Annotated in this window: 60 protein-coding genes and 1 pseudogene (2 of these 61 cut by a window edge); 29 read left to right on the top strand and 32 right to left on the bottom strand. The window is 63.6% G+C overall.

The features are described from left to right. A protein-coding gene (locus ACNOHI_RS14950; protein ID WP_420475476.1) for a penicillin-binding protein 1A crosses the window boundary here: on the bottom strand, positions 1-602 show its beginning. 1,840 nt of this gene lie to the left of the window's left edge; the window shows 602 of its 2,442 coding nt (coding positions 1-602); the start codon lies at positions 600-602; its stop codon lies beyond the left edge, outside the window. 260 nt (positions 603-862) lie between these two features. Here ACNOHI_RS14950 and ACNOHI_RS14945 point away from each other — a divergent pair, with 260 nt between their 5' ends. The 5 genes from ACNOHI_RS14945 to ACNOHI_RS14925 all read left to right on the top strand — a co-directional run bounded on the left by ACNOHI_RS14945 (position 863) and on the right by ACNOHI_RS14925 (position 2,803). Further along, positions 863-1,255: a hypothetical protein gene (locus ACNOHI_RS14945; protein ID WP_420475475.1), complete on the top strand. Its 393-nt coding sequence runs from the start codon at positions 863-865 to the stop codon at positions 1,253-1,255. After that, positions 1,256-1,516, top strand: a complete 261-nt coding sequence (locus tag ACNOHI_RS14940; protein ID WP_420475474.1) for a DUF5985 family protein — start codon at positions 1,256-1,258, stop codon at positions 1,514-1,516. It begins immediately after the preceding gene. 4 nt (positions 1,517-1,520) lie between these two features. Continuing rightward, positions 1,521-1,787, top strand: coding sequence for a DUF5985 family protein (locus tag ACNOHI_RS14935; protein ID WP_420475473.1), 267 nt, complete (start codon positions 1,521-1,523; stop codon positions 1,785-1,787). A 96-nt stretch (positions 1,788-1,883) separates the two neighbouring features. Further along, a complete protein-coding gene (locus ACNOHI_RS14930) occupies positions 1,884-2,312 on the top strand; it encodes a hypothetical protein (RefSeq protein WP_420475472.1) in 429 nt (142 codons plus the stop codon). Positions 2,313-2,326: 14 nt separating this feature from the next. Beyond that, complete coding sequence (locus ACNOHI_RS14925) at positions 2,327-2,803, top strand: VOC family protein (RefSeq protein ID WP_420475471.1); 477 nt, start codon at positions 2,327-2,329, stop codon at positions 2,801-2,803. Here the strand turns inward: ACNOHI_RS14925 and ACNOHI_RS14920 are convergent. The 4 genes from ACNOHI_RS14920 to ACNOHI_RS14905 form a co-directional block, all read right to left on the bottom strand. After that, a complete protein-coding gene (locus ACNOHI_RS14920; protein WP_420475470.1) occupies positions 2,796-3,494 on the bottom strand; it encodes a hypothetical protein in 699 nt (232 codons plus the stop codon). The two genes, ACNOHI_RS14925 and ACNOHI_RS14920, sit on opposite strands and share 8 nt — an antisense overlap. A gap of 8 nt (positions 3,495-3,502) precedes the next feature. Further along, the gene (locus ACNOHI_RS14915; RefSeq protein WP_420475469.1) at positions 3,503-4,366 is read right to left on the bottom strand and encodes a MipA/OmpV family protein; all 864 of its coding nucleotides are present in this window, start codon (positions 4,364-4,366) and stop codon (positions 3,503-3,505) included. A gap of 85 nt (positions 4,367-4,451) precedes the next feature. After that, the gene (locus ACNOHI_RS14910) at positions 4,452-4,610 is read right to left on the bottom strand and encodes a hypothetical protein (RefSeq protein ID WP_420475468.1); all 159 of its coding nucleotides are present in this window, start codon (positions 4,608-4,610) and stop codon (positions 4,452-4,454) included. A gap of 44 nt (positions 4,611-4,654) precedes the next feature. Further along, positions 4,655-5,962 (bottom strand): hypothetical protein, encoded by a 1,308-nt coding sequence (locus tag ACNOHI_RS14905; RefSeq protein WP_420475467.1) that lies wholly within the window; start codon positions 5,960-5,962, stop codon positions 4,655-4,657. 176 nt (positions 5,963-6,138) lie between these two features. Between ACNOHI_RS14905 and ACNOHI_RS14900 the strand changes: the two genes are divergently transcribed. The 5 genes from ACNOHI_RS14900 to ACNOHI_RS14880 all read left to right on the top strand — a co-directional run bounded on the left by ACNOHI_RS14900 (position 6,139) and on the right by ACNOHI_RS14880 (position 11,693). Beyond that, entirely contained in the window at positions 6,139-6,822 is a 684-nt protein-coding gene (locus ACNOHI_RS14900) for a response regulator (protein WP_420475466.1), read from the top strand. Further along, entirely contained in the window at positions 6,819-8,129 is a 1,311-nt protein-coding gene (locus ACNOHI_RS14895) for an ATP-binding protein (protein WP_420475465.1), read from the top strand. The genes ACNOHI_RS14900 and ACNOHI_RS14895 overlap by 4 nt, the downstream gene beginning before the upstream one ends. Positions 8,130-8,193: 64 nt before the next feature. Further along, positions 8,194-8,604, top strand: a complete 411-nt coding sequence (locus ACNOHI_RS14890; protein WP_420475464.1) for an STAS domain-containing protein — start codon at positions 8,194-8,196, stop codon at positions 8,602-8,604. Next, positions 8,601-9,569 (top strand): MBL fold metallo-hydrolase, encoded by a 969-nt coding sequence (locus tag ACNOHI_RS14885; protein ID WP_420475463.1) that lies wholly within the window; start codon positions 8,601-8,603, stop codon positions 9,567-9,569. Before ACNOHI_RS14890 ends, ACNOHI_RS14885 begins: the two co-directional genes overlap by 4 nt. A gap of 12 nt (positions 9,570-9,581) precedes the next feature. Beyond that, entirely contained in the window at positions 9,582-11,693 is a 2,112-nt protein-coding gene (locus tag ACNOHI_RS14880; RefSeq protein WP_420475462.1) for a CHASE2 domain-containing protein, read from the top strand. On the opposite strand, the gene ACNOHI_RS14875 is transcribed toward ACNOHI_RS14880, so the two are convergent. Further along, the gene (locus tag ACNOHI_RS14875; protein ID WP_420475461.1) at positions 11,690-12,280 is read right to left on the bottom strand and encodes an OmpA family protein; all 591 of its coding nucleotides are present in this window, start codon (positions 12,278-12,280) and stop codon (positions 11,690-11,692) included. The two genes, ACNOHI_RS14880 and ACNOHI_RS14875, sit on opposite strands and share 4 nt — an antisense overlap. 1 nt (position 12,281) lies before the next feature. After that, complete coding sequence (locus tag ACNOHI_RS14870; protein ID WP_420475460.1) at positions 12,282-12,746, bottom strand: FecR family protein; 465 nt, start codon at positions 12,744-12,746, stop codon at positions 12,282-12,284. 40 nt (positions 12,747-12,786) lie between these two features. On the opposite strand from ACNOHI_RS14870, the gene ACNOHI_RS14865 reads away from it, so the two are divergent. Continuing rightward, positions 12,787-13,218, top strand: a complete 432-nt coding sequence (locus tag ACNOHI_RS14865) for an ATP-binding protein (protein WP_420475459.1) — start codon at positions 12,787-12,789, stop codon at positions 13,216-13,218. On the opposite strand, the gene ACNOHI_RS14860 is transcribed toward ACNOHI_RS14865, so the two are convergent. Beyond that, complete coding sequence (locus ACNOHI_RS14860) at positions 13,205-14,911, bottom strand: potassium channel family protein (protein ID WP_420475458.1); 1,707 nt, start codon at positions 14,909-14,911, stop codon at positions 13,205-13,207. The genes ACNOHI_RS14865 and ACNOHI_RS14860 overlap by 14 nt on opposite strands. Further along, positions 14,908-15,291, bottom strand: a complete 384-nt coding sequence (locus tag ACNOHI_RS14855) for a DUF6394 family protein (protein ID WP_420475457.1) — start codon at positions 15,289-15,291, stop codon at positions 14,908-14,910. The genes ACNOHI_RS14860 and ACNOHI_RS14855 overlap by 4 nt, the downstream gene beginning before the upstream one ends. Positions 15,292-15,477: 186 nt before the next feature. Between ACNOHI_RS14855 and ACNOHI_RS14850 the strand changes: the two genes are divergently transcribed. The 5 genes from ACNOHI_RS14850 to ACNOHI_RS14830 all read left to right on the top strand — a co-directional run bounded on the left by ACNOHI_RS14850 (position 15,478) and on the right by ACNOHI_RS14830 (position 26,499). After that, a complete protein-coding gene (locus tag ACNOHI_RS14850) occupies positions 15,478-16,416 on the top strand; it encodes a hypothetical protein (protein WP_420475456.1) in 939 nt (312 codons plus the stop codon). A 138-nt stretch (positions 16,417-16,554) separates the two neighbouring features. Further along, positions 16,555-17,598 (top strand): acyltransferase family protein, encoded by a 1,044-nt coding sequence (locus ACNOHI_RS14845; protein WP_420475455.1) that lies wholly within the window; start codon positions 16,555-16,557, stop codon positions 17,596-17,598. Positions 17,599-17,607: 9 nt separating this feature from the next. Further along, on the top strand, positions 17,608-18,360 hold the full coding sequence (locus ACNOHI_RS14840) for a 2-keto-4-pentenoate hydratase (protein ID WP_420475454.1): 753 nt from the start codon (positions 17,608-17,610) through the stop codon (positions 18,358-18,360). Further along, positions 18,357-20,828, top strand: a complete 2,472-nt coding sequence (locus ACNOHI_RS14835) for a DEAD/DEAH box helicase (protein WP_420475453.1) — start codon at positions 18,357-18,359, stop codon at positions 20,826-20,828. The genes ACNOHI_RS14840 and ACNOHI_RS14835 overlap by 4 nt, the downstream gene beginning before the upstream one ends. 418 nt (positions 20,829-21,246) lie before the next feature. Next, entirely contained in the window at positions 21,247-26,499 is a 5,253-nt protein-coding gene (locus ACNOHI_RS14830) for a calcium-binding protein (protein ID WP_420475452.1), read from the top strand. Positions 26,500-26,573: 74 nt separating this feature from the next. Here ACNOHI_RS14830 and ACNOHI_RS14825 read toward each other — a convergent pair whose 3' ends face one another. Genes ACNOHI_RS14825 through ACNOHI_RS14815 form a run of 3 tightly spaced genes read right to left on the bottom strand, consistent with a single transcriptional unit; the run spans position 26,574 to position 28,683 of the window. After that, positions 26,574-27,530 (bottom strand): DUF3618 domain-containing protein, encoded by a 957-nt coding sequence (locus tag ACNOHI_RS14825; protein ID WP_420475451.1) that lies wholly within the window; start codon positions 27,528-27,530, stop codon positions 26,574-26,576. Then, entirely contained in the window at positions 27,530-27,931 is a 402-nt protein-coding gene (locus ACNOHI_RS14820) for a phage holin family protein (RefSeq protein ID WP_420475450.1), read from the bottom strand. The genes ACNOHI_RS14825 and ACNOHI_RS14820 overlap by 1 nt, the downstream gene beginning before the upstream one ends. Beyond that, positions 27,928-28,683 (bottom strand): hypothetical protein, encoded by a 756-nt coding sequence (locus ACNOHI_RS14815; protein ID WP_420475449.1) that lies wholly within the window; start codon positions 28,681-28,683, stop codon positions 27,928-27,930. The genes ACNOHI_RS14820 and ACNOHI_RS14815 overlap by 4 nt, the downstream gene beginning before the upstream one ends. 232 nt (positions 28,684-28,915) lie before the next feature. On the opposite strand from ACNOHI_RS14815, the gene ACNOHI_RS14810 reads away from it, so the two are divergent. The 4 genes from ACNOHI_RS14810 (at position 28,916) to ACNOHI_RS14795 (ending at position 31,885) form a co-directional block, all read left to right on the top strand. Further along, positions 28,916-29,164 carry a hypothetical protein gene (locus ACNOHI_RS14810; protein ID WP_420475448.1) on the top strand — a complete coding sequence of 83 codons (249 nt, stop codon included), beginning with the start codon at positions 28,916-28,918 and terminating at the stop codon, positions 29,162-29,164. A gap of 127 nt (positions 29,165-29,291) precedes the next feature. Further along, on the top strand, positions 29,292-29,972 hold the full coding sequence (locus ACNOHI_RS14805; RefSeq protein WP_420475447.1) for a hypothetical protein: 681 nt from the start codon (positions 29,292-29,294) through the stop codon (positions 29,970-29,972). 121 nt (positions 29,973-30,093) lie between these two features. Next, complete coding sequence (locus ACNOHI_RS14800) at positions 30,094-30,864, top strand: ParA family protein (RefSeq protein ID WP_420475446.1); 771 nt, start codon at positions 30,094-30,096, stop codon at positions 30,862-30,864. A gap of 214 nt (positions 30,865-31,078) precedes the next feature. Then, positions 31,079-31,885, top strand: coding sequence for a class I SAM-dependent methyltransferase (locus tag ACNOHI_RS14795; protein WP_420475445.1), 807 nt, complete (start codon positions 31,079-31,081; stop codon positions 31,883-31,885). Here the strand turns inward: ACNOHI_RS14795 and ACNOHI_RS14790 are convergent. Both ACNOHI_RS14790 and ACNOHI_RS14785 read right to left on the bottom strand, forming a co-directional pair. Then, entirely contained in the window at positions 31,867-32,772 is a 906-nt protein-coding gene (locus ACNOHI_RS14790) for a diguanylate cyclase (protein WP_420475444.1), read from the bottom strand. The genes ACNOHI_RS14795 and ACNOHI_RS14790 overlap by 19 nt on opposite strands. Before the next feature lie 112 nt (positions 32,773-32,884). Continuing rightward, entirely contained in the window at positions 32,885-33,529 is a 645-nt protein-coding gene (locus ACNOHI_RS14785) for a lytic transglycosylase domain-containing protein (protein ID WP_420475443.1), read from the bottom strand. Between the two features lie 103 nt (positions 33,530-33,632). On the opposite strand from ACNOHI_RS14785, the gene ACNOHI_RS14780 reads away from it, so the two are divergent. Together ACNOHI_RS14780 and ACNOHI_RS14775 are read left to right on the top strand one after the other, a co-directional pair. Then, complete coding sequence (locus ACNOHI_RS14780; RefSeq protein WP_420475442.1) at positions 33,633-34,310, top strand: SOS response-associated peptidase; 678 nt, start codon at positions 33,633-33,635, stop codon at positions 34,308-34,310. A 69-nt stretch (positions 34,311-34,379) separates the two neighbouring features. Continuing rightward, positions 34,380-34,772 (top strand): hypothetical protein, encoded by a 393-nt coding sequence (locus ACNOHI_RS14775; protein WP_420475441.1) that lies wholly within the window; start codon positions 34,380-34,382, stop codon positions 34,770-34,772. Between the two features lie 14 nt (positions 34,773-34,786). Here the strand turns inward: ACNOHI_RS14775 and ACNOHI_RS14770 are convergent, their stop codons facing one another. The 6 genes from ACNOHI_RS14770 to ACNOHI_RS14745 all read right to left on the bottom strand — a co-directional run bounded on the left by ACNOHI_RS14770 (position 34,787) and on the right by ACNOHI_RS14745 (position 38,537). Further along, on the bottom strand, positions 34,787-35,212 hold the full coding sequence (locus tag ACNOHI_RS14770) for a YciI family protein (protein ID WP_420475440.1): 426 nt from the start codon (positions 35,210-35,212) through the stop codon (positions 34,787-34,789). Positions 35,213-35,347: 135 nt separating this feature from the next. Next, positions 35,348-35,563, bottom strand: coding sequence for a hypothetical protein (locus ACNOHI_RS14765; RefSeq protein WP_420475439.1), 216 nt, complete (start codon positions 35,561-35,563; stop codon positions 35,348-35,350). Positions 35,564-35,679: 116 nt separating this feature from the next. Further along, positions 35,680-35,937: a heavy-metal-associated domain-containing protein gene (locus ACNOHI_RS14760; protein ID WP_420475438.1), complete on the bottom strand. Its 258-nt coding sequence runs from the start codon at positions 35,935-35,937 to the stop codon at positions 35,680-35,682. A 94-nt stretch (positions 35,938-36,031) separates the two neighbouring features. Continuing rightward, positions 36,032-37,516 (bottom strand): glycine betaine ABC transporter substrate-binding protein, encoded by a 1,485-nt coding sequence (locus ACNOHI_RS14755; protein ID WP_420475437.1) that lies wholly within the window; start codon positions 37,514-37,516, stop codon positions 36,032-36,034. A gap of 7 nt (positions 37,517-37,523) precedes the next feature. Next, entirely contained in the window at positions 37,524-38,258 is a 735-nt protein-coding gene (locus tag ACNOHI_RS14750; RefSeq protein WP_420475436.1) for an SDR family oxidoreductase, read from the bottom strand. A 108-nt stretch (positions 38,259-38,366) separates the two neighbouring features. Next, entirely contained in the window at positions 38,367-38,537 is a 171-nt protein-coding gene (locus ACNOHI_RS14745; protein ID WP_420475435.1) for a hypothetical protein, read from the bottom strand. A gap of 136 nt (positions 38,538-38,673) precedes the next feature. Between ACNOHI_RS14745 and ACNOHI_RS14740 the strand changes: the two genes are divergently transcribed. Then, complete coding sequence (locus ACNOHI_RS14740; RefSeq protein WP_420475434.1) at positions 38,674-39,984, top strand: HD-GYP domain-containing protein; 1,311 nt, start codon at positions 38,674-38,676, stop codon at positions 39,982-39,984. A 33-nt stretch (positions 39,985-40,017) separates the two neighbouring features. Here the strand turns inward: ACNOHI_RS14740 and ACNOHI_RS14735 are convergent, their stop codons facing one another. The 3 genes from ACNOHI_RS14735 to ACNOHI_RS14725 all read right to left on the bottom strand — a co-directional run bounded on the left by ACNOHI_RS14735 (position 40,018) and on the right by ACNOHI_RS14725 (position 40,926). Then, a complete protein-coding gene (locus tag ACNOHI_RS14735; protein ID WP_420475433.1) occupies positions 40,018-40,230 on the bottom strand; it encodes a hypothetical protein in 213 nt (70 codons plus the stop codon). 10 nt (positions 40,231-40,240) lie between these two features. After that, positions 40,241-40,648 carry a four-helix bundle copper-binding protein gene (locus tag ACNOHI_RS14730; RefSeq protein ID WP_420475432.1) on the bottom strand — a complete coding sequence of 136 codons (408 nt, stop codon included), beginning with the start codon at positions 40,646-40,648 and terminating at the stop codon, positions 40,241-40,243. Positions 40,649-40,725: 77 nt separating this feature from the next. Beyond that, complete coding sequence (locus ACNOHI_RS14725; RefSeq protein ID WP_420475431.1) at positions 40,726-40,926, bottom strand: hypothetical protein; 201 nt, start codon at positions 40,924-40,926, stop codon at positions 40,726-40,728. Positions 40,927-41,282: 356 nt separating this feature from the next. Here ACNOHI_RS14725 and ACNOHI_RS14720 point away from each other — a divergent pair, with 356 nt between their 5' ends. Beyond that, positions 41,283-42,080, top strand: coding sequence for an SRPBCC family protein (locus ACNOHI_RS14720; protein WP_420475430.1), 798 nt, complete (start codon positions 41,283-41,285; stop codon positions 42,078-42,080). A 63-nt stretch (positions 42,081-42,143) separates the two neighbouring features. Next, positions 42,144-43,088: an MYG1 family protein gene (locus ACNOHI_RS14715; protein ID WP_420475429.1), complete on the top strand. Its 945-nt coding sequence runs from the start codon at positions 42,144-42,146 to the stop codon at positions 43,086-43,088. Here the strand turns inward: ACNOHI_RS14715 and ACNOHI_RS14710 are convergent. Together ACNOHI_RS14710 and ACNOHI_RS14705 are read right to left on the bottom strand one after the other, a co-directional pair. Beyond that, complete coding sequence (locus tag ACNOHI_RS14710; RefSeq protein WP_420475784.1) at positions 43,079-43,306, bottom strand: DUF3820 family protein; 228 nt, start codon at positions 43,304-43,306, stop codon at positions 43,079-43,081. The two genes, ACNOHI_RS14715 and ACNOHI_RS14710, sit on opposite strands and share 10 nt — an antisense overlap. Positions 43,307-43,311: 5 nt before the next feature. Then, a complete protein-coding gene (locus ACNOHI_RS14705) occupies positions 43,312-43,893 on the bottom strand; it encodes a DUF2242 domain-containing protein (protein ID WP_420475428.1) in 582 nt (193 codons plus the stop codon). A 112-nt stretch (positions 43,894-44,005) separates the two neighbouring features. Here ACNOHI_RS14705 and ACNOHI_RS14700 point away from each other — a divergent pair, with 112 nt between their 5' ends. Further along, positions 44,006-44,194, top strand: a complete 189-nt coding sequence (locus ACNOHI_RS14700) for a hypothetical protein (protein WP_420475427.1) — start codon at positions 44,006-44,008, stop codon at positions 44,192-44,194. Between the two features lie 69 nt (positions 44,195-44,263). On the opposite strand, the gene ACNOHI_RS14695 is transcribed toward ACNOHI_RS14700, so the two are convergent. Together ACNOHI_RS14695 and ACNOHI_RS14690 are read right to left on the bottom strand one after the other, a co-directional pair. Further along, on the bottom strand, positions 44,264-44,710 hold the full coding sequence (locus tag ACNOHI_RS14695) for a DUF2798 domain-containing protein (RefSeq protein ID WP_420475426.1): 447 nt from the start codon (positions 44,708-44,710) through the stop codon (positions 44,264-44,266). Positions 44,711-44,742: 32 nt separating this feature from the next. Beyond that, entirely contained in the window at positions 44,743-45,039 is a 297-nt protein-coding gene (locus tag ACNOHI_RS14690; RefSeq protein ID WP_420475425.1) for a hypothetical protein, read from the bottom strand. A gap of 169 nt (positions 45,040-45,208) precedes the next feature. On the opposite strand from ACNOHI_RS14690, the gene ACNOHI_RS14685 reads away from it, so the two are divergent. Further along, a complete protein-coding gene (locus ACNOHI_RS14685) occupies positions 45,209-46,171 on the top strand; it encodes a LysR family transcriptional regulator (protein WP_420475424.1) in 963 nt (320 codons plus the stop codon). A gap of 5 nt (positions 46,172-46,176) precedes the next feature. Here ACNOHI_RS14685 and ACNOHI_RS14680 read toward each other — a convergent pair. The 3 genes and pseudogenes from ACNOHI_RS14680 to ACNOHI_RS14670 form a co-directional block, all read right to left on the bottom strand. Continuing rightward, positions 46,177-46,749 (bottom strand): annotated as a pseudogene (locus tag ACNOHI_RS14680) (alkaline phosphatase PhoX); the annotation flags it as partial. A gap of 261 nt (positions 46,750-47,010) precedes the next feature. After that, positions 47,011-49,212: an ATP-binding protein gene (locus ACNOHI_RS14675; RefSeq protein WP_420475423.1), complete on the bottom strand. Its 2,202-nt coding sequence runs from the start codon at positions 49,210-49,212 to the stop codon at positions 47,011-47,013. Positions 49,213-49,336: 124 nt separating this feature from the next. Then, on the bottom strand, positions 49,337-51,805 hold the full coding sequence (locus tag ACNOHI_RS14670; RefSeq protein ID WP_420475422.1) for an EAL and GGDEF domain-containing protein: 2,469 nt from the start codon (positions 51,803-51,805) through the stop codon (positions 49,337-49,339). A gap of 217 nt (positions 51,806-52,022) precedes the next feature. On the opposite strand from ACNOHI_RS14670, the gene ACNOHI_RS14665 reads away from it, so the two are divergent. Together ACNOHI_RS14665 and ACNOHI_RS14660 are read left to right on the top strand one after the other, a co-directional pair. Continuing rightward, positions 52,023-52,484 (top strand): universal stress protein, encoded by a 462-nt coding sequence (locus ACNOHI_RS14665; RefSeq protein ID WP_420475421.1) that lies wholly within the window; start codon positions 52,023-52,025, stop codon positions 52,482-52,484. A 27-nt stretch (positions 52,485-52,511) separates the two neighbouring features. Continuing rightward, positions 52,512-53,363 carry a universal stress protein gene (locus ACNOHI_RS14660; protein WP_420475420.1) on the top strand — a complete coding sequence of 284 codons (852 nt, stop codon included), beginning with the start codon at positions 52,512-52,514 and terminating at the stop codon, positions 53,361-53,363. Here ACNOHI_RS14660 and ACNOHI_RS14655 read toward each other — a convergent pair whose 3' ends face one another. Both ACNOHI_RS14655 and ACNOHI_RS14650 read right to left on the bottom strand, forming a co-directional pair. Further along, the gene (locus ACNOHI_RS14655; protein WP_420475419.1) at positions 53,364-53,654 is read right to left on the bottom strand and encodes a DUF1272 domain-containing protein; all 291 of its coding nucleotides are present in this window, start codon (positions 53,652-53,654) and stop codon (positions 53,364-53,366) included. Positions 53,655-53,666: 12 nt separating this feature from the next. Then, positions 53,667-53,789: the 3' portion of a DJ-1/PfpI family protein gene (locus ACNOHI_RS14650; protein WP_420475418.1), read on the bottom strand. 555 nt of this gene lie beyond the right edge of the window; 123 of the gene's 678 nt are visible here — the last part of the coding sequence; its start codon lies off the right edge, out of view; its stop codon occupies positions 53,667-53,669.

Here is a 53,789-nt window from a genome sequence, read left to right as displayed (position 1 = left end):
TCGAGGTCGGCGGCGGACTTGTCGTAGTAGGTGCGCGCGGCCATTTCGATGCCGACCACGTTGTACAGGAAGGGGACCGAGTTGAGATAGGTCTCGATGATCTGGTCCTTGGTGTAGGCCTTCTCGATCTTGATGGCGGTGACGATCTCGCGGATCTTGCGGTCGATGGTGCGGGCGCGCCCGATCTCTTCGGGAAACATGTTGCGCACGAGCTGCTGCGTGATGGTCGATCCGCCTTGTGCATCACCTTGCAGGGTGCGCCATACCGCCGACGCCGTCCGGGTCAGGTCGACGCCGCGGTGTTCGTAGAAACGATGGTCCTCGGTGGCAATGAGGGCGCGGATCACGTACGGCGAGATCGCGTCCAGCGACACCTGCTCCTGCTGCCCGCGACTGAATGTCGCCAGGTACGTGCCGTCGGCCGAGAGCAGGACGCTGGGTTGCGCGCCGCGTGCCTGCAGCAGGGCCTCCACGCTGGGTGTCAGCGGCACAATCTTCGCCAGGTAGGAAGTGGCGTAGTAGAGTCCGGCGGCGAGTGCGACGGTTGCCAGGACGAAGGTGTACAGGAAGAGGCGCAACAAGAGTCGGGATACGGTGCGCATTCCGGAATGCGCTTTCACTTGCCGCGGGTGTCGGTCTTGCGGATTCTTGTTGTCCACTCTCAAACCCTTTGCTGTTAAGTCACGGTTGGACAAGGTGGCAACAGGTTGGTTTTGACCGGCGTGTAAAGATCAATCGCTGCGGTGCAGCAGCGACCGAATTGAGAAATATCAAAGACAGGGATTGCCCGCCGACACTGCGGGAAGAGGCGTGCGTATCATGCGCTTTCCATCAAGCATCAACGGCAAGACTATCGACGATCATGGCAGGCGGCTCACCCATTGCCGACGACATCAAACGCTTCATCCTGACCAGCATTCCGTCGGTTCCCTACCTCGAAGCGATCCTGCTGCTCCGAAACAACACGGAGCAGGCGTGGGACAGCGCGCGCCTTGCGCAACGGCTGTACCTGTCCGAGAAGGCCGCTGCCGCCCTGCTCGCGGAACTGCAGGAGGCCGGTGCCATCGCCGCGGATCCGCAGAGGCCGGAGTGCTACCGCTTCTCTCCGGCTTCCGATTCCCTCGCCGAGATGATCGGCAAGGTTGCCGCGGCCTATGCATCGCACCTGGTCGACGTCACCCACCTGATTCATTCCAAGACCGGCAAGAAGGCACAGCAGTTCGCCGATGCCTTCATATGGCGAAAGGATTCCTGAATGGCTCCATTCATCTATGCGCTTTGCGCGCTGACGTCGATGCTGTGCAGCGTGCTGCTGCTGCGCGGATACAGGCGCAACGGCTATCGTCTTCTCTTATGGAGCGGCCTGTGCTTCGCCGGCATGACGATCAACAATCTGCTGCTGATCCTCGACCGTGTGGTGTTTCCCACGGAAGTCGACCTGATTCCGTTGCGCCTGTGGACGGCGCTGATTGCACTGCTGCCGCTGCTCTACGGCCTGGTGTGGGAAGAGGAGTAGCCCGATGAACGACATGCTGATCGGCGCGATCGCCATGGCAAGCATGGTGGCCGGCCTGTTCTTCCTCCGCTTCTGGCGCAGCACCGGCGACCGGTTTTTCCTGTTCTTCGCGCTGTCTTTCTTCATCGAGGGCGTGAACCGCCTCGTCCTGGCGCCAACTGCCCAGGACAATGATGGCACGCCGGCGTATTACCTGATCCGCCTGCTGGCGTATGGACTGATCCTGTTCGCCATCCTCGACAAGAACCGGCCGGGCAAGGGCGGCTCGTGAGTCAAAGTTTGGCACCGATCATTACGCACAGGCGCAACAGTGTTTAAATCGGCGGAGAAGGTTTATCCTGCGGTATCGCTCCTTCGGTTTCCGCACATGGCCTTCATCCTGTCCTGCTATTACCTCGACGAACCGCTTGACGACGACGAGTTGCAATTCGTGTGCAGCTCGCTGATCGGCCCCTGGGCCAAGTTCCGTACGTCGGCATCGACGCTGGAACAGAAGCGGGTGCCGGCGGTGCTGCCGCTGCCGGACGAGCACGGTGTCTATGCCGAGAGCAGGGAGGCGCGCGCCGAGCGCGTACGTTCCAATCTCCGGCATGCGGGCATTCGTTCCGACGCGGGCCGGCAGGTGGTGTGGGTGATGCCGCGGGATGCGGACTGGGATGCGATTTTCCAGTTTGCGATCCGCGAGGAAACCGGCTTCGCGCCCTATGTCGCGCAACGCTGGTTTCCGGAAGGAGGAGAACTGGTGCGCGGCCGCGTGCGTGTGATCGATACGGACATGATGCTGCGTGGACTGTAACGTTGGAGGGTGTGATGACAAACAAGGTGAATCCGATCCCCGAGGGCTACCACACGTTGACGCCCTACCTGACGATCAGGAATGCCGCGGCGGCGCTGGATTTTTACAAGCGCGCGTTCGGCGCAGACGAAACCTTCCGGATCGCGAGCCCGGACGGCAAGGTCGGGCATGCGGAAATCCGCATCGGCAATTCGGCCATCATGCTGAGTGACGAGTTCCCCGAAATGGGTGCGAAGAGCCCCGAGTCGTTTGGTGGTTCGCCTGTCATGCTGCACCTGTACGTGGAAGACGTCGACGCGCTGGTCGACCGCGCGGTGAAGGCGGGCGGCAAGCTCGAACGGCCGGTCGCCGACCAGTTCTACGGGGATCGCGGCGGCATGATCACGGATCCCTTCGGCCATAAGTGGTGGATCGCCACACATGTGGAGGATGTGCCGCCGGACGAGCTCGAGCGGCGTTCGAAAGCGGCGTTCGGCGGTTCGCCTACCTGAACTCCGGCGCAATCGCGGCCGGGATGCCCTGTGTGAGCAGCGTGCCCTTGTCGGTACCCTCCGCGAAGCGGTAGGTGACGATCCGGAACGCGCCCGCCGCTGCGTCGGGGAACGCGCTGCCATCCTCTACCGGCAGCGCCGCGCTTGCGCCGCGCAATTTCACGACAGGCTCGACTCCGGTCCGTGCAAACGCAAAACGGACGCCCGCGCATTTCCTGTCCTGCACCGGCTTGCCGGCGTAGCGCAGGTAATCGAGCGCCTGTTCGCACGCGGACCGCAGTTCGGCAATCTCGTAGGCGCCATCCGCGCGCGGCACGATGGAGACGCGCGGCTGCAGCACGAACTGCCCCGCCTTGCGATTCAGCACGAGGCGGGCGTTGTCGTCATAGGCGGATTTCAGGAACGGAAAGACCGCGCGCCCGGCAGCATCCAGCGGCAGATTCAGTTGCGTCGCCGGTCCCGACAAGGCCAGCCGCACGCCATCCAGGGCCCCCCCCTTGTCCTTCGGCGACACCTGCAGATGGTTCTGGATCAGGTGCTTCGGCTTGCCGAATTTTTCAAAGCGGATCATCTGCCGGTAGGCATCGCGATAACTGAGCCATTCCACGTCCTGCGCATCGTCGGCCGCGTGTGCGCCTGCCGCTCCGAGAAGGAGCAGGAAGGCAAGCAGGAACGGGCGCGTGTTGGTCATGGATGCAGTCAGAAACGGTAGGCCAGTCCGGTGCGCACACCCATGCCGTTGCGGCGCTCCACATACGGACTGTCCGCAGCAGACCCCATAAGACGCGTTGCGGAGACCTGCGAGGTCAGCAGCCAGAGGTTACTGAGTTCCCAGTTCCAGTTGAGCGTGAGCTGCACGTCACGCACGCCGGACGACGCTGAATAGCTCACGTTGCTGCCCGACGCGACGGGGTCGACGCCAAACCATTCCTGCGTATACCGGCGGTTGGCCCAGGTCATGTTGGCCGACAGCGACAGGCGATGGTGCGTGGCGGGCGCAAAGGACTTCTGCACGCCGAGATTGAGCAGCAGGCCCTTATGGCTTTCGCCAATGCCGTAGAGGAAGTTGCCCGTCAGTCGCAGGCTCTCGTCGAGGTAGTAGTGGTAGAACGCGCCAGCGCCAGGCGTCGACCGGATGTCGGTGAACCGCAGCACGCGCACGCTGGGCGGCGCGAGCGCAGTGGATGCGCCCGCCATGTCGATTCCGCCGATGCCGGACAGCTTCTGCCTGCCGTTCGCGCTGCGGCCGGGCTCGATCGCCAGCAGCGGTCCGAATTCCACGCCGGGCTCTTCGGTCAGGTGCATGCCCATGCTCAGGCCGGACACGAAGAACCCGTTGCTCCATTGGACTTGCAACAGCGCAGCGGGGCGCGTCTCGCGCTCGTCGGCGCCTTTGTAGCGGGGGGCGTTGGCGGCACCGAGGCCGATGTACATATCCTTGCTGCCGTCGGGCATCATGCGCGCGGCGGGGGTTTGGGCGAACGTGGCCAGCGGCACTGCGGCGGCGATCATGAACAGGGCGCGAGGCATCTTGAAGCGGCGGGTCAGGACGGTGTGCGGCACGTGTTGAAATCTCCGGCGGTAAGTACGGTCCGGGTATTGTAGGGGCATTTCCTTCGGGCACGCCCCGCACGCCGCACGATTCGCGTCATCCCCGGATCCCCAGCACGGGCACGACGGCGGCGGGCCTGAATTGCGCGCGTTTCGCGTGTGCGTCCCTGCGGCCATCCTCTCCTCCAGGAACGCTCCCGCAGAGCAGCAGTACGAGCAGCAGCAGGCGCGCCGGCAGATGGTGGCGGTGTTTCATGGACTTGCGCGGCCGGGATACCCCGGCCCATCCTGCATGCGCTGTCAGGGCACCCTGACGAATTCGACCGGCAGGTTCGACGCTGGCAGCGTGACCAGGTCGTACTGGTTCATGACGACGGCGATGCACATCACGTTCGGTCCCGGATCGAGGACGCGGTAGGCGACTTCAATGCGCGCCGGATTGCTGCGCTGGGTGACGCCGATGATGGACGTGCTGCCGCACATCACCGATTCGCGTCCCATGAACACGCCTGCGACCATGCGCGTGGAAAAGTCGATCGCCGGAAGGGCGGCACGTCCTCCGCTATGCTCGCTCCAGAGCGAGTTCCAGTTTGCCGCATCCCGTACCGCGACGAAGCGTTTGTCCGTAATGTCGGACGAGAAGACGGACGGCGTGACACGCTCGAATTCGACACGGCCGGGATCGCACACGGTGGTCAGCCCGAGCGCGAGCGCCAGCCTGCCGCGAATGGCGCGCACGCCTTGCTGGAATTCGCTGGCACCGGCGACCTCGGCGCCGCAGCTGGTAACGAGGCGCTTCTTGCTGCCCTTGTGCTCGACCTCGATCCATTCGCGCCCTTCGTCCGCGCAATCCGGGCAGCCGACGGTGACGTCGGGAAGGGTCTGGAACGAGGCAACGAGCGCCTCCCATTCCTTCGTCGTGACGGGCGTCCATGTGCCGGACTGCGGTTGCGCCACGTCCTTCCGGCTGCTGACGCGCAGGCTTGCGCCATCCTGGCGGATTTCCGCCGTGCCCTCGCAGTTGTCGAGACACATGCCGAACGACCAGCCGGTGCGGATCACCAGTTCATCGGCCGGCCGTGCCGCCGCCTGCACGAATTCGACCGGCAGCGTGGATTGCGGCAGGGTAATCAGCACCGCGTGGTTGACGACGGCCGCCACGCAGACCGTGTTGGGCGCCGGAGGCGTATGGCGCCAGGTGACCTCGATGCGCGCCGGGCCTTCCTTCTTCTTCACGGAATCGATCGACAACGTATCGCAGGCGCCTGCCATGCCGAGGTACACACCGGCGACCATGTTGCGCATGAAATCGACCGGCGGCACGGGCCTGCTGGCAAGGCCCGCGCCCGCGTGCTCGGCCCACAGGCTGCTCCAGGCGTCGGCATCGCGCGCGACCACGGTGCGCTTCTGATCGACGGCGGTCTGCGAAAGTGCGGACGAGAATACCTGGAACGGCACGCCCGTCGCGACTTGCGGCAGGATGCCGGTCATCGGCGCGGACGTTTCGGAAACGGTACTGCCCGCGCTGCCGGATCCGCCGCCACAGGCGGCCAGGAGCAGCGCAGCGGACGCCGACAGGGCGGCCAGGAAAAGACGCTTGCCTTTCATTGTTGTTTTTCCTTCAAAAATGGGATGGAGACGATCGCCATGTTTTGCATCCTAGTCTCTGTGCCGATCAGATTCCCCCTCCGCCTGTCGTGACTTTGTCATGAATTTGTACACCGCGATTCCCCATGCCGCAAGGAAGCGCGCGGTCTTATACAATTCCCGCAGGGAGAAATGCCATGTACCGATTAATGCTCGTCGAAGACGATGAAAAACTGTCCGCGCTGGTCGCGGAGTACCTCGCGGGCTACGAGTTTTCCGTCGATGTCGTCTCGCGCGGCGACGCGGCTTTGCCGCGCTTCCGCGAGCTGCGGCCGGACATCGTCGTGCTGGACCTGATGCTGCCCGGGCTGGACGGCATGCTGGTGTGCCGGCAATTGCGTGCAATCAGCAATGTGCCGATCCTGATCCTGACGGCGCGTGAAGACACCTTCGACGAAGTGTCCGGCCTGGAGCAGGGCGCGGACGATTACATCAACAAGCCGGTGCAGCCGCGCGTGCTGCTGGCCCGCCTGCGCGCGCTGCTGCGCCGGGGACAACCGGCAACGCGCAGCGACGACCTCGTCTTTGGCGCATTCCAGCTCTCGCGCGAGAATCGCACGGTGACCTGGCGCGGCCGGCCGGTGTCGCTCAACAGCACCGAATTCAAGCTGCTGCTGGTGCTGGCGGAATCGGCGGGACACGTCATGTCGCGCAACGACATCCTGCTGAAGATGCGCGGCATCGAATTCGACGGCCTCGACCGCAGCATCGACAACTGCGTATCGCGCCTGCGCCGCAAGCTCGACGATAACGATGGCGAGCGCATCAAGACCGTGTGGGGCGAAGGCTATCTGTTCAGCCCCTCCGCCTGGGACGCATGAACCGGATTTTCTTCCGGATTGTTCCACTGATCCTGTTCGCCATTGCGGTCGCGGCCTTCGCGATCTATTTTGCGATCCGTTATGCCTTCGGCGATCCGCTGGAAGACATTGCGCGCAAGCAGGCCTCCGGGCCGATCTTCCTCCTCGAGCAGTACATCGACCAGGCGCCGGCCGACGAATGGCTGGTGCGGCTGAACAAGGTGCGGGAAGTGTCGGGCCTGCGTCTTGAACTGATCTCCATCGATGCGGCGAAGTCAATGCTTTCCACGGAGACGCACGATGCGCTGTCGCGCGGAACGCTCGTGCTCGACATCGCCGGCAAGGCGTTTTACCGCCGTGTCGATCTTGCCGGCGAACGCTACGTCGGCAGCGACGAGGAAGTGCTGCAGGTGAGCGGCCTGCCGATCGACGTCGGCCTGGAACTGGAGATGGAATTGCTCCGCTATGCGATCGTCGCGCTATGCGTGCTGGTGCCGATCGGCATCTGGTCGCGACGGCACTGGCTGGAATTGCTCGCGCTGTCGAGGGTAGCTGACAGACTCGGCGCGGGAGAATTGACCACGCGCGCATCGACTCGTCCCTCGTCCGCACTGTTTCCGCTGGCGACCCGCATGAACGAGATGGCGGGACGAATCCAGGAACTGCTGGGCGCGCACAAGAACCTGCTGCATTCGGTATCGCACGAGTTGCGTACGCCGATCTCGCGTATCGGCTTCGGCCTGGAATTGCTGCGCGGTGTGAAGGACCGCGACGACCTGGAGACGCGTGTCGACGTGCTCGAAGAGGACGTGCAGGAGCTGGAGGCGCTGGTCAACGAGCTGCTGGACCTGGCAAGGCTGGACCAGGGGCTGGTGTTACGCGCCGCGCCGTTTTCCATCGATGACATGCTGCGCGACTGCGCGGGCAAGCTGGCGCACGCGCTGGCGGGCAAGGAGTTCACGCTGGCGATTCCGGACGCGCTCGGGGAACTGGCGGGCGATCGCAAGCTGGTTGCTCGGGCGGTGAGCAACGTCCTGTCCAACGCCGCCAAGTATGCAAACGGGCGGATCGTCCTGAGCGCGACGGAAGCAGACGGCATGATCGATATCGCGATTGACGACGACGGACCCGGCATTCCACTTCAGGAACGGGAACAGGTATTTGAGGCCTTCCATCGCCTCGACCGCAGCCGCGACCGCACCACCGGGGGCTTCGGACTCGGCCTGGCGATTGCGGCCAGGGCGATCCAGTTGCATCGCGGCCGCATCGCCGTCGACGACTCGCCGCTGGGCGGCGCGCGCTTCGTACTGCGCCTCCCAAAGCCTTGAAAATCGGAAATTATTATTCCGGCAATTTGCTACACTTATCCATGGAAACTGATCCAGGACAAGTTTGTCGCGATTTGTCCTGGCCGAGCGCATCATCAACGCAGGCCAGATTATGGAACTCCACACCCGCGAGGAAGGCAACGCCGTCATCCTCAGCCCAGAGGGGCGCATCGATCATACCCATGCCGAATCCTTCCAGCGTGGGCTTGAACCAAAAGTGAGTGCCTGCACTCGCGGCGGCAAGGCACTGATCCTCGATTTCTCCGGCGTCACCTTCATCAGCAGCATTGGCCTGCGCGCCCTCATGATCGCCGCCAAGCAGGTCAAGGCCCAGGGTGGGCGCATGATCCTGACCGAACTCACGCCGCTGGTGCGGGAAGTGTTCCAGATCAGCCGTTTCGACCTGCTGTTCGACATCCAACCCAGCCTCGATGCCGCACTGGCGGCGCTTTCCTCCGAGGGAGGCGCGTCATGAAAGTACGCATCTGGGGCGCGCGCGGCTCGCTGCCGGTGGCGCTCAACAGCCGACAGGTCCGCGCCAAGCTGGTCGCAGCGCTGGAAGGCGCGATCGGACGCAACCTCGACAACGCCGACAAGATCGCGCATTACGTCGACCATGAGCTCGGCTTCGATGTCCGCGGCACGTTCGGCGGCAATTCCAGTTGCGTGGAAGTGGAAGTCTGGGATCCAGCCGCCAGCAAGGAGCATGTGATCCTCGACCTGGGCAGCGGCGTGCGGCCCTTTGGCAACGCCATGATGGCACGCTACGGCGCAGGCGCACCGCAGACCTACCATGTGTTCATGTCCCACCTGCACTGGGACCACATCATGGGTTTTCCCTTCTTCACGCCGGCGTACATTCCCGGCAACCGCATCATCATTTACGGCTGCCACAAGGAGCTGGAAACAGCCTTCCGCCGCCAGCAGGAGCCGATCAGCTTTCCGGTGTCGTTTTCCCAGCTCGGCGCGACTATCGAATTCAGGATCATGGAGCCTGGTGAACCGATCACGATCAACGGCCTGCGCGTGACGGCCAAGCTGCAGCTGCACCATGGCGACTCCTACGGCTACCGGCTCGAGCACGAGGGGCGCTCGCTGATCTACAGCACCGATTCCGAACACAAGCTCGACCGGCCGGAAGAGCGCGAGAGTTTCGTCCGCTTCTTCCGCGATGCCGACCTGGTGATCTTCGATGCCATGTACTCGCTGGCCGATTCGATTTCGGTCAAGGCCGACTGGGGACATTCGAGCAACGTGGTCGGCGTCGACCTGTGCCAGGCAGCCGGGGTGCGCAAGCTCTGCCTCTTTCATCACGAACCGATCTACGACGACGCCCGCATCGCCCGGGTGCTGGCGGAAACCCGGCGCTACGCGGAAATCACGGGCGAGGCGCCGCTCGACATCGTGTCGGCCTACGATGGCATGGAAATCGACCTCTGACGGGCGGCGTCCATGCTGCCGGACCTGATCTCCAGCACGCTGCTCCGGCTGCGTGCGCGGCAGGGCCGGCCCTTCGGCCTGGCGCTGCTCGTGCTGATGGCCCTGCTGCTGATCCTGTTGCCGAATGGGCCGCTGCCCGCGATGCGCCTCGCGCTGTTCGATGCGTGGCAAGTCCTGATGCCGCGCGAACGCCTGTCGGGGCCGGTGCAGATCATCGCCATTGACGAAGCGTCGCTCAAGGAATTCGGCCAATGGCCCTGGCCGCGCACCCGGCTCGCCGCCCTGATCGACCGCATCGCGGCACAGCAGCCGCTAGCCATCGGGCTGGATATCATCATGCCCGAACACGACACCAGTTCACCGGAAGCCGTTGCCGCCACGCTCGGGCAGGAACACGCGACGCTCAAAGCCTCTCTCAAGACATTGCCGGCGCATGACGACATTCTCGGCACCGCACTCCAGCGCGCGCCGGTGGTACTCGGGGCCGCCGGCTTCGATGTGCCTGCAGCGGGCACGACCGGGGCGCTGCGCCTGTGGCCGGTGCATGCGCAAGGCGGCGATGCGCTTTCGCATGTGCGGCGCTTTCCGCAAGCACTGGCCAGCCTGCCGGCACTGCAGGCGTCGGCCAAGGGGCAGGCTTTGTTGTCGGCCGACCTGGAAAAGGGCGTCGTACGGCGCGTGCCGATGGTAGGCGCCATTGGCGATGCGTTGTTGCCGGCGCTTTCACTGGAGTTGCTGCGTGTCGCGACCGGCACGTCGGCGGTGGAAGTCGTGCTCGACGGTCATGGCATCGACAGCGTCGGCGTGGGCGACCTGAACGTGCCGGTCCAGCCGAATGGTGCGGTATGGGTGCATTTCTCGCGCCCTGCGCCCGGACGCTATCTGTCCGCCTTCGACCTCATGCGCGGCAACCTCGATCCCGCCGCCTTGCAGGATAAAGTCGTGATCGTCGCGCTGACCGGCCTCGGCCTGATGGATTACAAGACCAATGCACGCGGTGATTTCCTGCCGGGCGTGGACGTGCATGCGCAGCTCATCGAAAGCTTCTTCGATGGGCGCTTCCTGCAGCGTCCGGTGTGGATGCCATGGGTGGAACTGATGGTGCTGCTCGGCTTCGGACTGCTCCTGATCTGGTCGGTGCCCAAGCTGGGTCCGCGATTGGCCCCACTGCCTGCCGTTGGAATCTCGCTCGCCCTGTTCAGCGGGAGTGCTTTGCTGTTTTCCGCGGCAGGGCTGCTGTTCGATGCCGTCACGCTGTTTTGCGGACTGGCGATGCTGTTCTTCAGCCTCTTTGGCAGCATGCTGCTGGCGGAAGTGCGCGAGCGCCAGCAAAGCGAGCGCGCACTGCAGGTGGCGCGCGAGTCGGCGGCGCGGGTGGCGGGCGAACTCGATGCCGCGCGGCGCATCCAGATGGCGACGCTGCCCTCCGCTGCCACCGCCTTTCCCGGCGAAACCCGCTTCGCGCTCGACGCGCTGCTGGAACCGGCGCGTGATGTCAGCGGCGACCTCTACGACTTCTTCATGCTCGACAGGCGCCGCCTGTTTTTCCTGATCGGCGACGTGTCGGGCAAGGGCTTGCCGGCAAGCCTGTTCATGGTGGTGGCGAAGGCACTGTCGAAGAGCATCGCGCTGCGCGCGGCGGACGACGTGGCCGCCATCGTCAACCGCGCCAACCAGGAGCTGGGCCGCGAAAATCCCGAGATGCTGTTCGTCACCGGCGTAGCCGGCATCCTCGACGCGGATACCGGCGAACTGACGCTGTGCAATGCCGGGCACGACGCACCGCGCCGGCTGCTTCCGGATGGACGAATCGAGCACTTGCCCAATGCCGACGGCCCGCCGCTCTGCGTGATCGAGGATTTCGCGTATCCGGTGCGGCGCTATCACATGCAGCCGGGGGAATGCCTGTGCCTGACCACGGATGGGATTACCGAGGCGATGGATGCCGAGGGCGTTCTCTATGGGAGCGAGCGGCTGGACGAGCTGCTGCGCGCCACGGCGCAGCGCGGTTGTGTGACACCTTCCGTTGTTGTGGAATCCGTGCGGGAAAGCGTGCGCGCCCACGTGGGCGGCGCCGACGCATCGGATGACCTGACGCTGATGGTCCTGCAGTGGAAGGGTTAGCGCACCCGGATTTCGACGCGGCGGTTCTTCGGCTCGTCGACTTCGTCGGCGGTCGGGACCAGCGGTTCGCGCTCGCCACGGCCGGCGATGACAATGCGTTCGTGCGGGATGCCGGTATCCACGAGAACCTGCCGCATCGCTTCGGCCCGCTTGATCGACAGCGCGTCGTTGAATTCCAGCGTGCCGACGCGGTCGGTGTGTCCGACGACGATGATTTCGGGAGCGGCGTGCTGCGCCAGTTCGTTCTTGATACGCTCCAGCAGCGGCACGGAATCAGGCACGAGGACATCGGTGCCTGTCTCGAAGTAGAGCGTGAAGGAGACTGCCGCCGGCGGCAGCGCAGCGAGTGTCGCGCGGTAGCGTCCCCTGACCGAATCCGCTTTCTCGGACGTCGCGGAAACAGCGCCGCCGCCGCCAATGCCGGCCATCTGGTAGGGCGTGTCGATCACGGTTTCGCCCTTCGCCGTTTTGACCACCACGGCGCTCGGCGTGCCGTCCTGGTTGGGCAGGAGGATGACGCGTTCCGGCGGCACCGACTGCGCGATGATCATGGCGCCGAACGCCAGCAAGGCAAGGATGACGCCCATGTCATTCGCCTCCTTCGCCGGCGTCGATGACGAACTCGGTACCGCGTACGCCGAGGATTGCGCTGGGGGTATTGAATTGCACCGCGTTCGGCGATTGCTTCGACAGCTTTCCAGAAATCACGCCGAGCGTGCCGCGCTTGACGGTCGCCTGCAGGGTGCCTTGATGGGTGGTGGAATCGAAAGCGAACTTGTCCAGCGACATCGTGCTGTTGGGACCGACGGAGAGCATGGTGTCGTCGCGCAGCGTGATGCCCACGCTGCCGTCGGCGGCGGTAATGATGCGGTCCTTGCTGAACAGTTTGTCTCCGGGCTGCGCCGCTGTCTTGCGGCCGTCGCGCTCGACGTGTGCAGTTCCCTTGGTGCGCTTGACCATGCCTGCCGGCAGGTCCTCTGCAAGGGTTTGAAGCGGGATGGCGGCGAGGCTCGCCAAGAGCCATGATGCGGCTATTTTCTTGCTGTGCGGCATCTTTCTTCTCCTTCTTCTCCTTGAAGGATAATATGCCACTATGGAGCCGACGGGAAATAGTTTCCTTGAATACAGCGAGGGCGCAGTCGCGCGCTTCGACGCGCGCCTCGATGCATTGCCTGCGGCCGTGGAATTTGCGCACGCGGCATTGCGCCTGGCCGGTATACCTCAAGAGCGCGTGTCGCGCTGCGACCTCGTGCTGGAGGAGCTGTTCCGCAACAGTGTCCTGCACGGCCATGGCGGCGACAGTGCCCACTCGATCTGGATCGGCATTGAAGACAGCGCACTGTGGTACGAGGATGAAGCGCCCGCCTTCGATCCGCTGTCGGCTGCGCTGCCCGACGGCGGCGCGGTGCGGACCGTCGAGGAACAGCGCGTGGGCGGCGTCGGCCTGATGCTGATCCGGGAGTTGCCGTCGCAGGTCGCGTACTTCTACCGCAACGGACGCAACCGCCTCGTCATTGTTCCCTAGCTTCCTTTTTTCCGAACAACGCGCGCCATACCCATCCGCCGCGCTGGTCGCGCCCGGTGAGGACGTAATCCAGTGCATTCGCGTTCTTCAGCGTCAGGTCCAGCACCGAACGCACCTCGCGCTTGCCGGCGAGGAGCATCGCATCGTCCTCCTGCAGCATGAATTCGTCGTTCGGCAGCAGGAACGCCTGTCCCGCCCGCTCGACCATCAGGACCACGCCCTGCAATGCCGCGTCGCGGTCGGCGTTGTCCCGCATGAGGTCGCCGATGGTAATGTTCCGCTTGCCTTGCAGTGCCTTGCACACGGCCGGTGAAGTCGCTGGCGCGATGCGGACGTCCCAGACCTGCGGCACCAGCCCCTCGCAAACGGCTTCCAGGTGCATGGCCAGTGTTTTGCTCCAACTTTGCTTTGCCTTTCGCACCGCGACCAGGAAGCGCGCCAGCAGGGGGGTCGTCAGAATGGAAATGCATTCCTGCGCCACCACCCGCGTGTGCACCATGCTGAAGTCGGCGCGGAAGGTTTCAAACAGCAGGTCGTTGGCTGCCTGGTTCTGGCGTGCAACCACGTACAGGTTCGAGTTGAGCTGCTTGGCCATCATTGCGATGGAAAGGTTGGCGACGTCGTTGTTGCTGCCCGCGACGATGCCGGCCGCTTCCATCACGCCGGCCTCGTGCAGCACGCCGGCTTCGGTGGCCGAGCCAGCGACGAGGCGCCCGTTCTCGGGACCGGTGGCATCGGGGTCGACGACGGTGAGTTCGATGCCGGGCAAGGACATGAAACGCGACACCGCCTGCCCGAAGTGGCCGAAGCCGCAAACGATCCACTTGCCGCGCGGCGGACGGTGGACGGCCGGCAGCGGCGAACCCGGCAGACCGGTGAGGATCTCGATCAGGCGGAAGGCTTCCGGCGCGGAGACGGCGAGCGCGAGGTATTCGGCGAAGCGCTCGTAGGCATTGACGATATGGTGCGTGCCGAAGGACCGCATGTTCTCGGCCACCGCCGGGCTGCGCACGCGCGTGAGCACGGCAATCTCCGGATTGAGCAGGCGCACGTTGATGGCGATGGCGAGGTTGCATTCGTCGTCGTTGGTGACCGCCAGCACGCCCCGGCATTTCGCGTGCCGCACGCCGGCCATCAGCAGGTTGACCGACAGGCGCGCATCCGCGGCCAGCGCCGGATCGTTGGTCTTGAAGTCTTCCAGGTCCAGTTCCTCGATGCGCTGCGCATCCTTGTCGAGGATCACGAAGTCGAAGCCCATCAGGTCCAGCGCGCGGCAGATCAGTCCGCCGGTCTCGCCGCAGCCGCAGACGAGGTAGAAGGGCGTCTGGATGCGCGACACGCGGCGCGCGAAACGCGAGGCGACCAGCGTGTGCTGGAAGGACTTGTCCTGCAGGAGCGACAGCAGGGTCAGCACCGAGTAGGTCCAGCCGATGACGGTGATGTAGATGCACACCGTCACCCACAGCCGCTGCGCATCCGAGAATGCCTGGGGGATTTCGCCGAAGCCGATGGTGGTCGCGGTGTAGCTGATGAAATAGAACGCGTGGAAGAAACTCAGCGGCGGAGCAGGCGTGCCGTCGGCATTCACCCCGGGCACCAGCGTCAGGCCCAGGATCGCGATCGCGTAGAACACGATCAGCGCGATCAGCGGCGCGCGCATGCGCCGCAGCACCAGGAAGAAAACGCTGTTCATCGACGCATCATCACCGTTTCGACGATGAGGATGACGACCGAGATGATATTGGCCAGCAGCGCGCCGCCCGACAGCGACACTACGCTTGCCGTGATTTCCGGCGTCATGCCGGTGCCGGTGACATGCACGGCAACGGCCCAGGTGACGGCGGCGGCGATCAGCTGGATGTCGGCCACCAGGCTGGTCGACAGGTGCACCGCGCCGATCTGGGTGCGGTCGCCGAACTTGAGCACGGTGGCGATCATGTTGACGACGATCGCGGCGAAGAGCTCGTACACGTTATGCAGCTCGGCACGCTCGATGTCGCCGACGAAGAAGCCGAAATTGAGCGTTGCAGCGAAGACAATGAAGAACGCGAAGACGACCTTTTCGAGATTCATGGCTTTCCTTTTCTTGTTGTGCGGGACGATGGTCCGAAGACGTAATGATACAGATGGAAACACGCCGTTCCCCGGCTGCGTGAAGTTTGCCTTCGAAAGTGTTGAACTCCGTCAAGTTTCCCTGGACTAACGTCCTTTCACTCGCGCGCATGCGCGGGGTACGCAATCCAATCGGGAGGACAGACCATGCAAGTCAGACATTTTTTCGCCGCGCTCATGCTCGCATTCGGTATCGGCCAGCAAGCCTTGGCAGAGGAACCGAAAAAGCCGGACGTGCAACAGGAAATGCAGCAGGCGCCTGTTGCGCAGGAACAAGCCGCGACAAGCACGCCGGCGGAGGAAAAGCCGGCTGCGGCCGCAGAGGCGCCTGTCGCACCGGCGACACCCGTCGTCCGTGCAGAGGTGGCAAATCCGCCGTCGGAGGCGTCTGCCTCGCCGGACTGGATTCATTCCTTCTTCTATGACGTCAAGGTGACGGATGTCCTGCTCGCCGTGTTCGCCGGCCTGCTGGTGCTGCTCGGCCGCGACCTTGCCCGTCGCATGCGCGACGCGGTGTCGGCGGCAAAGGACAGTGCCGCCGTCGCGGAAAAAAGCGCCACTGTCGCCGAGAAGAGCGCCCGCGTGGCGGAAGACGCCCTGATCTCCGGGCAGCGCGCCTTCATGTTCATCCGCGAGATCAAGACCTACCTGCACCAGGATCCGGCCACCGGCCAATTCCACTGGACCATCCACCCGATCTGGGCCAACAGCGGCAACACGCCGACGCGTGGCCTGTCGATCAACACCTCCTACCGCCTGCTGGATGCGCCGCTGCCGGCCGGCTACGACTTCCCCGAGTCGCAGGAGGACCTGATCCCCACCATTGCCGGGCCGCGCAGCATGGTTGAAGCCGTGTCGGGCACCCTCAGCAGCGAAGACCTCGCCGCGGTCAAGGAAGGCCGGAAGTTCTTCTACATCTGGGGCTGGGCCGAGTACCACGACATTTTCGAAGGCACGAAGAAGCGTGTGACCCGCTTTTGCAACCAGCTGATCGAGGTCGACGGCGATCCGGCTGCCCCCGTGAACGAGCACAACCCGCTGCAGATGATGTTCGGCTTCCATGCCGAAAACAACTACGCGGACTGAGCGTCGCGGAAGGGACGAGGAAGGGCGGACAGGGATGTCCGCCCTTTTTCATTGGCGAGGCCAGCCCCGGTGCCTCGGGTAGAATTGCGGCATCTCGGGCAGTCGCCGTTGCGATTGCAAAAGCAAGCGGCAGGCGACATGAACCACGGCGATCTCTCCAGGCAGAACAATTTCGATTTCTTGCGTATCGTCGCGGCGTTCCTCGTCCTGGTGAGCCACCAGTTCGCGCTGAATGGCCTGCCGGAACCCGCGGTCTTCAACATGAGCCTCGGCACCTTCGCGGTGCTGATCTTTTTCTCGGTCAGTGGCTTCCTGGTGTCGCAGAGCTGGCGGCATGATCCGCACGCGCTGCGCTTCCTGCTCAAGCGCTTCCTGCGCATCTGGCCGGGACTGGCGGCAGTCACCGTGGCCGCGGCTTTCGTCCTCGGGCCGCTGGTGTCCACGCTCGATGCGCAGACCTATTTTGCGCATCCCGACCTGCGCGACTTCCTGCGCAACCTGAAGGTCACGACCATCCGCTACGTGTTGCCCGGCGTGTTCGACGCCAACCCGCACCCGCGCGCCGTCAATGGCTCCTTGTGGACGATTCCGCTGGAGGTACGCTGCTACTTCGCGCTGCTGGCGGCCGGCGTCGTCGGACTCATGGCACGGCGGTGGACGGTGGCGCTGGGAACGCTTGCCTGTGCGATTTACTTTTTCGGCTTTGCCTTCGATCCGAAGAACTACCAGGTCCACTTCGCGCTCTATTTCTTCGCCGGGGCGTGCCTCGACCTGTACCGGCGCATGTGGGAAGTGCAACCCGTGCGGCTGCTCGTGGCGGCCGGCGCGGCATCGCTCGCTTTTCATCTGCTCGGGGCGCAGCATGTTGCGTTGCTGTGCATGATTCCGGCGCTCGTCGTGTTCATCGGCACGCGGTCCACGCCGGTGCTGAACCGCTTCGGCAGGTTTGGCGATGTGTCCTACGGGGTGTATATCTATGCGTTTCCGGTGCAGCAGACAGTGGTGTGGATGGCAAGCAAGGACTTCCCCTTCATGGCGGGACTGGTGATCGCCTCTGTCGTCACGCTCGCCTGTGCCTTCCTGTCGTGGCACCTGGTCGAGCATCCCGCCTTGCGGCTGAAGGCGCGCCTGCCGGGCAGGTTTGCCATTCCCGCCTTGTTCCGGCGTTCGGCCGGTGAATAGGTTCCGATTATGTCTCCTTCCAAAGTCGCGCAAGCAGCCTCGCTCCTCGCATCACGGCGCCGGCTCGGCGAACCGGGCGCACTTCTGCCCGCATCGCTACGCCCAGCGGATATCGACGACGCCGTTGCCATCCAGTCTCTCGTCATCGACGAGCTTGGCGATCGCATCGGCGGCTGGAAATGCGGCCTCTCCCCCGAGAATCCGGTCGTCATGGCGCCTGTCCCCGCCGGCACGATCCATCATGCCAGTCCCTGTCCCGTATGGGCGGCGGCAGGCCAGGTGCGTGTCGAACCGGAACTTGCCTTCGTCCTTGGCCATGAACTGCCGCCGCGCGATCGGCCGTATACACCTGCCGAGGTCGACGCCGCCATCGCAAGCGTCCACCTCGCGCTCGAACTGATCGGCAGCCGCTATGCCGATCCGGGTGCGGCCAGCATGACCGATCACCTCGCGGATGGCCTCCTCAACCAGGGCATGCTGATCGGCCCGCGCGTCGACGTCACCCCCGGCGCGATGACGATCGACGTGCACCGGGAAGAAGGGCGCGGACTTAACCTTGAGGGCAAGCACCCGAACACCGATCCGCGCGCGCCGCTGTACTGGCTTGCCGAATTCCTGCGCAGCAAGGGAAGGGGACTGCAGGCAGGACAGGCGGTGATTACCGGGTCGTATGCCGGCAGTTTCGAGGTGCCGGTCGACGAAGAGGTTGAAATCCGCTTCGGGGAACTCGGCAGCATCAAGGCGCACTTCACGCCGAAATGATCGATGCCTCCCGGCTTGTCGGACGGTTCCGTCCTCGCCTGACGCTGCAAACCTTGACGCGCGGCGATGGCCTGCTGGGCATGCGGCCTTCCGGCCCTTTTGGCCCGCGCGGCGCCAGCGTCACCGTGGCACAGATCGACTGGCTCTACAGCGCGGAGAATGGCATGCGCTGGGAAATCCCCGCGCCGTCCGGCCTCCTGAACCGCCGTCCCGCGTCCGCCCATTTCCTTGAAGATGCGCAAGGCCAGCGCGTGCTCCTGCGCGACCTCGATGCGGAAGCCGACGCGCTCGACCGCGTCTGGGAACTCGGCCTGCATCCCCTGCCGCTGGAAGCGCTGCAATGGCGCAGCGACGATGCGTGTACCTTGCGCGGCCCGCTGTGGACGCTGGTGCAGGAGGACCATTTCGGCGACTTCTGGGCCGATGAATTGCCGGCGCTGCAGGCGGAAGGATGGTCCGTGGTGGTGCGTCCCGGCTTTGCCCACGAGAGCGTGCCCGTCGAAGCCTGGCATCTGATCGTCCATCCCGTCACCGGCGAGGTGACGGGCAAGGAAGTCGCTTCGCGCCTGCGCGGACGCACGCCTGCCCTCATGCCCCTTGACCGCACAGCGCATGAAGGTTCCTGGATGCTGACGCTGGGCATCGAGATCGAGGGCCAGATGATGGACGTCGTGCCGCTGCTGGCCAACCTGCTGCAGCGCGACGCGCGCTGGCTCGATGCGCAGCAGGTTGCGGCAATCGGCGACCACGAACTGGTGCGCCTGCGCGCGCCCGGCGGCAAGCGCATCGATGCCATGGCGGGACCCATCAAGGCGATCGTCTCCGGCATGCTGGACCTGCTGACCGATACGAAGCGCTCCGAGGGCCCGCTGCTGCTGTCATCGTGGGATGCGGCCCGCTTCGATGCGATGTGCGCGAGCCTGCTGGAAACGCAGGCCGAACGCGCCGGGTCTCACGGCACATGGCAACTGCAAGGCGAAGCGGGATTGCGCGCACTAGCACAGAAGCTGGCGAAGTCCGGCGCGCCGCAAGCGGTCGAAGCGCCTGCCGGCCTCGGCATCACGCTGCGTCCGTATCAGCTGCACGGCGTCGCCTGGCTGCAATACCTGCGCGAGCATCATCTCGCCGGCATCCTCGCCGACGACATGGGGCTCGGCAAGACCGCGCAGGCGCTCGCGCATCTGCTGATCGAAAAGCAGTCGGGCCGGCTCGATCGTCCGGCGCTGGTCGTGCTGCCCACCTCATTGCTGTTCAACTGGCAGGCAGAAGCGAAGCGCATCGCTCCCGCGCTTCGCGTGCTCACCCTGCAAGGTGCGGCTCGCGCGGAAGACTTTCACCGGATGGCCGGGCATGACGTCGTGCTGACCACCTATCCGCTGCTGTGGCGCGACCTGTCCGCGCTGTCGTCCCAGCCGTTCCATATGCTGATCCTCGACGAGGCGCAAACAGTCAAGAATGCGGCGAGCCGGGGTGCGCATGCAGTGCGTCGCATCCAGGCGCGGCACCGTCTATGCATCACCGGCACGCCGCTCGAAAACCACCTTGGCGAACTCTGGACGCAATTCGATTTCCTGATGCCCGGCTTCCTCGGCGATGCGCGCAGTTTCATGCGGCAATGGCGCAGGCCCATCGAAGTCAATGGCGAAACGCTGCGTGCCCGATTGCTCGCCCAGCGTGTGCGGCCTTTCATCCTGCGGCGCCGCAAGGATGACGTGGCCGCTGAACTGCCGCCACGGTCCGACGTGATCAAGCGCGTGCAACTGCAGGGCGCCCAGCGCGACCTGTACGAAAGCGTGCGCGTTGCCGCCGACGAACAGGTGCGCCGCGTCCTGCAGCGCAAGGGCTTCGCCGGTGCGCAGATGACGATCCTCGACGCCCTGCTGAAGCTGCGGCAGGTCTGCTGCGATCCGTATCTCGTCAAGGGCGTCGCGCACCCGGAAAAGATGGAGCGCGCAAAGATCGCCATGTTGCGCGACATGCTTCCGGCGCTGGTTGCGGAAGGTCGGCGCATCCTGGTGTTCTCGCAATTCACGGAAATGCTGGACCTGATTGCGCTGGAACTGCAGGCCATGCCATTGCCGTCGCTGGCGCTGACCGGCAAGACCCCGCCTTCGGAACGGAGCGCCCTCATCGCCCGCTTCCAGGACAGGCAAGTCCCCATCCTGCTCATCAGCCTGAAGGCTGGCGGCGTGGGACTCAATCTCACCGCAGCCGATACGGTCATCCAGGTGGACCCGTGGTGGAACCCCGCGGTGGAAGAGCAGGCGATCGCCCGATCGCACCGCATAGGACAGACGCAGAACGTGTTTGTCTACAAGCTGGTGGTCGAGGGGAGTATCGAAGAACGCATCCTGGAGCTGCAGCAACGCAAGGCATCGCTCGTCGATGGCGTGCTCGGGAGCGATGAAGCGCTGGCGCGCAAATTCGATGCGGACGATCTGCGCCTGCTGCTTGCACCACTGGGATAACACTGCCTGCCGCATCAATTATTGACGTGCGGAAATGAACCGCATCCCTGCCTTGACTGCGGATAAGGAATCCAAAAGGGATCGTTGCCGGCCGTATCGAACAATGCGAGTCTAATCAGCGGCGCGACTCAATACCTGGCAGCACTGCACATGACTGCCCGACGCGCGATGACGACGTTCCCAATGAAATCAATCATGAAAAACAAGGTCGCCGAACAGCGGATGAACACGCGCGGCGCGACGGCTCCGCCACTGTGCACGACTCGGCCGGGCTAGCGTCCTGCCGGGGTATCGGATTTCCCCTATCGCATTACGACGGACGTCCTCCTCATCGGGTGGACGGTCGACACTCGCCGTACCTATAAGGCCTTGATCGGCCTGACTTTCAAAAACAAAAACGCAAGAAAGGAAGTATTGAATGGCCTGGATAACTGGAAGCAGTGGCAACGACGTCTTGATCGGGACGAACCTCGACGATGTTCTTGCAGGCGATGCGGGGGATGACTCGCTGTTTGGGGACGATGGCAACGACAGCCTGAATGGCCACGACGGCAGGGATACGCTTGATGGCGGCGCCGGCAACGACACGCTCAATGGCGGCAACGGCGGTGATATCTACAAGTTCTCCCGCGGCTCGGGCCAGGACACGATTTTCGAAGACGACTACACGACGTCCGAGATTGACACCATCGAAGTGGCCGCCTTGCCCTCGGAAGTCACGCTGCTGCGCGATGACAACAATCTCATCCTGCGCATCAACGGCACGACGGATTCCCTGACCGTGACCGGATGGTTTCACGATAGCGGTCGCTTCCGCGTGGAGCAGCTCCGCTTCAGCGACAACACGCTGTGGGACGTCAGCAAACTGCTCGACACCGCTTCCACGTCCATCGGCACCGCAGGAGCCGAAACCCTGTACGGCAACAGCGAAGCCAACGTTATCAACGGTTTGGGTGGCAATGACATCCTCGTCGGTTATGGCGGCGACGATACGCTGCTGGGCGGCGACGGTGACGACAGCCTCAATGGACATGACGGCAGGGATACGCTCGATGGTGGTGCCGGCAACGACACGCTTGCCGGTGGCAATGGCGGTGACACCTACAAGTTTGCTCGCGGCTCGGGTCAGGACACGATCTCCGAGGACGATTACACGACGTCCGAGCTCGATACCATCGAGGTGGACGCCTTGCCCTCGGAAGTCACGCTGCTGCGCGACGACAACAATCTCATCCTGCGCATCAATGGCACGACCGATACGCTGACCGTCACTGGATGGTTCCACGACAGCGGCCGCTTCCGTGTGGAGCAGCTCCGCTTCAGCGACAACACGCTGTGGGGCGTCAGCAAATTGCTCGACACCGCTTCCGCCCCGATTGGCACTGCGGGAGCCGAAACCCTGTACGGCAACAGCGAAGCCAACGTCATCAATGGTTTGGGTGGCAACGACATCCTCATTGGTTATGGCGGCGACGACACGCTTCTCGGCGGCGACGGCGATGACAACCTCAACGGGCATGACGGCAGGGATACGCTTGATGGCGGTGCCGGCAACGACACGCTTGCCGGTGGCAACGGTGGCGACACGTATCGCTTTGGCCGTGGCTCCGGCCAGGACACGATCTCCGAAGACGACTACATGACATCCGAGACTGACACCATCGAGGTGGACGCCTTGCCCACGGAAGTCACGCTGCTGCGCGACGAAAGCAATCTTATCCTGCGCATCAATGGCACGACCGACACCCTGACCGTCACCGGATGGTTCCATGACAGCGGCCGCTTCCGCGTGGAGCAGCTCCGCTTCAGCGACAACACGCTGTGGGATGCCAGCAAGCTGCTTGATACCGCCTCCGTAACGATCGGCACCGCAGGCGCCGATACCCTGTATGGCAATAACGATGCGAACGTCATCGAGGGCTTGGGCGGCAACGACATCCTCATTGGCTACGGCGGCAATGACACCCTGCTGGGAGGCGACGGCGAAGACAACCTCAACGGCCATGACGGCAGGGATACGCTCGATGGCGGCGCCGGCAACGACACGCTTGCCGGCGGTAATGGCGGCGATACCTACAAGTTCGCTCGCGGTTCGGGTCAGGACACGATTTCCGAAGACGACTACACGACGTCGGAGGCCGATACCATCGAGGTGGACGCCTTGCCCTCGGAAGTCACGCTGCTGCGCGACGACAACAATCTCATCCTGCGCATCAATGGCACGAACGATACGCTGACCGTCACGGGATGGTTCCATGACAGCGGTCGCTTCCGCGTCGAACAGCTCCGCTTCAGCGACAACACGCTGTGGGGCGTCAGCAAGTTGCTCGACACCGCTTCCGCTTCCATCGGCACCACAGGGGCCGAAACCCTGTACGGCAACAGCGAAGCCAATGTCATCGACGGCATGGGTGGCAATGACATCCTCATTGGCTATGGTGGCGATGACACGCTGCTGGGCGGCGACGGCGACGACAGCCTCAACGGCCATGACGGCAGGGATACGCTTGACGGCGGCGCTGGTAACGACACCCTTGCCGGCGGTAACGGTGGCGATACCTACAAGTTCGCTCGCGGCTCGGGTCAGGACACGATCTCCGAAGACGATTACACGACGTCCGAGCTCGATACCATCGAGGTGGACGCCTTGCCCTCGGAAGTCACGCTGCTGCGCGACGACAACAATCTCATCCTGCGCATCAATGGCACGACCGATACGCTGACCGTCACCGGATGGTTCCATGACAGCGGCCGCTTCCGCGTGGAGCAGCTCCGTTTCAGCGACAACACGCTGTGGGGCGTCAGCAAACTGCTCGACACCGCCTCCGCTTCGATTGGCACTGCGGGAGCCGAAACCTTGTACGGCAACAGCGAAGCCAACGTCATCAGCGGTTTGGGCGGCAACGACATCCTGATTGGCTACGGCGGCGACGACACGCTGCTGGGTGGCGACGGCGATGACAACCTCAATGGCCACGACGGCAGGGATACGCTTGACGGCGGCGCGGGCAACGACACGCTTGCCGGCGGCAACGGCGGCGATACGTACAAATTCGCTCGCGGCTCGGGACAGGACACGATCTCCGAAGACGACTACACGACGTCGGAGGCCGATACCATCGAAGTGGACGCCTTGGCCTCGGAAATTACACTGGTGCGCGACGAAAACAATCTCATCCTGCGCATCAATGGCACGACCGATACGCTGACCGTCACCGGATGGTTCCATGACAGCGGCCGCTTCCGCGTGGAGCAGCTCCGTTTCAGCGACAACACGCTGTGGGGCGTCAGCAAGCTGCTTGATACCGCCTCCGTAACGATCGGCACGGCGGGGGGCGACACCCTGTACGGCAGCAACGGCACCGACCTCATCGACGGCCGGGGCGGCAACGATGTCCTGATCGGCTATGGCGGTGATGACACGCTGCTGGGCGGCGACGGCGATGACAACCTCAATGGCCACGACGGCAGGGATACGCTCGATGGCGGCGCCGGCAATGACACGCTCGCCGGCGGCAACAGCGGCGATACCTACAAGTTTGCTCGCGGCTCGGGGCAGGACACGATCGTCGAAGACGACTACACGACGTCGGAGGCCGACACCATCGAGGTGGACGCCTTGCCTTCGGAAATCACGCTGCTGCGCGACGCGAACAATCTCATCCTGCGCATCAATGGCACGACGGACACCCTGACCGTCAGCGGCTGGTTCCAGGACAGCGGCCGCTTCCGCGTCGAACAGCTCCGCTTCAGCGACAACACGGTGTGGGATGCCGGCAAGCTGCTCGATACCGCATCCGCCCCCGTTGGCACCTCCGGGGCCGACACCCTGTACGGCAACAGTGACGCCAACGTCATCGAAGGCCTCGGCGGCAACGACATCCTCATTGGCTACGGCGGCAATGACACGCTGCTGGGCGGCGACGGCCAGGACAATCTCAATGGTCACGACGGCAGGGATACGCTCGATGGCGGCGCCGGCAACGACATCCTTGCCGGCGGCAACGGCGGCGATACCTACCGGTTTGGACGCGGTTCGGGCCAGGACACGATCTACGAAGACGACTACATGACGTCCGAGGCCGATACCATCGAGGTCGCAGCCGGCCTGCGTCCGGAAGACCTGACGATCACGCGGATCGATAACAACATGGTGTTGGGAATTGCGGGCACGACCGATACCCTGACCATCAGCGGGGGGTTCCACGACAGCGCGCGCTTCCGCGTGGAGCAAATCCGGTTTGCCGATGGCGCCACCTATCTGCTCAGTGATTTGCTCCTGGGCACCTCGGGCAACGATATCCTGACGGGCACGGACGCCGTCTCTTTGCTGCTCGGCCGCGACGGCGCCGATGTCCTCATTGGCAACGGAGGGGATGACACGCTCGACGGCGGCAGCGGTGCGGATAGCATGGCGGGCGGTGCCGGCAACGATTTCTACAGCATCGACCAAGCAGCGGATACGGTGACGGAAGCGGCAGATGAAGGCTTCGATACGGTCTCCTCGCTGGTCTCCTGGACGCTTGGCGCGAACGTCGAAAAACTGTTGCTCGTTGGGACGGGCGCGTTGAACGGCACCGGCAATGCACTCGACAATACGATCGTCGGCAACGAGAACGCGAATATTCTCGACGGCGGACTGGGTGCGGACCTGCTGCAGGGTGGGGCCGGCAATGACACCTACATCATTGACAGCAGCAGCGATAGCATTGTGGAGAATGCCGGCGAAGGCGTCGACACGGTCGTGAGCAGCATCAGTTATACGCTGTCCGCGAACCTGGAAAACCTGACGCTGTCCGGCACAAGCGCAATCAATGGCACCGGCAACGCACTGAACAACACCCTTGTCGGCAACGCTGCAGACAACGTGCTTGACGGAGGACTTGGCGCGGACACGATGCGCGGCGGCGACGGCTCCGATGTCTACGTCGTCAACGATATCGGCGACCTTGTCATCGAGACGAATGCCAGCATGGCGACCGGCGGCAGCGATACCGTCCTGTCCAGCCTCGCCGCGTACACGCTCGGTGCCAATATCGAAAACGGACGCATTCTGGCCACGGGCAGTGCAAGTCTTACCGGCAACGCACTCAACAACACGCTGCAAGCGGGTGCTGGGAACAACACGCTCGACGGCGGCGCCGGAAACGATACGGCGGACTACAGTCTTGCCACTGGCGGCGTGACGGTAAGCCTGGCGATCACCTCCGCGCAGGCCACGGGCGCGTCCGGTTCCGACACCCTGGTGAGTATTGAGAACCTGACAGGCTCGAAGTTCGACGATCGCCTGATTGGCAACAATGCCAATAACGTGTTGATCGGTGGCGCGGGAATCGACACGCTTACCGGCGGCGGCGGTGCGGACATCTTCGTCTTCCAGTCGCTCGTTGATTCGGGAACCACAAGCGTGACATGCGACGTCATCACCGATTTCGTCCGCGGTATGGATAAGCTGGACCTCTCCATGCTCGATGCGAATGTCATGACGACGGGCGTCAACGAAGCCTTTACCTTTATCGGGAACAAGTCGTTCAGCACAACGAACGCGACCGGCCAGGTAAGGTTTGCATCGGGGATGCTTTACGTCAGCGTCGATGCGGACTCTGCCGCGGAGTTTGCGATCAAGCTCACGGGGGTGAATAACCTGAGCGCCAGCGACCTGGTGTTGTAAGGGGAAAACGGGGAAGGGGAGCAGGGCATGCGCCCTGCTCCCTCATCGACTATCCCGGCCGTCCTTGACGTCGCTCAGTGAATGCTTGACGACCCGGAGGTGCCCCCGTACGGCGCGCCCGTGCCGGTCGTGGGTGCTGCAGACGTCCCCTGATCCTTGCGCTGCGATACCTCTTCCGCAACGCGTTCGACTTCGTGCTTGGCCGTATCCGCGATCCGTTGTGCGGACTGCTTGAGAGTGTCGGCCTGTTCGCGGGCGGTATCCTTCGCGCGTTCCAGAAGGTCATCGCGCACATTGCCCATCATTTCGTTCTCGCGCCGCGTGGCGGGGAGGGCTGCGCCGAGTGCGGCGCCAACGGCGAGGCCGAGCGCGCCGAGGACGAGCGGCTGCTCGTCCATCATCTGGCCGAAGCGATCCTTGGCGCGTTCCATCTGCATCTGCGAGCGCCGTCCCATTTCGCTCATGCGCGCCTGCGCGCTGTCGGCGGTTTCGTGCAGCCGTGCGCGCGCGCTCTGGCCTGCCTGCTGGACGCGGTCCGTCACGGAGGAAGCGGTGTCGCTGATCTTCTGTCCGACGTTGCTGGCTGACTCCTTGATGCCCTGCGCGGCATCGCTGGTCTTCGATGCCATGCGCTGCACCAGGCCTTCGTCGGTATCGCCGGTGCCGTAATCGCGCGCTGCATAATAGTCCTCCTCGTCCATGCCCTCATACCCCGAGCGGATCGGGCGGCGCAGGGAGCGCGGATAGCGCGAAACGGGTTCATACTCGACGCGGCGGCGGTCGGCGGCGAACAGCCACGCGATACCGATGCCGATCAGTGCAACGGGGATGGGATTGTCACGTACCGAATTGACGAGGTTCATGCTGAAGGCTCCTGGCGTAGTTGACAGAGCGTAGTCGACGGCGTTGTCCATCATCTCGCTCGGTGACAGTTTGTGCTGGATGGCGTCGATCGTCGAACTGAAGTCGGCGCGCGTGCGCGCGATGTCGCTCTCGATCTCTTCCGGGCTGCGGTTGTCGGTATCTTTCATCAGAGCTTCTCCTGTGCGGCGAGCTTGTCGCGCTTGAGCGATTCGATGGTCTTGTGCGGCACGAATTTATCCGCGGAGAGCTTGGCGGTGCCGCCCTTGAGCAGCACGTAGCCGCCGCCGGCGACCGCGAGGCCAACGATCAGCGGCGCAAGCCAGGGCGCGACCTCGGGAGGGAGAATCATCTCCACCCCGCGCACGACCGCCAGCAGAAGGATGAACAGGCCGGCAAGGAGAATGGCCGCGCCGACGGCAACCGAGATCAGCGCGGTCTGGATATCCGCCATCTTGGTCGACATCTCGGCGCGTGCCAGGGCAATTTCCTGACGCACCAAGTCGACCATGTCGCGCGTGAGGTCAGTGAACAACTCGCCCAGGGACTTGTCCGTCTTGTCGATCATCATAGTCGGCTCCCCCCGAGGTTCGTGGCGTTCATCCCGGATGCCGTCGCACCGTTGCCCGGCGTGCCATCGGCGCCGACAGTGCGCGATGCCGTTGTGGCGGTCCCGGTATAGGGTCCTGCCTCGCCGGCGGAAATGACGCCGCGCTGCTCATTCGCATAGCTGCCATACGCCATCTGGCGGTCCGACGAGCTCTTGAAGAAGCGCGCCAGCAGGAAGCCGGCGACGACGCTGCCAGCAATGAAGGTGCCGGGAGAGCGGCGGGCGAGGTTTTGCGCATCCTGGAACAGCGTGTCGAGGTCCTTGTCGCGCAAGCGGCCGCCGATGTTTTCCAGCTGGTCGGCGATCATCTGCACATAGCGCGCCGTCTGGTCCTGGCCTTCGCCCTGCAGGTTGGTGGCGGTGCTGCGGATTGCCTGGGCAACGCTGCCGACCTGGCCGAGCGCGGACTCCTTCTGCTGCTCGAACATGGTCCGGCCCTTGTCCTTGGCGCGGCTCGCCATGTCCCCCGCATAACTCTTCGCGGTCGACGCCATGTCCGCGGTGCTTTCCCTCAGGCGATCGCGCGTCGATCCGGACGTTGTGCCGACGCCTGGCGTCGCGCTGCCCGCTGTCGCCGACGAGGCGGCCGTGGCCGAACCCGTGGCGTAGGGACTGCCTGTTGTCAGTGCACTTTCATCACGGCGGTGCTCGTTCGGTCCTGGAGCCACTCCGCTCGAAATCGGCTTGGTGCTGTCTTTGTTCTCGTCTGCCATCGCTTTCACTCCTCATCGAATCATGTGGAATTGCCTGTACACGCAACGCGCGTGCTGTTCATTCGATATGTTTATTGCAAAAAGATTCAGCGTTGGCACACTTTCGAACTTTGTCTTTCTCAAGGGAACTGTTGCACGCGGGAAGCTTCAAAGGAGTAAGCTGGTGTCCGGGTGCATGGCGCACGACGCGACGCGACCGCTGCACCGGCAGGAATCTTCATGAAAGACTGATATGCCGTATCAAGAACACGACTTTGCAGACATGCTGTTTGCCTGGCCCGCCGTCGAAGGCCGCATCATCCACCTGTACGAACTCGATCCGACGCACGCCGCGTCGCCGCAGTCGAATATCAGCGTGACACCAAGGGCAAGCCTTGCGCCGCAGCCGTCGCGCGCCTCGCTGCCGTATTGCGCGCTTGGCGACCTCGCACCTGCCGCCGTCCTGCTCGAACTCGATCCGACGCATTCACATAGCCTCTAGCGCGGCCAATACGCGAAATCCTGAAATGGCGTACCGTATCGGAATCGGGCGGTGCGACGAGACCGTTCTCCCTACCGCACGACGGGCAGCTGTTTGTGGGTCAAGAACAATCCATAAGGAGATCGCGATGAATGGCTTGATGAAATGGAGTGCGCTGGTTGCGGGCTGTGTATTGGCGCTGGGCGGGTGCGCCGGGATGGGGTCGCAAGGCGGCCCCATGACGTTTTTTGTAACGAGCGCCGGGCCTGGCAAGGGCGGCGACCTCGGCGGACTGGAAGGCGCGGACAAGCATTGCCAGACGCTGGCCTCGTCTGCCGGCGCGGGCAACCGCACCTGGCGCGCCTACCTCAGCACCCAGGCTTCTTCACTGACCGATCCGAAGTTCGTCAATGCACGCGACCGCATCGGTCCCGGGCCATGGCACAACGCCAAGGGCGCCCTGATCGCCCGCAACGTCGACGAGCTGCATTCGCCCGACAGCAAGCTGTCGAAGGAAACCGCTGTTGACGAGAAGGGGCAGATGGTGAACGGCCGCACCGAGAAGCCGAACATGCATGACATCCTCACCGGCTCGCGTCCCGACGGCACCGCGTTTCCTGGCGCGCCATTTCCGGATATGACCTGCGGCAACTGGACCAAGGGCGGAACCGACGGCTCGGCCATGACAGGGCACTTCGACCGCGCGGGTCCGATCGAGACCCCATGGGCGACGTCCTGGAATTCATCGCATCCGACACGCGGCTGCCATCCGGAAGGACTGGTCAGCACGGGCGGCGCCGGGCTTCTGTACTGCTTCGCGGAGAAGTAAAGACGCCCCTCCCCGGGTTATCGGCTGTCAAGCAAATACGACAATCGGCCGGCCCCGGGGTGCTGCTGCGACGCAACAAATGCTATCATCGGCGACGGTTAAACCATCTACGGGGTAGTGCATGAAGCGCGTGATTTTCAATCAGAAGGGCGGTGTCGGAAAGTCGACGATCGCTGTCAATCTGGCCGCCATCGCCGCGCGTCACGGCAAGAAGACCTTGCTGATCGATCTCGACCCGCAGTGCAACTCCAGCCGCTACCTGCTCGGCGACGCCACGAAGGACGCCGCGCCGACGCTGGCCGATTACTTTGAGCAGACGCTTGCTTTCGTGATCTATCCGAAACCGGCCAGCAGCTACGTGCATGCGACGCCGTTCGAGAACCTGGCGCTGATCCCGTCACACCCCGCAATCGGCGAGCTTCAATCCAAGCTGGAATCGCGCCACAAGATCTACAAGCTGCGCGACATGCTCAACGAGCTGGCGAAGGAATACGACGAGATCTTCCTCGACACGCCGCCGGCCTACAACATCTTCACGCAATCGGCCCTGATCGCGGCGGACACCTGCCTGATCCCCTTCGACTGCGACGACTTCTCGCGCCAGGCGCTCTATTCGCTGATGAACAACGTGGGCGAAATCCGCGCCGACCACAATCCCGGCCTCGAGATCGAGGGCATCGTGGTGAACCAGTTCCAGTCGCGCGCGAGCCTGCCGCAACGCATGGTGGACGAGCTGCTCGCCGAAGGCCTGCCGGTCCTGAACAACAAGATTTCGAGTTCCATCAAGATCCGCGAGTCGCATGACCGCGGCCTGCCGATGATCCACCTCGATGCGCGCCACAAGCTCAGCCAGGAATACCTCGCGCTGTACGAAGAGCTGCGCGCGGCGTGATTCCGCCCCGGCGGATTCCAGCCGCCGGGAAAATCGTCTCTCTCACATTCGGGAAAATCGCGCTGCTGTCAGCGCGATGCCGTGCATTTTCCATCCTTTTTCCCGCCTGCCGGCAGGCATCTCGCTGTGCCCCATGCATATTCGTCTGTCATGCCGCTTGGCATCGGTTTTGCTCCGCATGACGTTTGCCCGGAATATTCCGTGAGGAGATGAAATGAATACGTGGATGATCACGGCGGCACTCGTGCTGTTCGGTGTCCTGGTCTCGACGGCCCTGTTTTTCTTTGTGTTTACGCGCGGCGCACTGGTCCTGCGCGCGATGACGCCGGCCGGGCGCAGCGCCAGCGCGCACGTCTACCCGGTCTACTCGAACATGAAGCTCATCAAGCTGGTGGACTTCCAGCCGATCATCTCGGCGATCCTGCTGTTCCAGTACCACCGTCTCGTTTCCAGGATCGTGGCCGGCATGCGGCAGATGGACCTGAAAGGCAAGAAGGTGCTGATCACCTCGTGCGCCTTCGGCAACGTCATCCCGCGGGTGGTCAAGGCGGCCATCCAGGGCGGCGCCGAGCGCGTGCTGATCGTCGACATCATTCCCAACGAGCTCGACCATGCCCGCAGCAAGCTGGGCAAGTATCTCGACAAGGTGGAGTTCATCGAAGAAAACGCCACCTGCATGAAGCTGGGCGACGGCGTGGCGGCGGTGAATGTGATCTTCTTCCTGCTGCACGAGCTGCCGCACGATCTCAAGGGCCAGACGCTGAACGAAGCGGGTCGCGTGCTGTCGCCGGGCGGGAGGCTGTTCCTCGGCGAATTCCATCGTCCGGGCCTGCGCGTGCTGCGCGCGTTGAGCTGGGCCTACTTCAAGGTGTTCGAGCCGCTCGGCCTGGCGCTGTGGGATACGCATGATCCGGTCGGGTATCTCGAGGCCAAGGGTTCGTGGAAGTGCGAGCGTTCGACCTACTTCTTCGGCAATTTCCAGATCATCAGCGCCACGAAACCTCAGAGCAGCGAACAGTAGGCGTTTGCCAGTCCTACCCTGTTCCGTCCTTCTTCCTTGGCCCGGTACATCGCTGTTGCCGCAATCTGCAGCAGCGTGTCCGGCGGCACCTCCTTCTGGCCGCTGACCGTAGCGGTGACGCTGGTGATCGTGGTGAGGAGCTCGCCCGCATCGCTGCGGATCGGATAGGCGGCAACCGCCATGCGGGCACGCTCGGCCACTTCGAGCGCGCCCGCGGTGTTGCACTTGGGCAGGATCATGACCAGTTCATCGTCGCCGTAGCGGCCGAGGTGGTCATAGGAACGCAGCGATGTGCCGAGCCGGCGCGACACCTCCTGGAGCACGGCGTCGCCAACCAGATGGCCGCTGCGGTCGTTGATCTCCTGCAGCCGGTCGAGATCGGTAAAGACAATCGACAACGGTGTGCGGTCGCGCTGGCAGCGCACCATTTCCTTTTTCAGTTGGTCCACTACCGCGTCGCGGTTGTACAGGCCGGTGAGGGTGTCGCGCGCGGAGCGGGCGACGAGCGCTTCTTCGAGTTCCAGCAGGCGGCGGCCCGTGTCGACGCAGATACGCAGGTCGGCGTAGCCGGTCGCGCGCGTGATGTAGTTGTTGGCGCCGGCTTCGAGTGCTTCGGTAAGGAAGCGTGCGTCTGCGTGCGAACTCAGGAGGATGAGATAGACGCTGCGCCGCTTGATCGTGGCGCGGATGTTCCGGAACAGGTCGAGCCCCCCGAGGCCAGGTGCAGCGCAGTCCATGATGGCAAGGTGGGGCTCGTCATCCCCGTGCAGGACCGCCCAGATGGACGGCATGTCGTTGGCGACCGTAGCGTCGTGGCCCCAGTCGTGCAGGGCGCCGCGCAGGAAGGCCGCGGATGAAGGGTCGGTGTCCGTGATGAGCGCTTTCATGCGGTGTCTCCTCCGTTTAAACGGTGTGTTTTTGACAACTTTTACGCATGCTAACACGGGATCATTGCGAAAATATACACATTTGGACCGCAGGGTATGTAAATCACCGACCTCAGTAGGTCGCGGCGGCGCGGAAGCGGTCGTAGCGCTCAAGCACCATGGGGACGTATTTGATCGTTTCCTGGTAGGGCGGGACGCGGCGGCCGTGGCGGATCACGGCGTTCTCGCCGGCGTTGTAGGCGGCAACCGCAAGGCGCACATTGCCGTCGAACATGGCCAGCAGGTCGCGCAGGTAGCGCGCGCCAACGTCGACATTCTGCTCGGGTGAGTACAGGTCGAAGCGGCCGTAGCGCGCGGCGGTGGCCGGCATGACCTGCATCAGGCCGACCGCGCCCTTGGGGGAGAGTGCGTTCGCATTGAAGCCGGATTCCACTTCGATGATGGCCTTGAGCAGGGCGGCGTTTACCCCGTGCGACTGCGCGATGCGCTGGACGATCGGTTCGACGGATGTCCGGCGGACGGAAAGCTGCGGCAGCGAGATCGGACCGGTGCCCGAGCGCGGCCACAGGTGGGTGCCGTCGAACATGGCATAGACCTTCGAGCTGCGGTTGAGCGGACGGTCGGAAAAGACCGGACGGCCTGAGGCATCGGTGGATTTGTAGATCCTGGTTTCGTCCGCCTGCACACTCGCGGCGGAACACAGCGCAGCACCAAACAGGCAAGCGGCCAGTCCAGGACGGATTCGGCTGGAGCTCATTGCATTCTCCCTGATCAGGCAACGATACGCTGCAGCAAGATTGCCGGCAAGCATTTACCTGGGAAGAACTGCGTCTTGCACGATCAGGCACTAAAATACGTCTATGTGCGCTAATTACCGCCCTTCCACACGGGACGAATTACAACAGCGTTTTGGCGTTGCCGCTCCCGACTCCGGTTATCCGGCTGAAGCCTTCCCCGGCTCCATGGCACCGATGATCCGCCTGCCGCGCGCCGACGCGGTTTATGGCGACCGGGCGTGCGCGCTCGGCATGTTCGGCATGGTTCCACACTGGGCCGAACCCAAGCTCGCCCGCCAGACCTACAATGCGCGCACCGAAACCGTCGCCACCAAACCGAGTTTCCGCAACGCCTGGAAGCGCCGGCAGTTCTGCGTGATCCCGGTCAGTTCCTTCTTTGAGCCCTGTTACGAAACGGGCAAGGCCGAGCGGTGGGAAATTGCGGATGCCGACGGCGCGCCGTTGGGAATTGCCGGACTCTGGGAGGTGAAATCGGACGGCCCGAACGGCCTGCCGCTGCTGTCCTTCACCATGCTGACGATCAATGCCGACGGCGATCCGCTGATGCAGCGCTTCCACAAGCCGGACGACGAGAAACGCATGCTGGTGATCCTCGATCCGCAGCAGGTGGACGACTGGCTGCACTGTCCGGTGGAGGAAGCGGACAGCTTCTTCACGCGCTATCCGGCAGAACGCCTGATGGCAAAAGCGGCGCCTAAGGCCGGGCCGAAACGCGAGCAGGACAGTCTTCCCGGCTTTTGATCTGCGTGGCAGCGCGGTAGCGGGGGCAGGTGTAGCATGCCCGGCATTCCCGTTCCGATGGAGCCTGCCATGGCATTCGCCTTCCTGCGTTTCCCCCCTGCCGTCTGCGCGGCCGTCCTGCTGTGCTCATCCGTCCATGCGGCAGACGACGCCAAGCTGAAGGACATCGAAGCACGCTACCAGAGCGAACGTGCTGCTTGCGAAAGCGTACAGGACAAGGCGGCCTGCCTGCGCGACGCCGCGGCCGCACGCGAGGCGGCGAGGCGTGGCCAACTGGACGCGGCGCAGGGGAACTTCGACCAGAACGCGCTCGCCCGCTGTGCCGCGCTGCCGGTCGAAGAAAGGGATGCCTGCGTGCGACGGGTACGCGGCGAAGGCGTTACCGAGGGGAGCGTCAAGGAAGGCGGGGTGATGCGGGAATACCGTGAGTACACGCTTCCGTCGGCACCGCCGCCCCGTTGAAGGAGGCGCAGCGCTTACGACTGCTTCGCCACTTCCTCGCGCAGCCGTTCTTCCTGCGCGCGCAGCTCGGGTGTGAGGGCATCGCCGAAGTCGTCGGCCTCGAAGATCTGGCGGATTTCGATTTCTGATTCGCCCAGCATCGGATTGGGGCAGCGCTTGACCCAGTCGACCGCCTCCTGCAGCGAGGCGCACTTCCAGATCCAGAAGCCGGCGACCAGCTCCTTGGTTTCCGTGAACGGGCCGTCGATCACCTGGCGGTCCTGCCCGGAGAAGCGCACGCGGGCGCCTTTCGAACTGGGATGAAGGCCTTCGCCGGCCAGCATGACGCCGGCCTTGACGAGTTCCTCGTTGAACCGGCCCATTTCTGCGAGTAACTGCTCACTCGGCATGACGCCGGCTTCGCTGTTGCTGTCGGCCTTGACTAGAATCATGAATCGCATGTCGGTCTCCTTTGGAGGTAGGGAACATCAGTGTCCTATACCGACGACGAACGGGGCTGCGCAAAATCGACATTCCCGCTTCCGGATGCGTTTCCCGGCCGCCGGGAGAACCATGCGGCGGCCCGGGAAACCTGGTCAACCCAGCGTCTTGAGGTCGGCGTCGACCTTTTCGAGTGCTTCGTTGGTGATCAGGCCGCCGGAGAAGCCGGCCACCATTTTCAAGGGAAACCCGCGTCCCATGCTGATCTGCGGGTGGGTCGAAATGCCGGGGAGATGCTTTTCAAGGATAGTCTTGCTTGCCTCGTTGTCGAGCAGATCGCCAAGGTTCGAGTTGATGGACAGGGACGACATGGATTGCTTCTCCTGAAATGAACAACGGCGCTACGGCGTTGTCGGGTTGGTGATCGCAAAATCATATCGCCTCGCGGCCTGGCTTGCTGCGAACTTGTTCGAGGCTGGACTCTAAATCAGCTGCAAGAACACCCGCCGCCGCCACCGCCGCAGCCGCCACGGCTTCCTGTCTGGATCGGATAACCTGCGTCCGCAAGCACCGCCTGCAGGTCTTGTTTCGATGTCAGCTCTGCGTTGAACTGCACGCTCACCTCATTGCGAAGGATCGACGGCGTGACGTCGCGGACACCGGCGACACCACTCAGCACACGGACGGCATGGGCCATGGATTCCTGCGTGGTCGCGGCACGAAACTGAAAAACTTCGGATTGCATGATTTTCCTTTAAGTGACTGTGTGCCCGGATTCGAGCACGCCTATTCTGCCAGAAGATGCACTCTAAATAAATCTTTAAAAGACGGGTTGCGGTTCATGCGGCGCGCCTTCCCAGCAAGCGCTCCGCCAGTTCAAACAGGCCCTGGATCGACAGCGCCAGGAAGGCGGCCGGCAGCGCGCCCGCCAGCAGCATGTCGTTGTCGTTGACCGCGAGCCCGGTGGCGATGCGTTCGCCGAATCCCCCTGCGCCGATGAAGGCGGCAATGGTCGCCGTGCCGACGCTCATCACCGCGGCGGTCTTGAGTCCGGCCAGGATGACGGGCAGGGCCAGCGGCAGTTCGATATGCAGGAGACGGTGCCGGGTGCGCAGGCCCAGCGCCAGCGCTGCCAGGCGCAAGCCGGGACTGACCTGCTCGATGCCGGTGCAGGTGTTGCGCACCACCGGCAGCAAGGCGTAGAGAAACAGGGCGATGAGGGCGGGCACCATGCCGATCGTTCCCAGCAAGGGAATGAGCATCGCCAGCAAGGCCAGCGAGGGAATCGTCTGCAAGACGCCGACGAGTGCCATCACCGCCTGTCTCAGGCGGGGCTGGAAAGCGGCGAGCACGCCGAGCGGAATGCCGGCGAGCGCCGCCATGGCCACGGACACCAGGACCAGCGCGACGTGCTCGCGCAGGAGACGCCAGAAACTGCCGTCGAATATCTTGCCGGCCAGGCCCCTTGATGCGGTTGCCGTCGCGGACGCGGGATGCAGGAAGGATTGCGCGACAGCGGCAAAGGATTTGCCATCGATCTCGGCGGCGGCATTCATCGCCACCATGCCGGCCTGGCTGATCTTGCCCTCCAGTCCGCGCAGCGCCTGCCATGCCTGCGGAAAGCGCGATGCGGCATCGAGCCGGTACAGCACTACGGCGTCGTAGCGCGGAAAGTAGCCGGCATCGTCGTCGAGCATGCGCAGGCGATACTGGCGGAGCTTGGCGTCGGTCGTATAGATGTCGATGACATCGACCTGCGCTGCAGCGAGGGCTTCGTAGGCAAGACCGTGGTCGATGCCCGTCGGCTTGTGCTTCAGGGCATAACGTTGCGCGAGTCCCGGCCAACCATCACTTCGGCCAATGAATTCATGCGACAGCCCGAGGCGCAGCTCCGGATATGCGGCAAGCCCGCTGATCCGGTCGGTCCGCGCTTCCGCGCGCATGGCGAGCGCGTAGCCATTCGAAAAACCGAGCGGGATGGCGACACCCAATCCCAGCGGGGCAAGCGCCTCGTGCATGTCCGCCAGCGAGACGATGTCCTTGCGCTTGAGGATCTCCTGGGAAATGGTGCCGGAATATTCCGGATACGCGTCGATCGCCCCTGTCTTGAGCGCTTCGAACACGATCGCGGTGTTTCCCAAACCCTGCCGGTGCTCGGTGCGCGCATGGGGTTGCGCTGACTGGGCGAGGATCTCGCCGAGGATGTAGGACTCGGTGAAACGCTTCGATCCGATGCGCAGGACGTCATCGGCGTGAACGGATTGTAGCGGGAACCATGCAGTGCACGCAGCCAGGGCCAGCAGAATCCATTGCGCCGGCCTCATCGCTCCCTCAGGAAGCGAAGTCCCGCAAATCCGCCACCGGCATCTCGCCGAAGCGCGCGTCCAGCAGGTAATCGACGAGGCGCCGCGCGCAGTCCTCGGGACTGGTCAGCGCCCCATCGCGCTTCATGGCCTCGAAGCGTTCGCGCAGCGGGAAATTTTCCATGGGTGTCGAGCGGATTTCCGTCTGCATGTCGGTATCGATGACGCCGGGCGCCAGGCTGCAGATGCGCAAGCCGGGGACCTTGTCGAGGGCGACCGCACGGGCGTGATGGTCGAGCGCGGCCTTCGTCGCGCAATAGACGCTCCATCCGGGATACGCGTTGCGCGCGGCGCCGCTCGATACATGGAGGATGCGCCAGTCATGCGCCGCAGGACTGGCTGCGGTCACGGCGCGCGACAGCATCAGCGGCGCGGCGACATTGAGGGCGACCGCGCGCGCGATCGACAGGATGTCCTGCGCGCCGAGCGGGCCCACGGGCTGCACCACGCCCGCATTGTTGATGAGGACGACCGAGGGACTGCCCGCAAGAAAGGTGGCCAGCGTGTCGCCGGCAAGCCAGTCCTCGAGGGAGCCGGTGTCGGCAAGGTCCAGCTCGACTTGTTCGAGTCCGACAGGAAAGCGTTGCGCGAGATCGGCATTCCGGCGGCGCGCGAGGCCGAGCACGGGAATATGCCGGCCGAGCAGCTCGCCGGCAATGGCGGCACCGAGGCCGCGGGTGTGTCCGGTGAGGATGGCTTTCATTGTGTTGGGGCAGTCGTTGACGGAAGCCGGCCGCCGGCGAAAGCGGCGGCCGTTGGCCCATTATGCCGCACGCATGGCCCGCCAACCGGCGGAAGGACAAACACCGCGCTACTTGCCGCGCCGGTCTTGCTGCTGGCGTCGCTCGACCATGTCCCAGCCGATCTCGTGCCGGATCTGGTCCGGCTCGTGCAGGGGCGACCGGGCGTTCTGGCGGCGCTCGACCTGGCGGCGTTCCATGTACTCGCGGACTTTTTCCTTGGCTTGCTTGGGCGGTTCCATTGCGTGCAATCGGAAGTTCTCCGGATAGGTTACGAAGCACTGCCGGTGCGGGCTTGATGCGGCACAAAGGCGGCGGAGAATTGGCAAAATTTCCATTTTGTTGCGCTAAGGATTTCCCTTGTTCGGCGCTGTTAAAATGTCCGATTGGCACCCCGCCGCCCATCCCATGAACATCCAGACAAAAACCACGCCGATCGTCATCGAGCAATTGCAGGTCGGGATGTTCGTCATCCTCGACCTGCATTGGCTCGACCATGATTTCGCGCGCAACAGCTTCAAGATCAAGAACGAAGAGCAGCTCGCCAAGTTGCGTCAGCTCGGCCTGAAGACGATTCGCATCGACCCTGCTCGCAGCGACGTGATCCCCGAACCGGCGGCGCCGGAAATGCTTGCGGCCGCCAGCGCAGCGGAGGCGGTGCCGACGGAAAGCGCGATGGCCAAGGCAAAGCGCGAACGCCTCGAACGCATCAACCAGCAACGCGCGGCCGTGGTGGAATGCGAGCGCAAGTTTCTCAAGACCGCGGGCACCCTCAAGTCGATCAACAGCAACCTCTTTTCCAAGCCGCAGGACGCCTACCAGCAGGCCAATGAACTGGTCGACGAAATGGTGGATTCGGTCCTCACCGATCGCGACATCGCGATCCACCTGATGAAGGACAAGTACGGCGGCGAAGACCTGTACTTCCATTCGCTCAACGTCTCGGTGCTGGCCATGATGGTGGCCAAGCAGCTCAAGCTGGAGCGGGAAGAAGTGAAGGAGCTGGGCTTCGGCTGCCTGTTCCACGACATCGGCAAGCTGGACATTCCCGACAAGGTCCTGATGAAGGGCAGCGGCCTTACGCGTGCCGAACAGCACCTGCTGGAGCAGCACTGCGCCTATGGACTGCCGATCGCGCAGAAGCTCGGGCTGTCGAAGAAGGCCACCGAGATCATCCTGCAGCATCATGAGTGCATGGACGGCACCGGCTATCCCAACCATCTGGCGGGCGACCGGATTTCACCGCTGGCGCGTATCGTCGCCATCGTCAACACCTATGACAACCTGTGCAACCGCATCAATCCGGCCGATTCACTGTCGCCGTATGCGGCGCTGTCACACATGTATGCGCAGAAACGCAACCAGCTCGAGGCCGGTCCATTGGGCATTTTCATTCGCTGCCTCGGCGTCTATCCGCCTGGCACGGTGGTGAAACTGTCCGACGGCACGCACGGCCTGGTTGTCGCGGTCAATTCCAGCAAACCGCTGCGGCCGAGCGTGCTGATCCACGATCCGGATGTTCCCAGCAGCGAGGCCGTCGTGCTCGATCTCGAAGCCGAGCCGGACCTGCAGATCGCCGAATGCCTGCGGCCGCAGCAGCTGCCGCGCGCGACGCTCGAATACCTCGCGCCACGCCGGCGCATGAACTATTACTTCGACTTGCCGGACAAGACGCCGAAGAAGGGGTAACGCTGATCAGGGCCACGCGCATCGTCTGCGCGTCTACGCTTCTCCAGGAACAGGTATTTCCTGCGGCGACGTATCGGGGACCACTTCCGGCCCGGAGGGCGCACCCGGATCGAAGGTGTCCGGCGGCAGCGAGGGAATCTCGGGTTCGGGCCGGTAAGCCGGCTGGATTTCCGGCCCCGGTCCGGGCGTTACGGGCACCTCAGGCGGGCTGTGCGCGGGATTCTGGTCTGGCGGGAGATGAGCCATGGAATGCGCCTCACATCGGTAGCCGGTCCTGGAGCACGCTGGTGCTGCGCGCCTGGCCCGTAAAGTTGCCCATGTCCGTACCGCCCGACATCTGCCGGCAGCTCTCCATGCAGGTACGGCAAGCCTGCACACACTCGTCCATTTCCCCGATCTGCTCGCAGCTCTGCGCGCAGGCATTGCATACCTCCGCACAGGAGGCACAGACTGGCCCATGCATGGGTGAGTTGCTGAGCATGAACTCCGCAGCGGTGCGGCAGATGTCCGAACAGTTCATCATCAAGCGGAAATGCTCGGGTTCGGTATGCCTTCCTCCTGCCTCCAGGCAATGGTTCATCGCCGTCTGCAGGCACGTGCGGTAGCAATGCAGGCAGTCGTCGATGCAGTGCTGCATCGAAGAGGTGGTCATCGTTTGCATCATTTACTCCTTCATCGGAAAGATTCACATGCGGAGCGGCCTTCAAGCGCGAAAACGAATGAGGTACGCAACATTCGTTCCTAGTGCGGATCGATGGACGCCGGCCGCCACTCCTTGATCTGCTCGAAGCGGCAGGGCGTCGGCGGGTCGGTGTCGGGATAGAAGAACGTCCACTCGTCGCGGCTCCACCAGACCTCGCGCTTCGAACCATCCTGCAGGACGGCAATGCATCGCTCGCGGTTGTAGAGATGGGAAAGGGCGCTGTCTGCTCTCATGTTCATACCTCGCAATCCAATCACCATCCTGTTCGCATTCACGCAACTTGTTGCGGAACTTGTGCTCTGAAGCTAGAGCCTGTTATGAGTCATTTCAGGGGGCGCGTTCGGACGAGAAGGGACGCAGTGCTAGGCGCGGCGCGCCGCTCAGGCTGGTTGCCTGAGCAAGCGTCGCAACACCGCAATGCGTCCCTTCTCGTCCGAACCCTCCGGGCAGCCCCAGGAACAAGCCGCCTGCGGTGTTGCGGCTCCTTGCCGTAGCACCACTACGGCGCGTCACCGCGCCTAGCATCCGACTTGTTCCTGGGGCTGCGCGCCCCCTGAAATGACTCATAACAGGCTCTCAAAGACGGAGGTTCATCATGGCAAGAATCCAGCAATCGATCGATGTCGGCGTGCCGGTGCACGTCGTCTACAACCAGCTCACGCAGTTCGAGGATTACCCGCGCTTCATGCAGGATGTCGAAACCGTGCACCAGCTCGACGACACCCACCTGCACTGGTCGGCGAAGATGTCCTACCAGCCGCTGGAGTGGGACTCTGAAATCGTCGAACAGATCCCCGACCGCTGCATCGCGTGGCGCAATGACGGCGGCCCGATGCAGACGGGCAAGGTCGAGCTGCAACCGGTCGGCGACGACAAGGCGCGCGTGATCATGACGGTGGAGTGCGACCCTGCACTAGTGCCGTCGGAGCGCAGCGGGAACCCGGAGGAAATGGTCGCGCTGCGCATCGAGGACGACCTTGCGCGCCTGAAGCAGTTCATCGAAGAGCGCGGTTCGGAAACCGGTGCATGGCGCGGTGAAGTGCATGGCGGGCAGGTGGCGCAAGGAACGGACGACGGCATCGGGAAGACTGTCGGGCAGACCGCCGCGGAGCAGCGCGAGAGCGCCCGATCCGGTGCATCGACCCAATCCCCGGCCTCGCTGTCCCAAGCGTCGGAAGAGGATGCCGACGATGGCCGCTACTCGGTCGCGGCGGAACAGAGCTTCGACCAGCAATCGAACCAGGCACGGCGCGTCGGGCAGATGCCGCTGGATTTCAGCGCGCCGGTACCTGGCGAAACCGATCCGGTCGAAGCCATGGCCAAGGCAGCGAAGCCTGACGACAAGGAAAACCTCAAGCAGTCGATCGAGCGCTCGGTGCCGCCTTCGGAATAATTCGGTCCGACATGACGGCGCACGGCTTACAATGCCCGCTTTTCGACTTTTCTGCCTGCGCCCATGATCATCGCCACCCACTCCGGAAAATTCCACGCCGACGACGTTTGGGCGGTGGCTGTGCTGGACATCGTTTTCCCCGGTTGCACGCTGTTGCGTACGCGTGACGCGGAGCAGATCCGCGCGGCGGATTTCGCCGTCGACGTCGGCGGCATCTGGGATCCGCAGTCGGGTCGGTTCGACCATCACCAGAAAGGCTTTTCCGGCGCACGCCAATCGGGCGTGGTATATGCCAGCGCCGGCCTGGTATGGCGCACGCACGGCGCGCGCTGCGTGGCGCTGCTGGCGCAACGGCATACCGGACACGCGCTGGCCGATGAGGAAGCCCAGCAGATTGCATGGGCCATCGATGCCGACCTGGTGCAATACCTCGACATGTCCGACACGGGCACGGCGCGCAATGCGCCGGGCGGATACGGGTTGTCGGCCGTCGTGTCCGGCTTCAATCCGACCTGGCTGGACGAGCAGGACGCCGGCAGCGTCGACGCGGCGGAAGCGATGCGTCTGAAGCAGTTCCGCCGCGCGATGGAATTCATCGTCGATGTCCTCGTCAACCAGGTGAAGTACCGCGTGGGCAGCATGCTGGCGCTTGAGCGCGTGCGCAAGGCGCAGGTGCTGGAGGAGGGGCGCCTGCTGTACGTCGACAACGGTGCGCTGCCGTGGACCGCGATCGTGCGCAACGAGATGCCGAAGGTGCTGTTCGTGATCAGCTACGGCATCGCGGACAACCGCTACATGCTGCATACGGTGCCGGCTAATCCGGATACCTTCGAGGCGCGCGCGGACCTGCCGCAGGCGTGGGCGGGACTGCAGGGCGAGGAACTGGCAGCGGTCACGGGCGTGGCCGATGCGGTGTTCTGCCACAACAACCTGTTCATTGCGGCCGCACGTTCATACGACGGCGCGCTGGAGATGGCGCGCCAGGCGCTGGCTGCCGTTCAGCGATAGACGCGCGGTTTGTGGCGCAAGGGATCGAGCAGGGACGTCAGTCCGTTGTGGTCCAGCTCCTGCATCAGCGCGATGAGACGTCCGATTTCGCCGGGCGGAAAGCCTTCACGCGCAAACCAGTTCAGGTAGTGCCCAGGCAGGTCGGCGATCAGGCGGCCCTTGTATTTGCCGAAGGGCATTTCTCGCGTGACGAGCAATTCCAGCAGGGCAGGATCAATCGGGTTCACTGATCGCTCATGCTGTTGGCGGTGCTCTCTTCCTCGGGCACGGCGGAGTCGTCGAAGTAGCGTTCAACGAGGGCGAAGAAGCGTTCGTAGAACAGTTTGTTGGCGATGGTTTCGCTGGCTACCCGCACCAGGGATTCGTCACTCATTCCGAAGGGCACCGAGAGCGAGCCGAGGGCCGGCACGCCGAGGCTGGCGGAGGTGCTGCTCTTCCTGAGCGAATAGCGGTCGCGCACGGCGTTGGCGAAGGCAGTCGTACTGTTGCTGCCCTTGCTGTCGGGCGCGCAGACGACGTGGAATTCGATCTGCACGTGCACGTCCGCGCCCGGCTGGAAATTCTTGCGGCCGCGGATCAGCGCCGGACTCGCTTCATTGATGACATACCCCTGGCTCAACAGCGCGCGCCGTGCCGCCTCGCAGGTCGCCCTGTCCGTCCCCGGAAAACTGTGCGCATGGACGTCCGTGGAAGCGAAGTCTTCCTGGATCGTCACCTTCTGGTTGGACGCCATGGTCGAGCACGCGGCAAGACCGGCGACGGCAAAAAGCATGGCAAGTTTGTTGAGCGGACGCAGGGTCTGCATGTATGACACCTCCTGAAGAGTGTGTATCTTAGAGCCTATCGCTTGCGGAAACATCCCTTTTGACCAATTTCGGAGGAACGGTTTGTCCGCGGGCATCCGGAGAAATGCGCACATGACGGAACATCATTACAAGGACCGGAAGATCGAGGTGCATACCGAACGCGTCGGGTCACGCTGGGACTGGTGGTTCGTGCTGGATGACCGGCCGCCGCGCCACAACGCCGAGCAGTACGCTGCGAGCGAAAGCGCGGCGCTGGCGGAGGCACTGGAAACCGCTCGCCGTCTCATCGACACGGCGTAAAAAAGCCCCGCGAGCGTTTGCTGGCGGGGCTAATCCTTCCTTAGGAGGGAGGAGGAGACAACAGTTCGGTTACACGGCACTAAAATCGTGCGTCGGCTTCAGGCCGCGCAAAACAGCGTATCGATTGCGGCGCGTAACGCGTCGCGACGCATCCGCGATGTCGCCGAATGCGAGGCCGGGATGGCGCGGCTGCATGCGGGCCGGCGCGGAAATCGCGGCAGCGAGCCTCAACACCGCAGGGCCGGTCAGGTAAGCGACCGGGAAGGCGATCGGCCAGGCGGTCAGCCAGCTTTCCATCCAGCGTGCGACGAAACCATCCACCACCGCGCCCGAAGTCACATGCATTACCGCAGTGACGACCAGTGTCATCAGCCCGCTGAACAACAGGGCCGGCAGCATCGACGCCAGGCTGCGCGAGCGCCGCAGGCGGTGCACCAACTGGCCGAACACGCTATCCGCCGGACGGCGGTAAGCGTACGAACGCGTTGCGATGGTCGGGTGCGCAAAAGTGGTCATGTTTGGCTCTCGATGCCCGATTTAGTTCACACTTAGTGGCGCGAAGCGATGGCGCGCAGTTCGTTGGCCAGGCTCGGCTGGACGCCGTCGAATTCGCGGGCCATGCGGTTGAGCATCAGCACGCTTTGCAGCATGCTGCGCTGGGAACGTTCTTCCAGCGACTTGCGCGGCTTGACGACCAGCAGGGCTGCGCGCAGCAGGCCGACCAGCAGGGGCTTGAAGACCACCATCAGGGCGGCAAGAACGCCCAGGCCCAGCAGAGGACGGGCAACGGCCAACGCATTGGCGGCGATGGCTTCAGCGGGGAATGCGAGGGAAAGAACCGACATGTTTTGCTCCTAGGCAATGTTGCACTGCACTAACGTTACTCTTTGTTGCATCGCAGTATAGGCAGGGCTCAGTTATATAACCAATTTCCTTTTGGCATATCAGCTATAATCCCTGTGAATACCAGAGAAAGATTTTTCTTTTTATTAATCAATGCATTAGGGCAAAAGTATGAGTTTTCTCACACTGGACTTGAACCTGCTCCGCGTCTTTGATGCCGTCATGACGGAGCAGAACCTGACGCGTGCGGCCAACCGCCTGGCCATGACCCAGCCCGCCGTATCGAACGCCCTGCGCCGCCTGCGCGACTCCCTCGGGGACGAACTGCTGATCCGCACCGCCCATGGCGTCAAACCCACGCCGCGCGCCGAAAACCTCTGGCCGGCGGTACGGCAGGCGCTTTCCGCCCTGGAAGAAGCGATTGCGCCCGAACAGAACTTCGATATTGCCAACGCTCACAATACTTTCAGATTGGCAATGGCAGATGCGACAGCGGCGCTGTGGTTGCCTGCGCTGGTCCGTTCCATTGAACGGGAAGCGCCCAAGCTGACGATCCGCATGGTCCCGCTGACGACGCGCGAACCGCGCCCGATGTTGCTTCGTGGCGACATCGACCTCGCCGTGGGCTTTTTCCCCGGCGTGACGGCACAGCTGGCGGGCGGGCAGGGCACCTCGGTCTCGCCCATCCGGCATGAACAGCTGTATTCAGGACGTTATGTGTGCGTGATGCGCAAGGACCATCCGCTGGCGAACGAAGATTTGACGGTCGATAGCTACTGCGACGCGAACCACCTGCTGGTGAGCTTCTCCGGCCGCGCGCATGGCCTGGTGGACGAGGCGCTGGCCAAGATCGGTCGCGAACGGCGCATCCTGCTGACGGTGAACCAGTTCTTTACCGCCGGCCGTGTCGTGGCAACCTCCGATCTGATTACCGTGCTGCCGCGCCACCTGATTGCTTCTACGGGTATTACCGGGGCGCTGATTACCAAGGAACTGCCGTTTGATTTGCCGAACGTGCATGTGGACATGCTGTGGCATGAAAGGGATACGCGGAGTCCCGCGCACAAGTGGTTGCGCGGGCATTTGAGCGGGACGACGAGTGAGGCGTTTGCCAAAGGGGGGATTGTTCGCTGAGGCGATTATCCCTGCGGTGACCCGATGCATCGGGCCACCGCGGAAAGCCTTACGCCGTCCGGCCAATGGCTCCCGAACGAAGCCGGATCGCCAAACACCGGCGCCGTGTCCTCCCCCGGATGCTGGATATTTACAAACAGCGCCTTCCCATCCTGCGTCTCGGCAATGCCGGTGATCTCGCACTCTTTTGGCCCGACAAGGAAGCGCCGCAAGTTGGTTTCGCCCAATGATGCGCCCACATAGGTTTCCATTGCCTTGCTCGCAGCGCCATCGACATTGTTGATGGTCTTCTTCACCCCATCGCCCACCTTGCCCGCCACCGCAGCCAGCAGCATGCAGTTGGTCACGTCGGTATAGGCACCGTCATCCGTTTCGATCCACAGTAGCCCGGTACTCGGCGAAAACCACAACCCGTCCGGGCTGGAGAAATCATTCGCCGCCGTCTGGTTGGAGACATTGATGTTGCTCGCATCGGCCGTGGATCGTGCTCTGAACAGGAACACATCCCACTTGAACCCGGTGGCCGTCACATCGCCGTTGTTCTCCGCCCAGCGGATGATATGCCCGTTGGAATTGCCCTTCTGCGCGGTGCCGGCACTGCCCTTCGGATCGTCTTAGAAGCGCGGGTTGGCGGCATCGGCCGCGATGCGCGTGTTGACCAGCACGTCGGCCTGGTCTTGACCGGCCCTTCTCCCTGGACGTCGACTTCAACCTCGTCGCCGTCTCGCACGATGACGATGTCGATTCCGGAAAAATGAAGAAACCTGTCCACGGGCGGGATGCTACGTGGCAGGCATGACCGCTGAATGACAGAAAGATGAAGCTTTGATGACAGGAAGTCAGCGTGACCCGAGCGCGTCGAGCAGGGCGTCCACGGCCTGCGGAACTTCGTAGGGTTTGGCGAGCGTGCGCACGTCGGGAAGCTGCACGCGCTGTTCGGTATAACCGGTAGCGAGCACGACGCGCACGGCGGGGAAACGGGTGCGCGCCTGCTGCGCCAGCTCGATGCCATTGAGGTTGCCGGGCATGACGATGTCGGTGAACAGGAGGTCGATCTGCTCGCCGTTATCGAGCATGCGCAATGCCTGTTCTCCATCGGCCGCACACAGCACGCGGAAACCCGCTTCCTGCAGGGCCGCCGGCACGACGTCGCGTACCAGCGGATCGTCTTCCACGAACAGCACGGTTTCGCGCCCGGCCTTGCGCTCGGGCAGCCGGCTATCCTGGCGCGGCGTGTCTACGGACCGGTCGGCGCGCGGCAGATAGAGCACGGCCTGCGTGCCTTCGCCCGGTCGGCTGCGGAGGATGAGCGTGCCGCCGTTCTGGCGTGCGAAACCGTAGGCTTGTGGCAGTCCCATGCCCGATCCCTTGCCCACGCGCTTGGTCGTGAAGAAGGGATCGAGGGCCTTGGCCAGGACCTCGGACGACATGCCCTCGCCGTTGTCCGCCACGGTCAGCCGGAGGTAATCGCCGGGAGCGAGTTCGCCCGCCTGCATGCGGAGCGTTTCATTACGCGCCTGCAGTTGCAGGACGCCGCCCTCCGGCATCGCATCGCGCGCGTTGATGGTCAGGTTCAGCAGCGCCAGTTCGAGCTGCAGCGGATCGACAGTGACGGGCCAGAGCTGCAACGGCACATCGAACTGGAAATCAATGTCGGCACGCAAGCCGCTGCGCAGCAGCGACGCCATTTCCATCAATTGCCGGTTCGGATCGATCGTCTCCAGCCGCGCGTCCTGCACCCGTCCAAACACGGCAAGCTGACGTGTCAGTTCAGACGCGCGCTGCACCGCACGCTTGCAGGACTCCAGGGAGGAGACCGCCAGCGGTTCCGTCGTGCGCAGGCGGGCCAGCTCGAGGCCCGTGGTGACGGTTTGCAGCACATTGTTGAAATCATGGGCAATGCCGCCGGTGAGCCGTCCCAGCGCTTCCAGTTTCTGTGCCTGCAAAAGCGCGCGCTGCGAGCGTTCGGCGGAAGCCACGGCCTCGGCGACACGCTGTTCCAGGCTGGCGCGCGCATTGCGGATATCCTCGCCCGCCTTGGCAATGGCCTCGTTGACCGCGTCGATTTCCAGCGTGCCGGTGTGTTCATGCTCGATATGCTCTCCGCGTCCGAGCCGTTCGGCCGCCCGGCGCAGCAGCTCCACGGATCGTGCGGTACGCCGCGCGACGGCAATGGCGGCAAGCGCAGTCAGTGCGATCACGAACAATGAAATGCCCGCCATCAGCAGGGCGGCATCCTCGGCCGGCTGCTTGAGCACGCTGCTGGGCACGCTGACGAAGAACGTCCAGCCCGACGTTGGTGCACGGCTGAAGAACGCCGTTGCCGGCACGCCCGAGAGGGTGCGGCCCTCATGGAATCCCTCGCCGGTGCGCAGCGCGGCGGCGAAATCTCCGCGCACCTGCTTGCCCACGTACGTCTCCGGTTCCTTGCTGCGGGCGAGCAGGACGCCGTCGCGATCCACGATCCCGGCATGCCACTCCCGCGGAAGGCGCTGCTCGCTGAAGACCGTTTGCAACTCCTTCACGGTCGACCCCATCATCAGGTAATACACCACCTTTCCGTCGCGCTTGACGGGCACCTGCACGCCGAAACTGGGCCCATTTCCGCTCGGCGCCATATACAGGTTGGTGATGAGCGTGACGTCGGGCGGATGCCGGCTGCGCAGCTCGCGGGCAACCGGCAGCAGCTTCGGCAAGGGGGTGCCGTAGGGCAGGCGGGTGTTAATGATCTGGTCGACGCCGTTGATGTGGTGCAGGATGATGGCCGCGTCGCCCTGCGCAAGCGCCTGCGCGTAGCGGTAGAAGGCCTCGAAATCGCCCCGGTCCAGCGTGGGCGATGCGGCCAGCGTCTGCAGCAATGCCTCCCTCCTGGCCACCTCCTTGTCGATCACCAGCGCCAGCGCGCGTACCGTTTCGCGCATGTTCTCGCGGTGAAAGGCGCGCTCTTCCTTGTACATGTAGACGATGCCGAAAGCCGCCACAAGGAAGGCGGGAACCAGGACAGCGAGAACCAGCAACAGCAGGCGAGTTCGAATGCGCATGGAATGTTGTTGTCGTTGCCGCCGATCCGGCAACGGAGAAGTGGATGTCAGAAGGAAACCATTGCAGGCGAACGTCGTCAAGCGGATTCTTCACGCGCTGACAAGTTCGTGCGAATACGCAAACTCAGTGCATCGCATGCCGCTCCGGCTGGGCCGCATGAAACCAGTGGACGAACTCGTCCGCCGTCAGCGGGCCGCTGAAATAATAGCCTTGCGCCTGGTTGCAGCCATGTCCGCGCAGATAGTCGAAGATGTCTTCCGATTCGATGCCTTCGCCGACGACCTGGAGGTTCAGGGTGCGGCCGAGCGCGAGCACGGTATCGGCAATCACCTGGCTCTTGGCATCGTGGCCGATGCGGCTGACGAAGGACTGGTCGATCTTCAATGCGTCGATCGGCAGGCTGCTCAACAGGCGCACGCTCGAAAATCCGACACCGAAATCGTCGAGTGCAACGCGGATGCCGATGGCGCGGATCTCTTCCAGTGCGGTGATCGTGTCGTTCACGTCTTCCAGCACCGAACTCTCCTTGAGTTCGATCTGCAGGCAGGAAGGATCCATGCCGCTATCCTGGAGGCTGTTGGCCAGGTAGCGGATGAAGGAGCGCTGACGGAACTGCTGGGGTGCGACATTGATGGCGATGTTAATTGCCGGCAGCCCGGCCTGGCGCCACTGCTGGTGCTGGCGGCAGGCTTCCTGCGCAACCCATTCGCCGATGCGGTTGATCAGGCCGGCCGCCTCGGCCACGTGCAGGAACTGCGCCGGCGCCAGCATGGCGCCATCGGGCATGGGAAGGCGCAGCAGTGCTTCCGCGCCGGAGGGGGAAGCGCTGCCGACATCCATCACCGGCTGGTACAGCAGGAGGAATTCGCCGCGCTCGACCGCATCGCGCAGGCGCAGTTCGAGCTGGAGATGCTGGTCCGCGCCCTGGTCGATGGCGGGATTGTAGAAGCGGTAGCGCTTCCGGCCCGCCTTCTTTGCCTCGTACATGGCGGCGTCGGCGCACTTGATCAGGGCGTCGAGGTCGCCGCCATGGCGGGGATAGAGGCTGATCCCGATCGAGGGCGAGAGATGCAGCTGCAGGTCGCCGATATGGTAGGGCTCGCTCAGCTTCTCGACGATATTGCGCGCCACCGTTGCGGGGCCGTGTACGTCATCCGGATGCGGCAACGCTACCACAAACTCGTCACCGCCGAGACGTCCGACGATGTCTTCCTGCCGGGTGCAGTCGCTGAGCCGCTTGGCCACCTGCTTGAGCACCTGGTCGCCGACGCCATGACCGTACGTGTCGTTCACCGGCTTGAAGCGGTCGAGATCGATGAACAGCAGGGCGCCGCTGCTGCGCGTGCGCTGTGCGATGGCGAGCAGATGCTCGCAATACTCGAACAGCAGGGCGCGGTTCGGCAGGCCGGTCAAGGGGTCGCGCTGCGATGCGTGGCGAATGCGCTGTTCGGCCAGCTTGATGTCGGTGATGTCGAGCGTGGTGCCGACGAAGCGCGTGTGCCCATCCTGGTCCACGAGCGATTCGCCGTTGACCTTGAGCCAGCGTTCCGCGCCGTCGCTGAGGCGAAGGATGCGGTATTCGGTAAAGAAGCGGCCGGTGCTGCCGGGCACGGTGAACTTGCGCGCGGTCCGGTCGACGCGCTCCCGGTCGTCCGGATGAATGCAGGAAATGAACAGGTCGTAGTTGACCGGACGGTCCTGCGGCACGCCATAGGTGCGGCGGTTGGTTTCATCCCAGAGCAGTTCTCCGGTTTCCGTGTAGAACTCCCACAAGCCGAGGTTGGTCAGCTCCGCCGCCAGCCGCACGGTTTCCTGGCTTCGCCGCAAGGCATCGCCGGCGTGACGGATGTCATCGATGTCGGTGGAGCAGCCGTACCACGCGAGCACGTTTCCCTCGGCATCCTTCAATGGCACGCCGTGCGCGAGGAACCATCGATAGCTGCCATCGGCGGCCCTGCCGCGATGTTCGATGCGGAAGTCATTCCCGGTATGCAGCGCATGTTCGACAGCCCGGTGCGTGGCTTCCTGGTCGTCGGGATGCACGGGGGACGCATAGTTCTCGCCAAGATCCAGTTGCGGTCCCACATACTGGCGGAACCGGTCGTTGACGTAATTGATCCTGCCGTCCGGCGACATGACCCAGACGAGTTGCGGCATGGAATTGGTGATCAGCCGGAAGCGCTGCTCGCTTTCCGCCAGTGCCTGCTGCGCGCGGATGCGCTCGGTGACATCGCGCATGAAGAAGACCGTGGCTTCCTGTCCGCCTTCGACACGGGCAGGTGTTACGCTGGCGGCCATAGTGACGAAGCTGCCATCCTTGCGGACAAAGGTCTCGACGATTTCGTGCACGCTTTTGCCGTTGGTATACGCGCGATACAAGGGACATGCCTCGCGGGGATAGGGCGTGCCATCGGGACGATGGTGATGGATGAGGTCGTGCAGGCAGGCCCCGGCGAACTCCTCTTCGGAATAGCCGAAGATCTTCACCGCCGCCGGATTGGCGTAACGGACGCAACCGCTTGGGTCATTGACGAAAATAGGATCGACCGCGCTTTCGGCAATCGCGCGGTAGGGTTCGATAGGCGGCAGCACCGCGGTTCCTTGGAATTGTTTCTAGTAACTGGAATTCAATCTTCCGGTTCGACCGATACACCGACACAAGGTTCTTCGAGGAAGTGTTGGGCCGCAGCGCAGGGAGACATGCCGCCGCCCTTTTCCCGGATTGATTGACTGAGATCAACCGGGTGCCGTGCATTTGCTGCAGTGCGTGACTATAGTGGATTCAAGGGAAACCAAGGGGAGCGACACCATGTATACGCGGATACTAGTCCCGACCGACGGGTCCGAGCTGGCCGAATTCGCCGCGCTGGCCGGCGTCGAGTTTGCCGCCATGTGCGATGCGGAAGTTGTCGGACTCCATGTTGCGCCGGAGTACCAGTATCCGGTCAGCGTCGAGATCATTCCGCCGTCCTATCCTACCGAAGAGGAATTCCGCGAGGCGACGCGCAAGACCGGCGACGGTTACCTGGCCGGCCTGTGCAGCGCGGCCGCCGAATCCGGGCTCAAGGTGACGGCCATGACCGTCCATTCGAACAAGCCCGCGCACAAGATTGTCGAGATGGCGCGGGAAATGAACTGCGACCTGATCTTTATCGGATCCCACGGGCGCAGCGGCATCGAGCAATTGCTGGTGGGTAGCGTTACATCGAAAGTGCTTTCGCTGTGCGATATCCCGGTGCTGGTTTACCGGAGGAAGAAGGAGAAACACTGACGAGTCACTTCACCGAAGGAGGACGACATGTCATACAAGACCATCATCGTGCATGCGGACAAGTGCCGGCATGCGAAGCAGTACATTGACCTGGCCGCGTCGATCGCCGTGCAGGAAAACGCACATCTGGTCGGCGTCGCGACGACCGGTGTCTCGCGTTACATCTACCAATCCGGCATGATGGACCCGATGGTTCCCCCCGCCTCGAACCATCTCGCGCATCACCTCGAAGCACTGCGCCAGCGGGCGCGCCACGCGCTGGACGATTTCGAGACCCAGATGCAGAACGCGGACGTGCGATCCTGGGAAAGCGCCATGATCGACGACGAGGCCGGCGCCGGGCTGGCACTGCGCGGCCGCTACAGCGACCTGCTGGTGCTGGGCCAGGCCAACCCGGATGAACCATCGCCGGTGGTGCTGCCCGACTTCCCGGAATACGTCGTGCTCAATGCGGGACGTCCGGTGCTGGTTGTTCCGCACGCCGGCCGCTTCGAAGGCATCGGAAAACGGGTGCTGGTGGCATGGGACGCCGGGGTGAGTGCGACACGCGCGGTCGTCAACGCGATCCCGATGTTGCGGCGGGCGGATATCGTCGAGGTGGCGGTGTTCAATGCCGAGGAAAGAGGCGACGCCCACGGCGATGTGCCGGGCGCCGATATCGCCCTCTACCTCGCACGCCATGGCGTCAAGGTGAACGTGATCCGGCAGAAGACGCGCATCGATGTCGGCAATTCCCTGCTGTCGCTCGCGGCAGACCTCGGTTCCGACATGCTGGTGACCGGCTGCTACGGGCACTCGCGCTTCCGCGAAATCATGCTGGGCGGCGTCACCCGCACGCTGCTGGAGTCGATGACGCTGCCGGTGCTGATGTCGGCCTGATCATCGCTGGTGCGGCGGGATGTCCCGGAATCCCGCCGCGAACGCTGCGTGCTTTTCCCGATCCACCGGCTTGTACACGACCTTGCCGCTTGGCGGATTTTTTGCCAGCTTTGCCTGTGGACGGATGGGACGCGGGGCAAACCCGCCGCCACAGTTCGGGCACACGTTGTCGAGTACCGCGTCCACACAATCGCGGCAGAAGGTGCATTCGAAGCTGCAGATCATCGCTTCGCTCGCGTCCGGCGGAAGCGACTTGTTGCAGTGTTCGCAGCTGGGGCGCAGTTCAAGCATGGTGAAATCCTTTCACACGGGTACGCTGAAAATCTTTTGTTCGGCCAGCACCAGCTTCTCGTGCTGCATTGCGCGCAGGCGGGCCGTGATCTCGCTGCCTGCCTTGTCCGGCGTGCCGCAATCGAAGGGCGGTTG

The organism is Noviherbaspirillum sp. ST9, assembly GCF_048799745.1.
Taxonomy (GTDB): Bacteria; Pseudomonadota; Gammaproteobacteria; order Burkholderiales; family Burkholderiaceae_D; genus Noviherbaspirillum.
The sequence above is the reverse complement of the archived record's forward strand: the minus strand, read 5'-3'. Positions and strand labels throughout refer to the sequence as shown.

Bases quoted from the DNA above. Each gene is read 5' to 3' on its own strand.
- ACNOHI_RS14945 (WP_420475475.1), top strand. From the start codon at position 863: ATGGCAGGCGGCTCACCCATTGCCGACGACATCAAACGCTTCATCCTG.
- ACNOHI_RS14940 (WP_420475474.1), top strand. From the start codon at position 1,256: ATGGCTCCATTCATCTATGCGCTTTGCGCGCTGACGTCGATGCTGTGC.
- ACNOHI_RS14935 (WP_420475473.1), top strand. From the start codon at position 1,521: ATGAACGACATGCTGATCGGCGCGATCGCCATGGCAAGCATGGTGGCC.
- ACNOHI_RS14930 (WP_420475472.1), top strand. From the start codon at position 1,884: ATGGCCTTCATCCTGTCCTGCTATTACCTCGACGAACCGCTTGACGAC.
- ACNOHI_RS14925 (WP_420475471.1), top strand. From the start codon at position 2,327: ATGACAAACAAGGTGAATCCGATCCCCGAGGGCTACCACACGTTGACG.
- ACNOHI_RS14920 (WP_420475470.1), bottom strand. From the start codon at position 3,494: ATGACCAACACGCGCCCGTTCCTGCTTGCCTTCCTGCTCCTTCTCGGA.
- ACNOHI_RS14910 (WP_420475468.1), bottom strand. From the start codon at position 4,610: ATGAAACACCGCCACCATCTGCCGGCGCGCCTGCTGCTGCTCGTACTG.
- ACNOHI_RS14905 (WP_420475467.1), bottom strand. From the start codon at position 5,962: ATGAAAGGCAAGCGTCTTTTCCTGGCCGCCCTGTCGGCGTCCGCTGCG.
- ACNOHI_RS14900 (WP_420475466.1), top strand. From the start codon at position 6,139: ATGTACCGATTAATGCTCGTCGAAGACGATGAAAAACTGTCCGCGCTG.
- ACNOHI_RS14895 (WP_420475465.1), top strand. From the start codon at position 6,819: ATGAACCGGATTTTCTTCCGGATTGTTCCACTGATCCTGTTCGCCATT.
- ACNOHI_RS14885 (WP_420475463.1), top strand. From the start codon at position 8,601: ATGAAAGTACGCATCTGGGGCGCGCGCGGCTCGCTGCCGGTGGCGCTC.
- ACNOHI_RS14880 (WP_420475462.1), top strand. From the start codon at position 9,582: ATGCTGCCGGACCTGATCTCCAGCACGCTGCTCCGGCTGCGTGCGCGG.
- ACNOHI_RS14875 (WP_420475461.1), bottom strand. From the start codon at position 12,280: ATGGGCGTCATCCTTGCCTTGCTGGCGTTCGGCGCCATGATCATCGCG.
- ACNOHI_RS14870 (WP_420475460.1), bottom strand. From the start codon at position 12,746: ATGCCGCACAGCAAGAAAATAGCCGCATCATGGCTCTTGGCGAGCCTC.
- ACNOHI_RS14865 (WP_420475459.1), top strand. From the start codon at position 12,787: ATGGAGCCGACGGGAAATAGTTTCCTTGAATACAGCGAGGGCGCAGTC.
- ACNOHI_RS14860 (WP_420475458.1), bottom strand. From the start codon at position 14,911: ATGAACAGCGTTTTCTTCCTGGTGCTGCGGCGCATGCGCGCGCCGCTG.
- ACNOHI_RS14855 (WP_420475457.1), bottom strand. From the start codon at position 15,291: ATGAATCTCGAAAAGGTCGTCTTCGCGTTCTTCATTGTCTTCGCTGCA.
- ACNOHI_RS14850 (WP_420475456.1), top strand. From the start codon at position 15,478: ATGCAAGTCAGACATTTTTTCGCCGCGCTCATGCTCGCATTCGGTATC.
- ACNOHI_RS14845 (WP_420475455.1), top strand. From the start codon at position 16,555: ATGAACCACGGCGATCTCTCCAGGCAGAACAATTTCGATTTCTTGCGT.
- ACNOHI_RS14840 (WP_420475454.1), top strand. From the start codon at position 17,608: ATGTCTCCTTCCAAAGTCGCGCAAGCAGCCTCGCTCCTCGCATCACGG.
- ACNOHI_RS14835 (WP_420475453.1), top strand. From the start codon at position 18,357: ATGATCGATGCCTCCCGGCTTGTCGGACGGTTCCGTCCTCGCCTGACG.
- ACNOHI_RS14830 (WP_420475452.1), top strand. From the start codon at position 21,247: ATGGCCTGGATAACTGGAAGCAGTGGCAACGACGTCTTGATCGGGACG.
- ACNOHI_RS14825 (WP_420475451.1), bottom strand. From the start codon at position 27,530: ATGAAAGATACCGACAACCGCAGCCCGGAAGAGATCGAGAGCGACATC.
- ACNOHI_RS14820 (WP_420475450.1), bottom strand. From the start codon at position 27,931: ATGATGATCGACAAGACGGACAAGTCCCTGGGCGAGTTGTTCACTGAC.
- ACNOHI_RS14815 (WP_420475449.1), bottom strand. From the start codon at position 28,683: ATGGCAGACGAGAACAAAGACAGCACCAAGCCGATTTCGAGCGGAGTG.
- ACNOHI_RS14810 (WP_420475448.1), top strand. From the start codon at position 28,916: ATGCCGTATCAAGAACACGACTTTGCAGACATGCTGTTTGCCTGGCCC.
- ACNOHI_RS14805 (WP_420475447.1), top strand. From the start codon at position 29,292: ATGAATGGCTTGATGAAATGGAGTGCGCTGGTTGCGGGCTGTGTATTG.
- ACNOHI_RS14800 (WP_420475446.1), top strand. From the start codon at position 30,094: ATGAAGCGCGTGATTTTCAATCAGAAGGGCGGTGTCGGAAAGTCGACG.
- ACNOHI_RS14795 (WP_420475445.1), top strand. From the start codon at position 31,079: ATGAATACGTGGATGATCACGGCGGCACTCGTGCTGTTCGGTGTCCTG.
- ACNOHI_RS14790 (WP_420475444.1), bottom strand. From the start codon at position 32,772: ATGAAAGCGCTCATCACGGACACCGACCCTTCATCCGCGGCCTTCCTG.
- ACNOHI_RS14785 (WP_420475443.1), bottom strand. From the start codon at position 33,529: ATGAGCTCCAGCCGAATCCGTCCTGGACTGGCCGCTTGCCTGTTTGGT.
- ACNOHI_RS14780 (WP_420475442.1), top strand. From the start codon at position 33,633: ATGTGCGCTAATTACCGCCCTTCCACACGGGACGAATTACAACAGCGT.
- ACNOHI_RS14775 (WP_420475441.1), top strand. From the start codon at position 34,380: ATGGCATTCGCCTTCCTGCGTTTCCCCCCTGCCGTCTGCGCGGCCGTC.
- ACNOHI_RS14770 (WP_420475440.1), bottom strand. From the start codon at position 35,212: ATGCGATTCATGATTCTAGTCAAGGCCGACAGCAACAGCGAAGCCGGC.
- ACNOHI_RS14765 (WP_420475439.1), bottom strand. From the start codon at position 35,563: ATGTCGTCCCTGTCCATCAACTCGAACCTTGGCGATCTGCTCGACAAC.
- ACNOHI_RS14760 (WP_420475438.1), bottom strand. From the start codon at position 35,937: ATGCAATCCGAAGTTTTTCAGTTTCGTGCCGCGACCACGCAGGAATCC.
- ACNOHI_RS14755 (WP_420475437.1), bottom strand. From the start codon at position 37,516: ATGAGGCCGGCGCAATGGATTCTGCTGGCCCTGGCTGCGTGCACTGCA.
- ACNOHI_RS14750 (WP_420475436.1), bottom strand. From the start codon at position 38,258: ATGAAAGCCATCCTCACCGGACACACCCGCGGCCTCGGTGCCGCCATT.
- ACNOHI_RS14745 (WP_420475435.1), bottom strand. From the start codon at position 38,537: ATGGAACCGCCCAAGCAAGCCAAGGAAAAAGTCCGCGAGTACATGGAA.
- ACNOHI_RS14740 (WP_420475434.1), top strand. From the start codon at position 38,674: ATGTCCGATTGGCACCCCGCCGCCCATCCCATGAACATCCAGACAAAA.
- ACNOHI_RS14735 (WP_420475433.1), bottom strand. From the start codon at position 40,230: ATGGCTCATCTCCCGCCAGACCAGAATCCCGCGCACAGCCCGCCTGAG.
- ACNOHI_RS14730 (WP_420475432.1), bottom strand. From the start codon at position 40,648: ATGATGCAAACGATGACCACCTCTTCGATGCAGCACTGCATCGACGAC.
- ACNOHI_RS14725 (WP_420475431.1), bottom strand. From the start codon at position 40,926: ATGAACATGAGAGCAGACAGCGCCCTTTCCCATCTCTACAACCGCGAG.
- ACNOHI_RS14720 (WP_420475430.1), top strand. From the start codon at position 41,283: ATGGCAAGAATCCAGCAATCGATCGATGTCGGCGTGCCGGTGCACGTC.
- ACNOHI_RS14715 (WP_420475429.1), top strand. From the start codon at position 42,144: ATGATCATCGCCACCCACTCCGGAAAATTCCACGCCGACGACGTTTGG.
- ACNOHI_RS14705 (WP_420475428.1), bottom strand. From the start codon at position 43,893: ATGCAGACCCTGCGTCCGCTCAACAAACTTGCCATGCTTTTTGCCGTC.
- ACNOHI_RS14700 (WP_420475427.1), top strand. From the start codon at position 44,006: ATGACGGAACATCATTACAAGGACCGGAAGATCGAGGTGCATACCGAA.
- ACNOHI_RS14695 (WP_420475426.1), bottom strand. From the start codon at position 44,710: ATGACCACTTTTGCGCACCCGACCATCGCAACGCGTTCGTACGCTTAC.
- ACNOHI_RS14690 (WP_420475425.1), bottom strand. From the start codon at position 45,039: ATGTCGGTTCTTTCCCTCGCATTCCCCGCTGAAGCCATCGCCGCCAAT.
- ACNOHI_RS14685 (WP_420475424.1), top strand. From the start codon at position 45,209: ATGAGTTTTCTCACACTGGACTTGAACCTGCTCCGCGTCTTTGATGCC.
- ACNOHI_RS14675 (WP_420475423.1), bottom strand. From the start codon at position 49,212: ATGCGCATTCGAACTCGCCTGCTGTTGCTGGTTCTCGCTGTCCTGGTT.
- ACNOHI_RS14665 (WP_420475421.1), top strand. From the start codon at position 52,023: ATGTATACGCGGATACTAGTCCCGACCGACGGGTCCGAGCTGGCCGAA.
- ACNOHI_RS14660 (WP_420475420.1), top strand. From the start codon at position 52,512: ATGTCATACAAGACCATCATCGTGCATGCGGACAAGTGCCGGCATGCG.
- ACNOHI_RS14655 (WP_420475419.1), bottom strand. From the start codon at position 53,654: ATGCTTGAACTGCGCCCCAGCTGCGAACACTGCAACAAGTCGCTTCCG.